This window comes from Delftia sp. PE138, assembly GCF_018320755.1.
GTDB lineage: Bacteria > Pseudomonadota > Gammaproteobacteria > Burkholderiales > Burkholderiaceae_C > Comamonas > Comamonas tsuruhatensis.
On sequence record NZ_JABEPN010000001.1, the window covers coordinates 783,842 to 838,823 of the forward strand.

The window sequence follows — 54,982 nt, forward strand, 5'->3', positions numbered from 1 at the left end:
TGGCGTGGGAAACGTTGTTTCCCACCATGGGCTTCTTGCCCGTTACTTCACATACGCGTGCCATGAGGACACTCCGATAGTTGTACAGCCGCCGACGCTGATGCCCTGCATTTGCTGCAGGGCCTGCCGGCAACCTCACCTCGCCATAAAGGGTGGCGGTAACCCCATCGCTGAAAGTGTCCTGGCCATGCAAGCAAGGCGCGCTTCAAATTCAGCAAAGCCACGGATTATAGCGTCTTCATGAGAAAAGCCCCTGGGCCAGCCAATCACGGCGGCAGCCAGGGGCTTTTGCCGCCCTGCACGAGGGCAGGGCGGGCGGGATGGCATCCCGCTTATTCCTGCTCGAGGAAGCGCTGGGCGTCCAGCGCGGCCATGCAGCCCGTGCCGGCGCTGGTGATGGCCTGGCGGTAGACATGGTCCTGCACGTCGCCGGCCGCGAACACGCCGGGCACGCTGGTCTGGGTGGCGAAGCCCTTGAGGCCGCCCTGGGTGATGATGTAGCCGGTCTCGTCCATCTCCAGGTGGCCCTTGAAGATCTCGGTGTTGGGCGCGTGGCCGATGGCGATGAAGCAGCCCTGCAGCTGGATGTCCTCGGCATGGCCATCCTGGGTGCTCTTGATGCGGATGCCGGTCACGCCGGACTGGTCGCCCAGCACCTCGTCGAGCACGAAGTGGGTCTTGAGTTCGATCTTGCCGGCACGGACCTTGTCCATGAGCTTGTCCACGAGGATGGGCTCGGCCTTGAACTTGTCGCGGCGGTGCACCAGGGTGACCTTGCTGGCGATGTTGGACAGGTACAGGGCTTCCTCGACGGCGGTGTTGCCGCCGCCGACCACGCACACGGGCTGCTCGCGGTAGAAGAAACCGTCGCAGGTGGCGCAGCCCGAGACGCCGCGGCCCATGAAGGCCTCTTCGGAGGGCAGGCCCAGGTACTTGGCCGAGGCGCCCGTGGCGATGATCAGGCTGTCGCAGGTATAGGTGCCGGAGTCGCCGGTCAGCGTGAAGGGGCGCTTGGAGAAATCGACGCTGTGGATGTGGTCGAACACCACCTGGGTCTTGAAGCGCTCTGCGTGCTCCAGGAAGCGCTGCATCAGTTCGGGGCCCTGTACGCCGTTCACGTCCGCAGGCCAGTTGTCCACTTCCGTCGTCGTCATCAGCTGGCCACCCTGGGCCATGCCGGTCACCAGCAGCGGGTTGAGGTTGGCGCGCGCGGCGTAGATGGCGGCCGTGTAGCCGGCAGGGCCGGAGCCGAGGATCAGGACTTTGGCGTGTTGCGTAGAAGACATGGATGCAGTTCTTGAAAAAGGCGCACGCCGGCAGTCGGCGTGCAGAAAAAAGATACATCGGGCACAGCCATGGAGTATCGCTCCGCAGCCGGGTTCCCGTTGCCATGCGGATCAATGGCCCGGATTGTCAAAAATGATCGACATGGCGCCGTCATGCAGAGGCGTCATGTTCTGTTGCAAGTGCTTGCATTACGCTAGCAGGCCGTCCTGGCTGTTTTTGCGGCCAGCCCGAGGGGGCTGGGGTAAGCTCCCGCCTGCGTATGACCTACTCATTGAACGCTCTGAACGCTTCCACATCCGCCAAGGGCAAATCCAAGTCTGCGGCGCGCCCCGGCATGGTGGCGCGCTTCGGCCATGAAATGCTGCTGTTGGCGGGGCTGCTGGCCCTGGTGTTCTGGCTTGCCTCCATGCTCAGCTACTCGCCCCAGGATCCAGCGTGGTCCACCTCCGGGGCGGGACACGCGCGCCTGGTCGCCAACTGGATGGGCCGCGTCGGAGCCTGGCTGGCCGACGCCTGCTATTTCGGCTTCGGCATGTCGGTCTGGTGGCTGGTGCTGGCCTCGGTGCAGACCTGGATGTCTTCCTTCGCCCGCTGGCTGCGGGGCGGCGTGCCCCGCGATGGCGTGCAACTGCCGCCGCTGTGGCGCCGGCGCCTGCGTTTCTGGGGTGGCCTGCTGCTGCTGCTGGGCGCAAGCTGCGCGCTGGAATGGACGCGGCTGTACCGCTTCGAGAGCGTGCTGCCAGGCCCTGCCGGCGGCGTCTTTGGCTACATGCTGGGCTACCACAGCCTGCAATGGCTGGGCTTCATGGGTTCGGGCCTGATCGGCATCTGCGTGGCCGTGATCGGCTTGGCCATGGTGTTCCGCTTTTCCTGGGGGCATCTGGCCGAATCCATGGGCGCACGCCTGGATGGATGGGTGCATTTCCTCTTCGCGCGCCGCGAGAAGGCCCGGGACGAGGCCGCAGGCCGCCGTGCCGCGCGCGAGCGCGAAGAGGTGTTGCAGGAAGAGCGCACGGAAAGCGCCGTGCAGCACCCGCAGCCCGTGCAGATCATCGAGCCTGTGTTGCAGGAGGCGGCGGCCCCCAGCGTGCGCGTGGTCAAGGAGCGCCAGAAGCCGCTGTTCTCCGAATTGCCCGACAGCAAGCTGCCCCAGGTGGACCTGCTCGATGCGGCGCAGCAGCGCCAGGAAAGCGTCTCGCCCGAGACGCTGGAGATGACCAGCCGGCTGATCGAAAAGCGCCTCAAGGACTTTGGCGTGGAAGTGCATGTGGTGGCCGCCATGCCCGGCCCCGTGATCACGCGCTACGAGATCGAACCGGCCACGGGTGTCAAGGGCTCGCAGATCGTGAACCTGGCCAAGGATCTGGCGCGCTCGCTGTCCCTGGTGTCCATCCGCGTGATCGAGACGATCCCCGGCAAGAACTTCATGGCGCTGGAGCTGCCCAATGCCAAGCGCCAGTCCATCCGCCTGTCCGAGGTGCTGGGCTCGCAGGTCTACCACGATGCCAAGAGCATGCTGACCATGGGCCTGGGCAAGGACATCGTGGGCAACCCGGTGGTGGCCGATCTGGCCAAGATGCCGCACGTGCTGGTCGCCGGCACCACGGGTTCGGGCAAGTCGGTGGGGATCAACGCCATGATCCTGTCGCTGCTGTACAAGGCCGAGGCCCGCGATGTGCGCCTGCTGATGATCGACCCCAAGATGCTGGAAATGTCGGTCTACGAAGGCATTCCTCACCTGCTGTGCCCCGTGGTCACCGACATGAAGCAGGCCGCCAATGGCCTGAACTGGTGCGTGGCCGAGATGGAGCGCCGCTACAAGCTCATGAGCAAGCTGGGCGTGCGCAATCTGGCGGGCTACAACACCAAGATCGACGAGGCCAAGGCGCGTGAGGAATCGATTCCCAACCCCTTCAGCCTCACGCCCGAGGAGCCCGAGCCGCTGCAGCGCCTGCCGCACATCGTCATCGTCATCGACGAGCTGGCCGACCTGATGATGGTGGTCGGCAAGAAGATCGAGGAGCTGATCGCGCGCCTGGCCCAGAAGGCCCGCGCGGCCGGCATCCACCTGATCCTGGCCACCCAGCGCCCCAGCGTGGACGTGATCACCGGCCTGATCAAGGCCAACATTCCCACGCGCATCGCCTTCCAGGTCAGCAGCAAGATCGACAGCCGCACCGTGCTCGACCAGATGGGTGCCGAGTCCCTGCTGGGCATGGGCGACATGCTCTACATGGCCAGCGGCACGGGCCTGCCCGTGCGCGTGCACGGCGCCTTTGTGTCCGACGAGGAAGTGCACCGCGTCGTGGGCTACCTCAAGGAGCAGGGCGAGGCCGACTATATCGAGGGTGTGCTCGAAGGCGGCACGGCCGAGGGCGACAGCGAGTTCGGCGCGGAGTCCGGCGACGGCGGCAACGGCGAGAAGGACCCCATGTACGACCAGGCCGTGGAAGTGGTGCTCAAGGACCGCAAGGCCAGCATCTCGTATGTGCAGCGCAAGCTCAGGATTGGTTACAACCGCTCGGCCCGCCTGCTGGAAGATATGGAAAAGGCGGGCCTGGTCAGCGGTCTCACGGCCAGCGGGCAGCGCGAAGTGCTGGTGCCGGCGCGCGCCGGGGAATGAGCCCGCATTTCGCAATCATGGAGAAAGAATGAAACGTCTGTTGACTGCAGTTGTGATCGCGGCAAGCGCGACGGCCTCGTGGGCCGATGGCCTCAAGAGCCTGGAAGCCTTCATGAAGAATTCCCAGGCCGGCCGCGCCGAATTCACCCAGGCCGTCACGGCCCCGTCCAAGGATGGCCAGCCGCCGCGCACCAAGAACTCCAGCGGCCAATTCGAATTCCAGCGTCCCGGCAAGTTCAGGTTCGTCTACACCAAGCCGTTCGAGCAGACCATCGTGGCCGACGGCAAGACGCTGTGGCTCTATGACGCCGACCTCAACCAGGTCACGCAGCGCGCGCAGGCCCAGGCCCTGGGCAGCACGCCTGCCGCCATCCTGGCGTCGGCCAGCGATCTCAAGGCGTTGAGCGCCGACTTCGATCTGCAGTCCGCGCCCGAGCAGGATGGCCTGCAATGGGTCCAGGCCAGCCCCAAGGACAGGAACGGCCAGCTCAAGAGCGTGCGCGTGGGCTTTGCAGCCGATGGGCAGCTTTCGGCGCTGGACATCCTCGACAGCTTTGGCCAGCGTTCGCTGATCCGCTTCAGCAAGCTGCAGACCCAGGCATCCCTGCCGGCCTCGACCTTCGAGTTCAAGGTGCCTGCGGGCGCCGACGTGCTCAAGCAGTAAGCCACCGCTGCACAGGGCGGCCCTTCAAGAACCTCACACGCTGCGGTGCGCAGTTTGTGAGGTTTTGTAATGGTTTTGCCTAATATCGCCGGGACAATAGCGGCCTGCGGCCAGCGACTGTTTCGACGTCCCTTCGAGGACATGCTGGCCGGCTCTCGCATGTCTTTATGAACCTCAGTCGCAAGTTGCCGCTCGCCATTGCCATGGCGCTGCTATTCACCCTGGCCGCCGGATTCTTCGGCCTCTGGTCGGCCCATCAATCCCTTGGCGTCTTTCACGGCGACGTACAGCGCCACATGGCCGCAGAGCGCCTTGCCGCAGAAGTGGAAGGCCACTTCAAGACCCAGGTCCAGGAATGGAAGAACGTGCTGCTGCGCGGCTCGGACAACGCGCTGCGCGAGCGGCACTGGAAGGGCTTTCTGTCCGATGAGCGCGCCGTGCAGGACAAGACCACCGCCTTGCTGGCCCTGGTGGAAGACGCCGCCCTGCGCGAGATGGCCCAGCGCTTTGTGGCACAGCACCGCAAGATGGCCGAGGGCTATCGCGTGGGCCTGGACAAGTTCGAGGCCACGGGCTTCGACCCCTCCGTGGGCGACATGGCCGTGCGCGGCGTGGACCGCGAGCCGGCCGAGCTGCTGTCCCAACTCAAGGCAGGCATCGCTGCCCAGAGCAAGTCCGTGGCCGACGATGCGTACAGCAGCGGCAGGCGCGCCACGGAATTGAGCCTGGCGCTGATGCTGGTGGCGGCCGTGGCCGGCGTGGCCATTGGCTGGCTCATCACCCGCGCCGTGGTGGCACCGCTGCGCAGCGCGGTCCGGCTGGCCGAGAACGTGGCCCGTGGCCATCTGACCAATGCCATAGCGAGCGGCGGCCGCGACGAGCTGGGCCAGCTGCTGCGGGCGCTGGGCGCCATGCAGGAACAGCTGCGCAGCATCGTCGTGGAAGTGCGCGGCAATGCGGAGCAGGTGGCATCCGCCAGCTCGCAGATCGCAGCGGGCAACAGCGACCTGGCCCAGCGCACCGAGCAGCAGGCGTCGGCCCTGCAGATGACGGCATCCTCCATGGACCAGCTCGACTCCACCGTGCGTGGCAATGCCGATCACGCAGAGAAGGCCAACCTGCTGGCTTCCTCCGCCAGCGACATTGCCACGCGCGGCGGCGATGCCATCTCGGCCGTCGTGGGCACCATGCGCAGCATCCAGGATGCGTCCGAACGCGTGGTCAGCATCATCGAGGTGATCGACGGCATTGCCTTCCAGACCAACATTCTTGCGCTCAACGCGGCCGTGGAGGCCGCACGGGCCGGCGAGCAGGGCCGGGGCTTTGCGGTGGTGGCCGCCGAGGTGCGCACGCTGGCCCAGCGCAGCTCGGGTGCGGCGCGGGAGATCCGCGACCTGATCCAGGCCAACGCCCAGCGCGTGGCCCTGGGCGCCCAGGAGGTGGACAGTGCGGGCGCGACCATGGCCTCGGTGCAGGAGGCGATTGCCAAGGTCTCGCGCATGATCGGCGCCATCAGCCATTCCAGCGGCGAACAGAGCGCGGGCGTGAGCCATGTCAACAGCGCCATCGTCCGCATCGAGGAAGGCACCCAGCAGAACGCCGCGCTGGTGGAGCAGACCAGTTCGGCCGCCGAGAGCCTGCGCAAGCAGGCCCATCAGCTGGTCGAACTCATGTCAAGGTTCAGGACGGCTTGAACGCGGCGGCGGGCGCAGGGCGCAGCCGGTCGTGGAGGGCGGCCAGCACCAGGGTCGCGGCCACGGGCAGGGCCCAGCCCATGCCGTTGCCCGGCAGGCTGTTCAGGAACGCGGGCAGCCAGTCCTGCCAGCCGGCAGCCCTGGCTGCATCGATGAGACCAAACAACAGGGCCACGGCCAGCACCGGTGCGAACACCCGCTGCGCATTGCGCCACAGGCCAGACAGCAGGCTCAGCACCACCAGGGCGATGGCCAGCGGGTAGATGCCCACGAGCACGGGTCCGGATACGGCGATCAATTGGGCCAGGCCCTGGTTGGACACCAGAATGCAGGCCAGGCCGATGGCCACCACCACTGCACGGTAGGGCAGGCGCAGCATTTGGCTGAAGTAGGCGCCGCAGGCACTGACCAGGCCCACGGCCGTGGTCAGGCAGGCCAGGGAGATCACCACGGCCAGCAGCAGGCTGCCGATGGGGCCGAAGGTGTGATCCACATAGCGCGTGAGGATGAGCACGCCGGTCTGTGCCTGCGGGGCGATGGACTGGCTGGTGGCGCCCAGATGGATCAGCGACAGATACACCATGCCCAGTCCGACGGCGGCGATCACGCCCGCGACGATGGCGTAGCGCGTCTGCAGGCCGGTATCGGAGATGCCGCGGTCACGGATGGCGTTGACGATGACGATGCCGAAGGCCAGCGCCCCCAGCGCGTCCATGGTCTGGTAGCCCTCCAGGAAACCTTCAGTCAGCGGCGACACCAGGTAGTCGCCACTGGCCCTGGTGGCCTCCCCGGCCGGCAGCAGCACGGCGGCGGCGCCCAGCACCACCAGCGCCAGGATCAACACGGGCGTGATCAGCTTGCCGATGTTGTCGATCAGCTTGCCCGGGAACAGGGACAGGCCCATGACCAGGGCGAAGTACACGGCAGAGTAGATGAACAGGGCTGTGCTGCTGTGGCCCATGAAGGGCGCAAAGCCCATCTCGAACGACACCGTCGCCGTGCGCGGCGTGGCGAACAGCGGCCCCAGGATGAGATAGATCAGCAGGCCCAGCACCATTCCGGCCTTGCGGCCCACGGGCGAGGTCAGTGCGTCCATGCCGCCGCCCACGCGCGCCAGTGCGACCACCGTGAGCAGGGGCAGGCCCACGCCCGTCAGCAGGAAGCCCGTGGCCGCAGCGGCCGCGTGCTCGCCGGCGCCCTGGCCGACCATGGGCGGAAAGATGATGTTGCCCGCGCCGAGGAACAGCGCAAAGGTCATGAAGCCTAGGGCGATCAGGTCCCTGGTCTTGAGTGTTTGCATGGATGCAGAAATGAAAAGGCACCGCATTGCCGCATGGCAGGCGGTTCCGTAAACGGAGGGAGGCGCGGGTTGGAAGGCTGCGATGACGCAGGCCCGAAGGTCGCGCGTGGATCGCGCGGCCGGCTCCGCAAAGGGCAGCATTTTAGGGCTGCGGCCCGAAGCAGGTGTGAAATGTCAGTGATTGCTCTTGATGGGGTGCATGCAAACAATCCATGTCGTTTCAGTGACATGCCTGGAGGCGATGGCCATATTCCCGTCTGAAGATCAGGAGTTTCAGTCCACGGCCGACATCAGGCATCAAGGCCTGGCGCACCTGCGCCAGCCATGGCGTGGACAATGGCGCCATGGTTCTGCAACTGCATCTGTTCCCCTTGGCGAAGAATCCGCAACACGGGCTACCGCACCTCGCGTGCGGGGAGCGGCCTTCGAGAGAGCTGCCCCATGGCTGATCTGTTCACCCAGGAGCCCTCCGCACCACTGGCCGAAGCCCTGCGGCCCAAGACCCTGGACGAGGTCGTGGGCCAGTCCCACCTGCTGGGCGAAGGCAAGCCGCTGCGCCTGGCCTTCCAGTCGGGCAAGCCGCATTCCATGATCTTCTGGGGGCCACCCGGCGTGGGCAAGACCACGCTGGCCCGGCTCACGGCCACTGCCTTCAAGTGCGAGTTCATTGCGCTGTCGGCGGTGTTCTCCGGGGTCAAGGACATCCGCGCGGCCATGGAGCAGGCCCAGCAGAACCTGGCCATGGGCAGGCACACCATCCTCTTCGTGGACGAGATCCACCGCTTCAACAAATCCCAGCAGGATGCGCTGCTGCCCTATGCGGAAAGCGGCCTGGTGACCTTCATCGGCGCCACCACGGAAAACCCGTCCTTCGAGGTGAACTCGGCCCTGCTGTCGCGCGCACAGGTCTATGTGCTGCAGTCCCTGACCGACGAAGAGCTCAGGCAGCTGCTGCAGCGCGCGCAGGAAAAGGCCCTTGGTGGCCTGCAGTTCGACGACTTGGCGCGGGACACCATCATCGGCTATGCCGATGGCGACGCCCGGCGGTTCCTGAACCTGCTGGAGCAATGCCAGACGGCGGCGGGCGCTGCAGGCGTCACCCGGATCGATGCCGAATTCGTGCAGAACGCGCTGACCTTGAACGCCAGGCGTTTCGACAAGGGGGGCGACAACTTCTACGACCAGATCTCGGCCCTGCACAAGTCCGTGCGCGGCTCCCATCCCGATGCGGCGCTCTACTGGCTCACCCGCATGCTCGACGGCGGCGCCGATGCGCGCTACCTGTCGCGGCGCATCGTGCGCATGGCCTGGGAAGACATAGGCCTGGCCGATCCGCGCGCCATGCAGATCGCCAACGATGCGGCCCTGACCTACGAGCGCCTGGGCAGCCCCGAAGGCGAGCTGGCCCTGGGCCAGGCCGTCATCTACCTGGCCATGGCCCCCAAGAGCAACGCCGGCTACAACGCCTACAACAAGGCCCGGGCCTTCGTGAAGCAGGACAGGAGCCGCGAGGTGCCCGTGCACCTGCGCAACGCGCCCACCAAGCTCATGAAGGAGCTGGGCTACGGCCATGAATACCGCTACGCGCACGACGAGCCCAACGCCTACGCGGCCGGCGAGACCTATCTGCCCGAGGGCATTGCGGAGCCGGGCTGGTACCAGCCCGTGCCACGGGGCCTGGAGATCAAGATCGGCGAGAAGCTGGCCGTGCTGCGCAAGTGGGATGAAGAGGCTGGCGGCGGCGCATAGCCGAATCCCGTGAGAGCAGGCCGGGGCTGGAGCCAGGGCTAGGCGCCCGGGCCGGGCTCCACCGTCACATCCCGCGCGTGCAAGGGAGCGTGGCAGTGCGAGCAGACGATCAGGGGATCGAACGTGTGGCCGCACACCGAATGCCGGTGCAGCAGGGGCCGGCCTTCCTCGCCGGACATGTGCACATCGCCCCAGTGCACGATGGCCATGACCACGGGATGCAGGTCCAGTCCCTTGGACGTGAGGCGGTACTCGTGCCGCACCGGCGCCTCCTGGTAGGCCACCTTCTTGAGCACGCCGGCCTCGACCAGCCTGGCCAGCCTGTCCGACAGCATAGGGCGTGAAATGCCCAGGCGCCCCAGGAATTCATCGAAGCGGCGCACTCCCAGAAAGCAGTCGCGCAGCACCAGCAGCGTCCAGCGGTCACCGATGACCGAGACCGTGCGTGCGATGGAGCAGCGCTCCTCTTCCAATTCGTTCCATTTCATTGGGCAGTTCCCCGCTTGACGGGTTCAGATTTTAAACCTACTGTGCATAAAGTTCAAAAAATGAACTGACTTCTTCATCCACGGAGATTCCATGACCGACAAGAAAGCCATCCTCGTCATCGGTGCCGGTGACGCCACGGGCGGGGCGATTGCCCGGCGCTTTGCGCGCGAAGGCTATACCGCCTGCGTCACCCGCCGCGATGCCGACAAACTCCAGCCGCTGGTCGAGCAGATCCGCGCCGCAGGGGGTGAAGCCCATGGCTTTGGCAGCGACGCGCGCAAGGAAGAGGAAATGGTGGCCCTGGTGCAGAAGATCGAGGCCGAGATCGCACCCATCGAGGTCGCCGTCTTCAACATCGGCGCCAATGTGCGCTTCGGCATCACCGAAACCACGGCGCGCGTCTACTTCAAGGTCTGGGAGATGGCCTGCTTCGCCGGCTTTCTGATGGGGCGGGAGGCGGCCAGGGTGATGCTGCCGCGCGGCCGGGGCACCATCATCTTCACGGGTGCCACGGCCAGCTTGCGCGGGCGCGAGGGCTTTGCCGCGTTTGCCGGTGCCAAGCACGGCCTGCGCGCCCTGGCGCAGAGCATGGCGCGCGAACTCTGGCCCAAGGGCATCCATGTGGCCCATCCCGTGATCGACGGCGCCATAGACACCGAATTCATCCGCAGCAATTTCCCCGAGCGCTATGCCCTCAAGGAGCAGGGCGGCATCCTCAATCCCGAGCACATTGCCGACCTCTACTGGCAACTGCACCAGCAGCCGCGCGACGCCTGGACGCACGAGACCGAGATCCGTCCCTGGATGGAGCCGTGGTGAGCCGCCTTGCCTTATCGCATCGTCACTTCCTCCCACTCCCGCAGGCCACGCCATGAACACCAAGGTGCAATTTCTCTTCGACTTCGGCAGCCCCAACGCCTATCTCTGCCACCAGGTCATTCCCCGGATCGAGGCGCGCAGCGGCATCCGCTTCGAATATGTGCCTGTCCTGCTGGGAGGCCTGTTCAAGCTGGCCAACAACCGCTCCCCGGCCGAGGCCAATGCCGACATTCCCAACAAGCGCGCCTATGAGGCGCTGGAGCTGCAGCGCTTCGTGCACAGGCACAGCCTCACGCGCTTCCGGATGAATCCGCACTTTCCCGTGAACACCCTGCAGATCATGCGTGGGGCCGTGGCCGCCCAGGACATGGGCTGCTTCGAGCGCTATGTCGATGCGGTGTTCTCCAGCATGTGGGAGAAGGGCTGCAAGATGGACGATGCGCAGGTCATCGGTGTCGAGCTTTCCGATGCAGGCCTGGATGCCCAGGCCTTGGTCGCCGCGAGCCAGACGCCCGAAGTCAAGGCCAGGCTCATGGCCAATACGCAGCAGGCCTTCGAGCGCGGCGCCTTCGGCTCGCCGACCTTCTTTGTCGGCACCGAGATGTATTTCGGCAAGGACCGCCTGCGCGATGTGGAGGAGGAGGCGCTGCGGGCCTGAAGCCAGCCTCAGGCCGACCGTCCGTCGTAGCGCGTGATGCGCAAGGCTTCGGCATCCACGCCTTCCAGGCAGCGCACGTTGACGGCCGCCATGTGCCGGCCCTTGGGATCGGTGGCTTCGCCGAAAGGGTGGATGCCGCAGGTCGGGCAGAAGCGGTGCTGGATCAGATGCCGGTGGAAGGTGTAGGAGCGCATCTGCTCCTCGGGCGTGCTCAGCTGCAGCTGTTCGCGGGGCACGAACCACATGAGGGCGCCCTTGCGCGCGCAGATGGAGCAGTTGCAGGCCATGACCTGGGTGAGTTCGCCTTCCACATCGAAAGCGATGCCGCCGCAGTGGCAGCTGCCGTGGTATTTCATCGGGGTTCTCCGTGGCCCCCGCTTGCTGGCGGCACTGCCGTTGATGGTAGGAGTTCATGCTGGCTGCGGCAAATTGCTGCAGTGCTACATAAGAGCGCGTGGCTTGTAAAGCCTCGGGAAACCCCGCTGCAACAAGGCGTTGCAGGCCACCGGGGGGTGCCTAGAATCGCCCATCCCCTGCGGCTTCCTGATCACAAGCCGGGATGCGGCAGGAGAGCTTCCACCACCATGGCATTGCTGGCTCCGTTCGTTTGGATGCGAGGCACGCTGAATGTCTCCATCCTGAGCAAAAGGGGAGAGCGCATATGGACATACTGCTTCAGCAGGTCATCAACGGATTGGTCCTGGGCAGCATGTATGCCCTGATCGCCCTGGGCTACACCATGGTGTACGGCATCATCCAGCTCATCAACTTCGCGCATGGCGAGGTGCTCATGGTCGGGGCGCTGACCAGCTGGAGCTGCATAGGCCTGATGCAGGAGGCCATGCCGGGCGCACCGGGCTGGCTGATCCTGCTGCTGGCGACGGTGATCGCCTGCGTGGTGGCCGCCGCACTGAATTTCGTGATCGAGAAAGTGGCCTACCGGCGCCTGCGCAGCAGCCCGCGCCTGGCGCCCCTGATCACGGCCATCGGCGTCTCGCTGCTGCTGCAGACGCTGGCCATGATCATCTGGAAGCCCAACTACAAGGCCTATCCCACGCTGCTGCCGAGCACGCCCTTCGAGATCGGCACGGCGGTGATCACGCCCACCCAGATCCTGGTGCTGGTGGTCACGGCGATTGCGCTGGCTGCGCTGACCTACCTGGTCAACTACACCAAGCTCGGGCGCGCCATGCGGGCCACGGCCGAGAATCCGCGCGTGGCGGCCTTGATGGGTGTCAAGCCTGACATGGTGATCTCTGCCACCTTCATCATCGGCGCCGTGCTGGCGGCCATCGCGGGCATCATGTACGCATCCAACTACGGCACGGCCCACCACACCATGGGCTTTCTGCCGGGGCTCAAGGCCTTCACGGCGGCCGTGTTCGGCGGCATCGGCAACCTGGCGGGCGCCGTGGTCGGCGCCATGCTGCTGGGGCTGATCGAGTCCATTGGCTCGGGCTACATCGGTGATCTCACGGGCGGCGTGCTGGGCAGCCACTACACCGACATCTTCGCCTTCATCGTGCTCATCATCATCCTGACGCTGCGCCCCTCGGGCCTGCTGGGTGAGCGAGTGGCCGACCGCGCCTGAGGAGAGACGCATGAACAGCAAGAAGACCGTGCAATGGATTCTGGGCGGACTGGCGCTGCTGGTGCTGCCGCTGGTGCTGCAGTATTTCGGCAATGCCTGGGTGCGCATCGCCGACCTGGCGCTGCTCTATGTGCTGCTGGCATTGGGCCTGAACGTGGTGGTGGGCTACGCGGGCCTGCTGGACCTGGGCTATGTGGCGTTCTACGCCGTGGGCGCCTACATGTTCGCGCTGATGGCCTCGCCGCATCTGGCGGAGACCTTCGAGGGCTTTGCCGCCATGTTCCCGGACGGGCTGCATACCTCCATCTGGCTGGTGATACCGCTGGCGGCGCTGCTGGCGGCCATCACGGGGATTTTGCTGGGCATTCCGGTGCTCAAGCTGCGCGGGGACTACTTGGCCATCGTCACGCTGGGCTTCGGCGAGATCATCCGCATCTTCATGAACAACCTGGACCAGCCGGTCAACATCACCAATGGCCCCAAAGGCATAGGCCAGATCGACTCGGTCAAGATCCTGGGACTGGACCTGGCCAAGCGCCAGGAGATCTTCGGCTACGACATCAGCTCGGTCACGCTGTACTACTACCTGTTCCTCTTCCTGGTGCTGGTCAGCATCGTGATCTGCTGGCGCCTGCAGGACTCGCGCATAGGCCGCGCCTGGATGGCCATCCGCGAGGATGAGATCGCCGCCAAGGCCATGGGCATCAACACGCGCAACATGAAGCTGCTGGCTTTCGGCATGGGCGCCTCTTTTGGCGGTGTCTCGGGCGCCATGTTCGCGGCCTTCCAGGGCTTCGTCTCGCCCGAGTCGTTCAGCCTCATGGAGTCCATCATGATCGTGGCCATGGTGGTGCTCGGCGGCCTGGGCCATCTGCCCGGCGTGATCCTGGGCGCGGTGCTGCTGTCGGCGTTGCCCGAGGTGCTGCGCTATGTGGCCGGTCCCCTGCAGCAGATGACCGATGGGCGGCTCGATGCCTCCATCCTGCGCCAGCTGCTGATCGCGCTGGCCATGATCGTCATCATGCTGATGCGTCCGCGCGGCCTGTGGCCGTCGCCCGAGCATGGCAAGAACCTGCCGCACCAGTCCTGAGCATGGAGAAACCGCAGATGGCGAATACGGCAGACAACAGCTCCAGCGCTCCGGTGCTCAGGGTTTCGGGCATTTCCAAACGCTTCGGCGGGCTGCAGGCGCTGTCCGATGTGGGTATGACCATTGGCCGGGGCCAGGTCTACGGACTGATCGGACCCAATGGCGCGGGCAAGACCACCTTCTTCAACGTGATCACGGGCCTGTACACGCCCGACAGCGGCAGTTTCGAGCTGGCCGGCAAGGCCTACGAGCCCACGGCCGTGCACAAGGTGGCCAAGGCCGGCATTGCGCGCACCTTCCAGAACATCCGGCTGTTTGCCGAGATGACGGCGCTGGAGAACGTGATGGTCGGGCGCCATGTGCGCACGCACTCGGGCCTGATCGGCGCGGTGCTGCGCACGCGCGGCTTCAAGGCCGAGGAGGCCGCCATCCGCGCGCGCGCCCGTGAATTGCTGGACTACGTGGGCATCTCCAAGTACGCGGACTTCAAGGCCCGCACGCTGAGCTACGGCGACCAGCGGCGCCTGGAGATCGCGCGGGCCCTGGCCACCGACCCGCAGCTGATCGCGCTGGACGAGCCTGCCGCCGGCATGAATGCCACCGAGAAAGTGCAGCTGCGCGAGCTGATCGACCGCATCCGCCGCGACCAGCGCACCATCTTGCTGATCGAGCACGACGTGAAGCTGGTCATGGGCCTGTGCGACCGCGTCACCGTGCTCGACTATGGCAAGCCCATTGCCGAAGGCACGCCGGCCGAGGTGCAGAAGAACGACAAGGTGATCGAAGCCTATCTGGGCACGGGAGGACACTGAACCATGGGCGAGCAAGAGCAAGACAAGGGCGCGTCCCCTCCGGTGCTGCTGAAGGTCGAGGGCCTGAAGGTGGCCTATGGCGGCATTCAGGCCGTCAAGGGCGTGGACTTCGAGGTGCGCCAGGGCGAGCTGGTCTCGCTGATCGGCTCCAACGGTGCCGGCAAGACCACCACCATGAAGGCCGTCACGCGCAGCCTGCAGATGGCGGACGGCGATGTGCACTACCTGGGCCGCAGCATCCGGGGCGTGGGCGCCTGGGATCTGGTGGCCCAGGGCCTGGTCATGGTGCCCGAAGGGCGCGGCGTGTTCGCGCGCATGACCATCACCGAGAACCTGCTCATGGGCGCCTACACGCGCAACGACAAGGCCGGCATTGCCGCCGACATCGAGCGCATGTTCGGCATCTTCCCGCGGCTGAAGGAGCGCCGCGACCAGCTGGCCGGCACCATGTCGGGTGGCGAGCAGCAGATGCTAGCCATGGCGCGCGCGCTGATGAGCCAGCCCAAGGTGCTGCTGCTGGACGAGCCCTCCATGGGCCTGTCGCCCATCATGGTGGACAAGATCTTCGAGGTGGTGAGCGACGTGCACGGCCTGGGCGTGACCCTTGTGCTGGTCGAGCAAAATGCCAGCCGTGCGCTGGCGCTGGCCGATCGCGGCTATGTGATGGAGTCCGGCCTGATCACCATGACGGGGCCCGGCCAGACCCTGCTCAGCGACCCGCGCGTGCGGGCTGCCTATCTGGGCGAGTGAGCGCCACGGCTGCCGTGAGCGCGGGGATGGATGGAATGCCCCGTGCCACTGACGGGATATGGCAAAAATATGACGATTTGATGAAGATTCATCAAGCGTCGATCGATGCGAGACTTTGCGTATTTGTGCGATGGAATGGGTTATTCGAGGAAATTCGCGCAAAAAGGCAATTTTTGGAAAGAAATCGAAAATCCGCCCTGCCCAGTGCCGGACGCGATAATTTGGGTTTCCCCGCGTCGGGCTGCACATCACATGAACTGGCTCCAACACATCCCCGTCGGGCTGCAGACCGTGGTCCTGCTGGCCATGAGCAATGTCTTCATGACCTTCGCCTGGTATGGCCACCTGAAGAACCACGCCTCGTCGCCCTGGTACGTGGCAGCCCTTGTCAGCTGGGGCATCGCGCTGTTCGAGTACCTGCTGCAGGTGCCCGCCAACCGCATAGGCCACACGCAGTTCAGCGTGGCGCAGCTCAAGATCATCCAGGAGGTGATCACGCTGGCGGTGTTCGCGCCCTTTGCCGTGCTTTACCTGAACCAGCCGCTCAAATGGGACTTCCTCTGGGCCGGGCTGTGCATGGTGGGCGCGGTGTACTTTATTTTTCGCAGCGGCTGACAGGGCGGCGCGCCGGCGCGCAAAAACGCGCCTGGGACTCAAGAGTACACTTCGCCCCGTTCAAGCCGGGAAGCCATGCCAAGCATCCGCAATGTGACGCAGTGAGTCGCCTGGTTCCCCCTGTTTCCCGGTAAGGAGCATTCATGCTTTTTGGCAAGTTATTGCCGCGCGAAGGCAATTTTTTCGAGATGTTCAACCAGCATGCCGATCGCATCGTCGAAGCCGCGCATGCCTTCTCGCAGCTTGTCGCCAACTACAACGATCCTCATCTTCGCGAGAAGTACAACGAGGACGTGAACAACGCCGAGCGTGCCGCAGACCGCGTGACGCACGACGTCACCAAGGCGCTGCACAAGACCTTCATCACGCCGCTGGACCGCGAGCACATCCACTCGCTGATCAACACCATGGACGACGTGGCCGACCTGATCCAGGACTCGGCCGAGACCATGGCGCTGTACGACGTGCGCCACATGACGGAAGAGATCACGCGCCTGACGGACCTGTGCGTGCGCTGCTGCGAGCGGCTGCGCGATGCGGTCAAGCTGCTGTCGCGCATCTCCGATCCCTCGGTGGTGGACGCGGCGATGAAGACCTGCGAGGAAATCGACCGTCTCGAATCGGACGCCGACCGCGTGATGCGCTCGGCCATGAGCAAGCTGTTCCGCGAAGAGCCCGATGTGCGCGAAGTCATCAAGCTCAAGGCCATCTACGAGCTGCTGGAGACGGTGACCGACCGCTGCGAGGACGTGGCCAACCTGATCGAGGGCATCGTCCTCGAAAATTCCTGAGCCCTCGCGGAGTCGTTTCTCTATGGAATCCGTACAAGCGGCCCTGTGGGTCGTGATCCTGCTGGTGGTGCTGGCCCTGCTGTTCGACTTCATGAACGGCTTCCACGATGCTGCCAACTCGATCGCCACCGTGGTCTCCACGGGCGTGCTCAAGCCCACGCAGGCCGTGGCCTTCGCGGCCTTCTTCAACGTGGTGGCGGTCTTTGTCTTTCACCTGAGCGTGGCAGCCACCGTGGGCAAGGGGATCGTGCAGCCCGGCATCGTCGACACGCATGTGGTCTTCGGTGCCCTGGTCGGTGCCATTGCCTGGAACGTGATCACCTGGCACTACGGCATCCCCAGCAGTTCCTCGCATGCGCTGATCGGCGGCATCGTGGGCGCGGTGATGGCCAAGGCCGGCGCAAGCGCGCTGATTGCCAGCGGCATCGGGAAGACCGTGGCCTTCATCTTCGTCTCGCCGCTGCTGGGCTACCTGCTGGGCTCGCTGATGATGGTGCTGGTGGCCTGGGTCTGCCGGCGCGCCGCGCCCAACAGGGTGGACCGCTGGTTCCGCAGGCTGCAGTTGGTCTCCGCCGGTGCCTATAGCCTGGGCCACGGCGGCAATGACGCGCAAAAGACCATCGGCATCATCTGGCTGCTGCTGATCGCCACCGGCTATGCCAATGCCGGCGACGCCGAGCCGCCGCTGTGGACCATCGTCAGCTGCTACCTGGCCATCGGCCTGGGAACCATGTTCGGCGGCTGGCGCATCGTCAAGACCATGGGCCAGAAGATCACCAAGCTCAAGCCCGTGGGCGGCTTCTGCGCCGAAAGCGGTGGTGCACTGACGCTGTTCTTTGCAACCTTCCTGGGCGTGCCGGTCTCGACCACGCACACCATCACCGGCGCCATCGTCGGCGTGGGCTCCACCCAGCGCGCCAGCGCCGTGCGCTGGGGCGTGGCAGGCAACATCGTCTGGGCCTGGGTGCTGACGATCCCTGCCAGCGCCTTCGTGGCATCGATTGCCTACTGGATCAGCCTGCAGCTGTATTGAGCCGGGGCTGCTGCCGCCAAAAAGAAAGACCGCCCAGGGCGGTCTTTCTTTTTTCGGGGGAGGCGTTGGCTGCGCCTCACTGCGAAATCTTGCGCGCCTCCTCCACCTGGTGCTCGAAGTAGTGCTGGAAGCTGTAGGCAATGCTGGCCATGAGCACGGCGGCACCCAGCATCAGCGACAGCGCAATGGCAAAGATGGTTGACCAGCCCGTGCGTCCGGCCTGCGCCTGCACGTCAATGCCGGGGTTGTGGCGCCGGTTCCAGGCTTCGGTGTCGGTCAGCCCGTAGAGGATGGCGCGCAGCGCACAGCCGGCGATGGTGAAGCCCAGCAGCGGAATCAGCAGCCAGCTGAGCTGGTCGTCCTGTCCCAGTTGCTGCACGCGTTCGATGCCGTACACGCCCAGCGCCGTGGGCACGGGCAGCAGCCAGCCCAGCCAGTCGCCGAAGCCATGCAGATAGAAGCGGTGCAGCCCCAGCGGCCCGCCGACGAAGGCCAGCCAGGTCGTCAGGGTCTTGCTTTTGGGGCGCGGAGCCCCCTGCTGTGCTTGAGCGGGCTGAGGCAAAGGCGTGCTGGGTCGGTTCATGCACCCATTATTCGGGCGAACTGCGGTTGCCGTCTCCCAGGGTCTTCTCCATGAGAACGATGTCCAGCCAGCGGCCGAACTTCCATCCCATGGAGCTCAGCGTGCCCGCCGGAGTGAAGCCCGCGGCGCGGTGCACGCCGATGGAGCCGGCATTGGCCGAGTCACCGATCACCGCCAGCAGCTTGCGCACGCCGGCCGCCTCGCATTCGCGCGACAGCGCATCGAGCAGCAGTCGGCCCACGCCCTGGCCGCGCGCCGCGTCATGCACGTAGATGGAATCCTCGGCGGAGAAGCGATAGGCCGGGCGCGGCTTGAACCAGTTGGCATAGGCGAAGCCCAGCACCTGGCCCTGTTCGTCCACGGCGACCAGATAGGGCAGGCCCTTGGCCAGCACGTCCGCGCGGCGCGTTGCCATGTCCGATTCGGCAGGGGGATCGGTCTCGAACGTGCCCGTGCCGTGCAGCACGTGGTGGCGGTAAATGGCGGTGATGGCGGCGAGATCGCCGTCCAGGCTTGAGCGAATGGTAGGCATGGAAAGAGAAGTTGGATATAATCGCTGGTTTTACGGCGTGTCGCTGGCCGGGTGGCCATGTCGCGTGTCTCAAACGCCGCAAAACATGTGCAGCCATTCATTGTCTAGTTAATTGTGTGGTGGCTGCGCCCACCCGAAGGAAAATCATGGTCGTCATTCGACTCTCTCGCGGCGGTTCCAAGGCCCGTCCTTTCTACAACATCGTTGCCGCCGACAAGCGCGTGCGCCGCGATGGTTCGTTCATCGAACGCCTGGGCTTCTACAACCCCAACGCCCGTGGCGGCGAAGAGGGTCTGCGCGTTGCTCTGGACCGCGTGAACTACTGGAAGGGCGTTGGCGCGCAGGCTTCCGAGACCGCAGAGCGCCTGATCAAGCAGGCCACCCAGAAGACTGCTGCCTAATTCAGCATCCCTTCTGAAATCGGGTTCCGTTGGCTTGTCTGACGGAGCCCGTTTTTGTTTTCCCCTCCGGATCGCCTTGCACGGATCTGCAACGATCTGCATTGACTGTCCATCTACTGCCTACCGACTGCCATGAGCCACATGCCTGAACTCGAAGCCAGCGTCCTGCCCGCCGATGCCGTGGAGGTCGGGCGTATCGCCGATGCCTGGGGCATCAAGGGCTGGTTCAAGGTGGCCGCCTTCAGTGCCGACCCCGAGGCCCTGTTCACCGCAAAGCAGTGGTATCTGCAGCCCCCCGAGAAGGGTGCGCGGCAGTTCACCGGTACGGTGCTGCTGCCGGTCAAGCAGGCGCGCGTCCACTCCGATTCCGTCGTCGCCACCTCGCCTGTCGTGAACGACCGCAATACCGCCGAGGCCCTGCGTGGCGCGCGCATCTTCGTGGCGCGCAGCGATTTCCCGCAGCCCGAGGATGGCGAGTATTACTGGGTCGATCTGCTGGGCCTGTCCGTGGTCAACCGCGAGGGCGTGGCCCTGGGCGTCGTCCGCGACCTGCTGTCCACCGGTCCGCAGACCGTGCTGGTGCTGGCCTATGAAGAGGATGGCAAGGAGCGCGAGCGCATGATTCCCTTTGTCGATGCCTATGTGGACAAGGTGGATCTGCCGGGCAAGACCATCGTTGCCGACTGGCAGCCCGACTATTGATCGCCGACCTCCATGCGCTTCGACATCATCACGCTGTTCCCCGAGCTGTTCACGCCGTTTCTTGAAAGCGGCGTCACGCGCCGTGCCTATGCCTCGGGCCAGGTTGGCGTGCACCTGTGGAATCCGCGCGACCATGCCCAGGGCAACTACCGGCGCGTGGACGATCGCCCCTTTGGCGGCGGTCCGGGCATGGTGATGATGGCCGAGCCGCTGCAGCGCTGCCTGGAGGCGGCCCGGCAGGCGCGCCGCGAGGCCGGCGAGCCCGAGCCGGCTCCCGTGGTGCTGTTCTCGCCGATCGGCACCACGCTGCGCCATGCCGTGGTGGCCGACTGGGCGCAGGGGCAGGGCGCAATCTTGCTGTGCGGCCGCTACGAGGGCCTGGACCAGCGCTTCATCGATACCCATGTCACCCACCAGTTGAGCCTGGGCGACTTCGTGCTTTCTGGCGGCGAGATCGCTGCCATGGCCCTGCTGGATGCCGTCGCGCGGCTGCAGCCCGGCGTGCTCAATGACGAAGGCAGTTTCCAGCAGGACAGCTTCAATCCGGCGCTAGACGGCCTGCTCGATTGCCCGCACTACACCCGCCCCGAAGTCTGGGAAGGGCGGGAAGTGCCGGCGCCACTGTTGTCCGGCCACCACGCGCAGATCGAGCGCTGGCGCCGCGACCAGCGCCTGTCCATCACGGCCAGGCACCGGCCCGAGCTGATAGAGCAGGCGCGCGCCCAGGGCCTGCTCAACGCCAAGGACGAGGGGTTTTTGGCAAAAAACGTCTCCGGGCTATAATCCGCGATTCTTCGATCCTCTATCCGGCCGCTGCTACGAACAAAGCAGCCATGGCGCCAATCCCGGCGCTTGCCAATCCTGGCGCGGACAAGATCGATTGGATGTTGACCATGAATCTGATCCAGATCCTCGAGCAAGAGGAAATCGCCCGTCTGAACAAGACCATCCCCCAGTTCGCCCCCGGTGACACCGTCATCGTGAGCGTGAATGTGGTCGAAGGCAGCCGCAAGCGCGTGCAGGCTTACGAAGGCGTGGTGATCGCCAAGCGCAACCGTGGCCTGAACAGCGGCTTCACCGTGCGCAAGATCTCCAGCGGTGAAGGCGTGGAGCGTACGTTCCAGACCTACTCGCCCCTGATCGCCGGCATCGAAGTCAAGCGTCGCGGTGATGTGCGTCGTGCCAAGCTGTACTACCTGCGCGAGCGCAGCGGCAAGTCGGCCCGCATCAAGGAAAAGCTGCCGTCGCGTGTCAAGGTTTCTGCCGAAGCCTAAGCACCTGCGTCACAGCTGGAAAGCCGCTACAGTCGCCTGTAGCGGCTTTTTTGTTGTCCGGCCGTTGCCCATCACAAGCCTTCATTCGTGTCCTCTCTGCCCGATACCGCCATTCCCGTGCCGACCGGCGGGCCAGTGCCCGCAGCCGTGCCGTCGATCGCCGACCCGCGCATGGCGCAACTGATTGGCAAGGACAGCCACCTGCCTGCCGTGCCCCCCGAAGCCCGCACGCCCGAGGCCCTGCGCCAGCGCTTTGCGCTGCCGCCCCAGTGGGCTCCCGAGGTGGTGCGCGAGAAGCGCTTCAGCGATCGCCAGCCCACCGATGCCGCCGTGCTCGTGCCCATCGTGATGCGCCCCGAACCCACGGTGCTGCTGACCGAACGCACGGCCCATCTGTCCACCCATTCGGGCCAGGTGGCCTTTCCGGGTGGCAAGCGCGATCCTGAGGATGTGTCTGCCCAGGCCACGGCCCTGCGCGAGGCGCAGGAGGAAGTCGGGCTTGCTGCCGGCGATGTGGAAGTGTTGGGCACCCTGCCCATCTACACCACGGGCACGGCCTTTCTGATCACGCCGGTGGTGGCCCTGGTCGATCCCCGGGCGCGCCTGCATCCCAATCCCTACGAGGTGGCGGACGTGTTCGAGGTGCCGCTGTCCTTTTTGCTCGATCCTGCCAACCATGAGCGCCACGCCATGGTCTGGAACGGCGTGCCGCGCGAATGGTTTGCCATGCCCTACCAGGATGGAGACCGCCAGCGCTACATCTGGGGCGCCACGGCCGGCATGCTGCGCAATCTTTACCGATTCCTGTCGGCCTGATGCCCGGATGGGGTGCCGTGCCACCCCGGGGTCACGGGCCTGCCCGCATGCGCCAGTATGATGGCCGGATGAGTTTCTTTGCCATTCTGATCGCCTTGCTGATCGAGCAGGCGCGCCCCCTGACGCCGGCCAACCTGGTGCACACAGGCTACAGGGCCTGGACGGTTTCGGTGCGCCGCAACTTCGATGCCGGCCAGGCGCACCACGGCTGGCTGGCCTGGACCGTGGCGGTGGCGCTGCCCTGCGTGCTGGTGACAGGCATCTATCTGCTGCTGCTGTGGGGCGTGGGCTGGCCGCTGGCCATGGTCTGGAATGTGGCCGTGCTCTACGTCACGCTGGGCTTTCGCCAGTTCAGCCACCACTTCACGCGCATCCGCGATGCGCTGGATGCAGGTGACGAGTACGCGGCGCGCGAAGCCCTCGCCCACTGGCAGCAGGTGGACGCCAGCGAAGTGCCCCGCAGCGAGGTGGTGCGCCATGTGATCGAGTACTCGGTGCTGGCGGCGCATCGCCATGTGTTTGGCGTGCTGTTCTGGTTCTCTGCACTGGCGGCGCTGGGCCTGGGTCCGCTGGGTGCCGTGTTCTACCGCATGACCGAGCACCTGTCGCGCTCCTGGTCGCGCAAGGGCCTGCTGGGTGGCAGCCAGGTCAGTGTCCAGTTGCAGCACGCCTCACGGTTGGCCTGGACCGTGATCGACTGGCTGCCCGCACGGCTGACGGCTCTTTCCTTTGCCGTGGTCGGCAGTTTCGAGGAGGCCATCGAGGGCTGGCGCTTCCATGCCCAGCGCTTTCCCAACGACAACGACGGCGTGATCCTGGCCGCCACCTCGGGCGCCATCAACGTGCGCCTGGGCGGCGAGGCACTCAAGCGCCGCGAGGGCATCTCGGTGACCCGGGACGACGGCGAGGAGATCGATCTCGACGTGGACAGCGAAGCCACGCCGGGCCGTGAGCCCGAGATCGGCCACCTGCGCAGCGTGGTCGGCCTGGTCTGGCGCTCGGTCGTGGTCTGGCTGCTGCTGCTGGCGCTGCTGTCGCTGGCGCGCCTGTTGGGCTGAGTGCGGAGCCTGCGGGCGAGTCCTGGATGACGCCCCTTTGGAGGCGTCGTTTCCTCCCTCCCGGAGCGGCCCCGTGGCGTTTGGGGGAGGCTCAATACTTCGTGGCCTGACTCAACTCATCAAACAGCTCGGCATAGATGCAGTACCGGTTGGCACTGATGTCATGGTCGGCGTCCATGCCGTGTTCCTCATCCTCCACGCGCGGCATGACCGCGCATCCGGGCTCGTGCAGGTGGGTGCAGTTGTAGAACTTGCATTCCTGCGCATGGGCGCCGATGTCGGGCATGCAGCGGGGCAGGTCGGTGGGTTCGATGTGGCGCAGTCCGAACTCCTGGAAGCCCGGCGAGTCGATCAGGGCTGTCGTGCGCTCCTCGTCCATCCAGTACCAGCTGGTCGTGGTGGTCGTGTGCTTGCCGGAGTTCAGTGCCTGCGAGATCTCGTTGGTGGCCGCGCGTGCGCCGGGCACCAGCAGGTTGATCAGGGTGCTCTTTCCCGAGCCGGAAGGGCCCAGCACCAGCGTGGCCTTGCCCTTGAGGTGCTTCATCAGCAGCTGCCGATCGGCCTCGCCCTCATTGGCCAGCGACAGCGACAGTACCTCGTAGTGCGGCTTTTCCTGGCCCAGGTACATCTCGCGATAAGGCTCCAGGCGCTCCCAGGCGTCGGCAAAGGGCTCGGCCAGGTCACGCTTGTTGAGGGCAATCAGGGGCTTGATGTGGGTGGCTTCGGCAGTGATCAGGGCGCGGGCCAGCTGGCTTTCGGAGAAGACCGGCTCGGCGGCGATCAGGATCAGCACCTGGTCGATGTTGGCTGCAAAGGACTTGGTGCGTATCTCGTCCTGCCGGTAGAACAGGTTGCGCCGCTCCAGCACCTTTTCTATGGTGCCTTCCTCCCCCTGGCCTGGGGGCGGGAGTTGCCAGCGCACGCGGTCGCCCACCACGGTCTGGCTCTTCTTGCCGCGCGGGTGGCAGATGTGGCGCGAGCCGTCTTCGGTCTCGACCACGCAATGGCGGCCATGGCTGGAGACGACCAGGCCTTCGTGCAGTGCGGAGCGCTCAGCCATGGGTCAGCGGGGTGCGATTCATGGGCGCGCCAGCAACGCATCGATGCGGCGTGCGCACTCGATGTCGGTGGACGAGATGCCGTTCACGTCATGCGTGTTCAGGCGTACACCGCAGCGGCCGTAGCTCACGGTCAGGTCGGGATGGTGGTCCTGCTGGTGGGCGATCAGGGCCAGCGCATTCACGAAGGCCATGGTCTCGTAGTAGTTGGCGAAGGCGTAGCTCTTGGCGATGGCATCGCCATCGAGCTGCCAGCCCGGCAGGGCGGCCAGTGCGGTGTGCAGTTCGTCGGAAGTCAGCGCGCGGCGCTGCTGGTTGGACCAGTCCTGTTGTTGCAAGCGTTGTGTGCTCATGGTGAGTGCGTATGGTTCAGGTCGGAGAGGGCATGCGCGCCAGCCGGGCGAGGGCGGGCGGATGCGAGTAGTAGAAGCTCACGTACCAGGGATCGGGCGTGAGCGTTGAAGCATTGTCCTCGTACAGCTTGAGCAGTGCCGAGGCCAGGTGGGCTCCGCTGGCCTGTTGCATGGCGTAGGTATCGGCTTCGAACTCGTCGCGGCGCGACAGGGCCGAGAACAGCGGGGTGACAAAGAAGCTGAACACTGGCACGGCCAGCAGGAACAGCAGCAGCGCCACGGCCTCGTTGCCGGCGCCGATGCCGCTGTGTCCCAGCGCAAGGTCGAGACCCGGACGCACGCCCAGGCCCAGGTAGAACCACAGCTGCTGCGACAGCCAGCCCAGCAGCGCAAAGCCCGCCAGGCTGGCGGCAAACATCAGCAGCATGCGCTTGAGGATGTGGCGGTGCTTGAAATGGCCCAGCTCATGCGCGAGCACGGCCTCCACCTCGTCGGCGTCCAGCTGCTTGAGCAAGGTGTCGAAGAACACCACGCGCTTGGAGTGGCCGAAGCCCGTGAAATAGGCATTGGCATGTGCCGAGCGGCGGCTGCCGTCCATCACGAACAGGCCCTTGGCCGTGAAGCCGCAGCGCTGCATCAGTGCGCTCACGCGCTCCTTGAGCGGGCCGTCCTCCAGTGGATCGAACTTGTTGAACAGCGGTGCGATGAAGGTCGGGAAGATCCACATCAGCAGCAGGTTGAAGCCCGTCCAGACGGCCCATGCCCAGAGCCACCACAGGTCGCCGGCCGAACCCATGAGCCACAGGATCAGTGCCGCAATCGGAAGGCCGATGGCTGCGCCCATGGCCGTGGACTTGGCGGCATCGGCCAGCCACAGCCGCAGCGTCATCTGGTTGAAGCCGAAGCGCTGCTCCAGCACAAAGGTCTGGTAGAGCGACAGCGGCAGCTCCACCAGGCCGGAGATCAGAGCAAAGCTGGCCAGCAGCGCCAATTGCTGCCACAGGCCGGCGCCCATCCATTCCAGCAACTGCTGGTTGAGTGCATCCAGCCCGCCCAGCAGCGTCCATGCGAGCAGCACCACGGCGCCCAGCGTCATGTCGATCAGGGCAGCGCGTGCCTTCGCCAGTGTGTAGTCGGCGGCCTTCTGGTGGGCGGCCAGGCTGATGCGCTGCGCAAAGGCCTCGGGCACCTGCGCTCTGTGGCCTGCCACATGGCGAACCTGGCGCGAGGCCAGCCAGGCGCGCAGCAGCCACTGGGCCAGCACGGCTGCGGCAAACAGCAGGGAAAGCGTCGAGGAAAAATCGGGGTTGAAGACCATGTGGCCGCAGTGTAGGCGACAATTTGGGCCATGTCCGAAGCCTCCAGCGCCTGCATTCCCGTCCCCGCCGAATCCGGCACGCCCGTCACCCTGAGCAAATCCGACCTCAATCTCGTCTGGCTCGACTGCGAGATGACCGGGCTGCAGCCCGACACCGATCGCATCATCGAGATCGCCGTGGTCGTCACCAGCCCGGACCTTGCCACGCGCATCGAGGGTCCTGTGTTCGCCATCCATCAAAGCGATGCCCTGCTCGACGGCATGGACGCCTGGAACAAGGGCACGCACGGCAGGAGTGGCCTGATCGAGCGCGTCAAGGCATCGACCACCACCGAGGCCGATGCGGAAGCCGCGCTGATCAAGTTCCTGGCGCAGTACGTTCCCAAGGGCAAGGCGCCGCTGTGCGGCAACAGCATTGGCCAGGACCGGCGCTTCATGGAGCGCTACATGCCCAAGCTCAACGACTTCTTTCACTACCGCAACGTTGATGTCAGCACCCTCAAGGAACTGGCCAGGCGCTGGAAGCCCGATGCTTACGCATCCTTCAAGAAGGCCCAGCGCCACACGGCGCTGGCCGATGTGCATGAGTCCATCGATGAGCTGGCGCACTATCGCGCACGCCTGCTGAGCGTCTAGCGCCCGGAGCCGGGCCCTCCGGCCATTTTTGTGCAGGGGGCTTGCGGGAAAACCCCAGGAGTGCGACAATCTACAGCTTGCCTCCATCAACAAGGGGCAATTTGCACATCTCCATCACACAAGGGCTCCTGCGCTGTGTGTCTGAGGTCGATGTCCACAGACCTCCATGAAGGCTTTCATGGATGGCGGGACCATCGGTTTCGGACCAGCCGAAAACGCCCATCCGCCCTTTTGCGAAGGGCCGGTCAAGTCTGACGGTGGATGTTGACCCAACCGTCGAGAAAAGCGTGGCAGATCGCTGACTGCGCGTGCTTTTCGTTAGAGCCATTCATGAACGACATCTCTCAAGAGCAGGGCATCATTGCCGCTGCCGATTCCTCTTTTGCTTGCGCTGCCCAAGCCTCTTCCGTGCTGGACGCCGCCGTTGCCGGTGCCGAGCAGGCCGCCGAGTCGCAGGCCGCTGCTGAAACCGTCGAGGGCGCCGAAGCCGCTCAGGCAGCTCCCGAACTCCCCAACGCCTTCGTCGAGCTGGGCCTGGCTGAAGAGCTGGTCCGCGCCGTTGCCGATCTGGGCTACACCCAGCCCACGGCCGTGCAGGCGCAAGCCATTCCCCTGGCCATGGGCAGTGGTGATCAGGCCTTCATCGACCTGATGGTTTCCAGCCAGACCGGCTCGGGCAAGACCGCCGCCTTCCTGCTGCCCGTGCTGCACACGCTGATCCAGCAAAAGGCTGACGAGGAAGCCGCCATCCGCGCCGAATATGACCGCCAGTGCGCCGAGGCCACTGCCAGCGGCCAGCCCACGCCCAAGCGCAACAAGCGCAAGGACCCCACCAATCCCCGCAACTTCAAGGCGGCCGTTCCCGGCGCCCTGATCCTGTGCCCCACGCGCGAGCTGGCTCAGCAGGTGGCGCATGACGCCATCGAACTGGTCAAGCACTGCCGTGGCATCCGCATTGCCAACGTGGTGGGCGGCATGCCCTACCAGCTGCAGATTGCCAAGCTGCAGAACGCCAACCTCGTGGTGGCCACGCCTGGCCGTCTGCTGGACCTGCAGCGCTCGATGCAGATCAAGCTCGACCAGGTGCAGTTCCTGGTGGTCGACGAGGCCGACCGCATGCTGGACCTGGGCTTCTCGGACGATCTGGCCGAAGTCAACGACCTGACGGCCCAGCGCAAGCAGACCATGATGTTCAGCGCCACCTTCGCGCCCCGCATCCAGCAACTGGCCATGCGCGTGATGCATGACGGCGGATCGGGTGTGAAGAAGGTCACCATCGACACGCCCCAGGAAAAGCACGCCAACATCAAGCAAGTGCTGTTCTGGGCCGACAACTCCCAGCACAAGCGCAAGCTGCTGGACCACTGGCTGCGCGACACCACCATCAACCAGGCCATCGTCTTCGCATCGACCCAGGTCGAGTGCGACGGCCTGGCCAACGACCTGCAGCAGGACGGCTTCTCGGCCGTGGCGCTGCACGGCGCCCTGAGCCAGGGCCTGCGCAACCGCCGCCTGATGGCGCTGCGCAGCGGCCAGGTGCAGGTGCTGGTGGCGACCGATGTGGCGGCACGCGGCATTGACGTGCCCTCCATCACCCACGTCTTCAACTACGGCCTGCCCATGAAGGCCGAGGACTACACCCACCGCATCGGCCGCACGGGTCGTGCCGGTCGCGAAGGCGTGGCCGTGACGTTCGCGGAATTCCGTGACCGCCGCCGCATTTTCGATATCGAAGGCTACAGCCGTCAGCAATTCAAGGCCGAGGTGATTCCTGGTCTCGAGCCTGCACAGCGCGCACCCAGCAGCAACGAAGGCCGTGGCGGCCGTCGTGGCGGCGGCTTTGAAGGCCGTGGTGGTGATCGCCGAGGCTCCGCCGGCGGTGGTCGTGGTGGTTTCGGTGGCGACCGCGGCTTCGGCGGTGGTGACCGCGAGCGCAGCTTTGGTGATCGCGGTGGCGACCGTGGCTTCGGCCCCCGCCGTGATTCGGAAGGCTATGGCCGCAAGGCCGGCTTCGGCAGCTTCGGTGGCGGCCAGCGTGAAGGCGGCTTCGGCCAGGGTCAGCGCGAAGGCGGCTTTGGCCAGGGCCAGCGCGAAGGCGGCTACAGCCAGGCTCCGCGTGAAGGCGGCTTTGGCCGTGGCGGCGAAGGCCGTGGCTTCGGCGGCGACCGTGGCGCTGCGCGCGGCGGCGACCGTCGTGAGGTTGCTCCCCGCGATGGCGGCCACCGCGATGGCGGCTTCCGTGGTGCATCCGGTGAGTCGCGTGGCTTCGGCGGTGAATCCCGCGGCGGCTTCGGCGGTGGTGAGCGCCGTCCGGCCTTTGGCAAGAGCGCTCCCAAGCCTTACTCGCCCCAGGGCGGCGATCGCAAGCGCGCCGTGCGCTGATCGATTCCGGCTTTGCATGCAGACCGGCCCTTTGGGGCCGGTTTTTTTTGGGCAATCCGCCTGCCTGCCTGGCGCTGCCTGTGTTCGTGGCGCAGAACCTGCTGTCTGGCGGGCTCTGCGACTGCCATAATCGCGGCGCGGAGGTGCCCTGTGGAGTCTTTGATCGCGTCCAGTGTGGATTTTGAGCACATGTTCGAACTGGCCCCCGTCTCGCTATGGCTGGAGGACTACAGCGCGCTCAAGCGCCTGCTCGACCAGTGGCGAGCACAGGGCGTGACCGATCTGCAGGCGCATTTTTCTGCCCATCCGCAGGCACTGCAGCAGTGCAGTGCCGCGCTCAGGGTGGTTCGCGTCAACCAGCGCACGCTGGACCTGTTCGGCGCCGCGGACCAGCAGACCTTTCTCGACAGCCTGGGCCAGGTGTTCCGTGACGACATGCATGCCGGCCTGGCCTGCGAGCTGCAGGAGCTTTGGAAGGGCTCGCCGACTTTTGCCAACCGCACCGCCAACTACACGCTGGACGGGCGCCGGCTGGACGTGCAGATCCGTGGCCGCATCCTGCCCGGCCATGAGGAGCTTTGGGATTGCGTGCTGGTGTCGCTGGAAGACGTGACGGCCGAGATGCGCAGCACGCGGCAGCTGCACCGCAGCGAGCAGTACTCGCGCGACCTGTTCGAGTACTCGCCCGTGTCGCTGTGGGTCGAGGACTTCAGCTCCATCAAGCGCCTGCTCGACGATGTGCGCGCCCAGGGCATCAGCGATTTCGCCACCTTCCTCAAGGTGCATCCGGAATTCATCTCGCGCTGCATGCAGGAGATTCGCGTCATCGACGTGAACCGCCAGACGCTGCGCATGTTCGGTGCCACCGACAAGCTGCAGCTGCTGAGCCGGCTGGGCCGCATCTTCCGCGATGAAATGATCGACTCCTTTGCCGATCAACTCCAGGACCTGTGGAACGGCAAGCTCGTGCAGCACCGCGAAGTGGTGAACTACGCGCTGTCGGGCGACACGCTGCACATCCACATGCAGCTGGCCGTGCTGGACGGCCATGCGGACGACTGGGGGCTGGTGCTGCTGTCCCTGGTGGATATCACGGCACGCAAGAAGGCCGAGGCCTATCTGGAATACCTGGGCAAGCACGACGTGCTCACCCAACTGCGCAACCGCGCCTTCTATATCGAGGAATTGAACCGCCTGGCGCGCAAGGGGCCGTGGCCGCTGGCCGTGATCGCCATCGACATGAATGGTCTCAAGGAGGCCAATGACGAGCATGGCCATGCCGCAGGCGACGACATGCTTCGCCGCGTGGGCGAAGTGCTGACCAAGGCCGTGGATGCGCCCGCTTGTGCGGCACGCGTGGGCGGCGACGAATTCATGGTGCTGCTGCCAGCCTCGGACGAGCGCGGCGCCGAAGCCGTCAAGGAGCGCATCCTGTCCCTGCTGGAGCTCAACAACCAGTTCTATCCGGGTCAGCTGGTCAGCCTGTCCATGGGCGTGGCCTGTTGCAACGAGGGCAGCCAACTGGAGGCCACCGTGTCACGCGCGGACCAGGCCATGTATGCCGAAAAGGCGCGCTACTACAAGGAAAAAATGCTGGACCGCCGCGCGGGCCGGGCATAGACGCCCGGGATCCCGGGAGCAGTGGCCTTCAGGCCTCCGAGGCATGCCGCCCGATTTCGGGCCAGCGGTGATGCAGGTAGATCCACGACGCCAGCCCGATCAGCATCATGCTGATCGAGCCCAGGGCCAGCAGCACCGTCGAATGCATCACCAGCGGCGCCAGCACGCCGGCCACGATGCCATTGGCCGTGGAGCCCACCACGGCCTGCAGCGATGAGGCCAGGCCGCGCCGCTCGGGATGGATGTCCAGTACCAGCAAGGTCACGACGGGCACCATCATGGCCCAGCCGAAGGCGAACACACCCACGGGAATCAACGCCCAGCTCACATGGGCAGGCCAGATCAGGTTGGCAACCAGGTTGACGATGGACACCACGAACATGATCAGAAAGCCGTGGCGGATCTGGTGCTTGGGTGGAATGCGCCCGGCCAGCCGGCCGCTCACCCAGGCGCCGCCCATGATGCCCGAGATCGAAATCACGAAGAACCAGAAGAACTGCTGCGGCTGCAGGTGCAGCAGGTCGCCCAGGAAGGCGGGGGCCGACAGCACGTACAAAAACATGCCGTTGAACGGCACGCCGCTGGCAAAGGCCAGCAGCACAAAGCGCGGATCGCTGCACAGCGCCTTGTAGCCCTGCATCAGTGGCTTGAACCGGAAGGGCTGGCGCTGCGCCTGCGGCAGAGACTCGGGCAGAAAGCGCCAGTTGATGCTCCACAGCAGCACGCCCACCAGCGTCAGGAACCAGAATACGGCCGCCCAGCCCAGGTGCACGAACAGCCAGCCGCCCAGCACCGGCGCCAGCGCCGGGGCAATGCCGAAGAAGATGGTGATCTGGGCCATCACGCGCTGGGCCTGGGCAGGCGGAAACAGGTCGCGCACCACGGCGCGCGACACCACGATGCCGGCGCCCGTGGACAGTCCCTGCAGCGCCCGGAACAGCACCAGCTGCGTGATGTTCTGCGACAGCGCGCAGCCTGCCGAGGCCAGCGTGAACACGGCCAGTCCCCATAGCACCACGGGGCGGCGGCCAAAGCTGTCGGCCATGGCGCCATGGAAAAGGTTCATGAAGGCAAAGCCGAACAGATAGGCCGACAGCGTCTGCTGCATCTGCAGCGGCGTGGCGTTCAAGGCCTGGGCGATGCCCGAGAAGGCCGGGATGTAGGTATCGATCGAGAACGGCCCCAGCATGCCCAGGATGGCAAGCAGGACGGCCAGGGCCCAGCGCGGGCCCTGCCAGAGCGGGGAAACATTTTGTGGCATGCAGGCGAGGCGGTTGTGCGCTGCAGGCGGGCCACAGGCGCAGAAGAGGGCCGCACACTCATGCGTCTGCGGCAGGGTGACACTGTAGCGGCTTGGCTGGAATCCGGTGTGACGGATGGCTTGGCGAATGACCTGGGCGATGGAATGAGTCGATAGTTTGTATCTAAATGATATAAATATCGATAGAATTTATATTTTCCGCCCGCATGCACAGGTCCGCCGTGGGGTGGATGGCATGGTTCTGGGCGCTTTCGCCAAGGATCTTTCATGACTGTTTCTCGCCGCACGTTGATATCAGGCCTGGCTCCGGCCGCGTTGCAACTGACCGCCGGCGCTGCCTGGTCCAAGGGCCACCGGCTGCAGCTGTCGGCGGCCTATGGCGATGGCATCTTCCACACGCAGAACCTGCGCAATTTCGCGGCACGCGTGGGTGCCGACACCCGGCAGTCGCTGGAGATCGAGGTGGTGTCCGGCTCGGCGCTCAAGCCCATGGCGCAGGTGCTGCCTGCGCTCAAGCGCAATGACCTCCAGTTCGGCGAAGTGCTCATGTCGTCCTGTGCGGATATCCACCCGCTGCTGGCCATGGACTCGCTGCCTTTCATGGTGCGTGGCTTTGACGAGGCCGCGCGCCTGTGGCAGTTGACCCGCCCCGTGCTGCAGGAGTTCTTGCTGGTCCAGCAGGGCGCGCGCCTGCTGTTTGCCGTGCCCTGGCCGGCGCAGGGTCTCCTGAGCCGGCGCCCGGTCCACAGCATCGCGGATCTCAAGGGCCTCAGGCTGCGTGTGCAAAGCGATGCGACCAAGCGGTTGGCCGAGCTCTGGGGGGCGCAGCCGGTGGTGATTGCCGCAGGCGATCTGGGTGCCGTCGTGGAGCAAGGTGGCATCGATGCCATGATTACCTCCAGCGCCACGGGCGCCGACATCCAGGCCTGGAAGGCCATGAAGGTGTTTCTGGATATCAAGGCCTGGATTCCCAAGAACATGCTTTGCGTCAGCGAACTTGCTTGGAGGGGCTTCACCGAGCCCGAGCGCCAGGCCATCGGCCGCGCTGCCGAGTCGGCTGAAAAAGAGGGCTGGGCGCTGGCCCAGCAGGCCGATGAGCTGGGCAAGAAGATCCTTGCCGACAACAAGGTGTCCGTGGCCGCGCCGTCGGCGGATCTGCGCCACATGCTGGATTTGGTGGGCGAGCGCTTTGGTCGCGAGTGGGTGGCCAAGGCCGGCAGCAGCAATATGTCGGTGCTGATGGAGTACAACAAGAAAAGGCACTGAGCGCCGGTGCGCTGAGTGCCTTTTTCGGGGTGTTGGTGGTGGGCCCTGAGTGATTCGAACACTCGACCAACGGATTAAGAGTCCGCTGCTCTACCAGCTGAGCTAAGAGCCCCACGTATTTCTGCGTGGCTGCCTGAAGAGATCAGGCAAAGGAATTCTTGGTGGGCCCTGAGTGATTCGAACACTCGACCAACGGATTAAGAGTCCGCTGCTCTACCAGCTGAGCTAAGAGCCCCCTCGGGTATTCCGAAGGAATCAGCCTGGATGAATCCAGGCTGAAAAGGAATTTTTGGTGGGCCCTGAGTGATTCGAACACTCGACCAACGGATTAAGAGTCCGCTGCTCTACCAGCTGAGCTAAGAGCCCCAAAAACAAGTCTGCGCTGCAAACGAGACCACAATTATGCGGCATTTTTGGCGTGCTTGCAGGAAGACACGCCAATTTTTTGGTTCATGGCGCGATCTCGGCATGCGCGGCCTGCGTGACGTCGGGAACGCAGGCACAAAAAAAGGCGGCCGAAGCCGCCTTGCCTTGGTGTCTGCGCTTACATCAGCAGATGTTCGCCTGCGTTGTCACCGCCCAGGATCACGTAGTTGACCTTGCGGATGTCCATCAGCTTCTTGCCGCCCGAGTAGCTGATGGAGCTTTGCACATCCTGCTCCATCTCGATCAGGGTGTCGGCCAGAAGTCCCTTGACGGGCTCGAGGATGCGCTTGCCTTCGACGTGCTTGTACTCGCCCTTGTTGAAGTCCGAGGCCGAGCCGTAGTACTCCTTGAAGCGCTGGCCGTTTTCCTCGACCGTCTGGCCCGGCGATTCCTCATGGCCCGCGAACAGCGAGCCGATCATCACCATGGTGGCGCCAAAGCGCACGCTCTTGGCGATGTCGCCGTGGCTGCGGATGCCGCCGTCGGCAATGATGGGCTTGGTGGCCACGCGCGCGCACCACTTGAGCGCCGACAGCTGCCAGCCGCCCGTGCCGAAGCCCGTCTTGAGCTTGGTGATGCAGACCTTGCCGGGGCCGATGCCGACCTTGGTCGCGTCGGCGCCCCAGTTCTCCAGGTCGATCACGGCTTCGGGCGTGCCCACGTTGCCGGCGATCACGAAGGACTTGGGCAGCTTTTCCTTGAGGTAGCCGATCATGTTCTTCACGCTGTCGGCATGGCCGTGGGCGATGTCGATGGTGATGTATTCGGGGCACAGGCCTTCGGCGACGAAGCGGTCCACGGTGTCGTAGTCGGGCTTCTTGACGCCCAGCGAGATGGAGGCGAAGCAGCCCTTGCCCTGCATCTCGCGCACGAACTGCACGTTGTCCAGGTCAAAGCGGTGCATCACGTAGAAGTAGCCGTTGCGGGCCAGCCAGGTGCAGATGCTCTCATCCACCACCGTCTTCATGTTGGCCGGCACGGCCGGGATGCGGAAGGACCGACCGCCCAGCTCCACGCTGGCATCACACTCCGAGCGGCTTTCCACGCGGCACTTGCGCGGCAGCAGCAGGATGTTGTCGTAGTCGAAGATTTCCATTTGATTCCAAGCTCCATGAAAGGTCGCGGCAGGAACATCCCTCCGCGATGGGGCGCTTGGCTTGGAGGCCGGTCTTGCGGGCGGCGCGGGCGGGCCGCGTCGCCAGGGCGGCTGTGGCCCGGGCACAAAAAACCGGACCGCAAGAAACTTGGGCCCGGTGATTGATTCTATACGTTGCCGGCGGCGGGCCTGGGCGCCCTGTCGATATAGCGGTTATAGCAATGGCGTTATGGACCGGGAAGATGCGCTGCATGTGTCGAATGCGGGAAATGCAGCATGGCTTTCCCCGCAGGCCAGGGCGCTTCCTACAATGCCGGGATGTTCCCGATCGATCTGCTCGACGGCGCCTCCGGTGCCGCACCCGCCTCCAACTCCCCTTTGCTGGCCAACCTCAACGAGGAGCAGCTCGCTGCCGTCACGCTGCCGGCCGGCCATGCGCTGATCCTGGCCGGCGCCGGCTCGGGCAAGACGCGGGTGCTGACCACGCGCATCGCCTGGCTGCTGCAGACGGGCCAGGCCACGCCGGGCTCCATCCTGGCCGTGACCTTCACCAACAAGGCGGCCAAGGAAATGCTGGCGCGCCTGTCGACCATGCTGCCCTACAACGTGCGCGGCATGTGGATAGGCACCTTCCACGGCCTGTGCAACCGGCTGCTGCGTGCCCACCACCAGGCGGCAGGGCTGTCGTCCACCTTCCAGATCCTGGACACGCAGGACCAGCTGTCGGCCGTCAAGCGCCTGTGCAAGCAGTTCAACGTGGACGACGAGCGCTTCCCGCCCAAGCAGCTGCAGTACTTCATTGCCGGCTGCAAGGAAGAGGGCATGCGCCCCGGCGACGTGGTGGCCAATGACCCGGACACGCGCAAGAAGGTCGAGATCTACCAGCTCTACGAGGAGCAGTGCCAGCGCGAAGGCGTGGTCGATTTCGGCGAGCTGATGCTGCGCTCCTTCGAGCTGCTGCGCGACGACGCCGCGCTGCGCGCCCACTACCAGCGGCGCTTTCGCCACATCATGGTCGACGAGTTCCAGGACACGAACAAGCTGCAGTACCAGTGGCTCAAGCAATTGGCAGGCGACGTGGTGGATGGCCGCCTGCAGGCCCTGGGCAGCGTGATCGCCGTGGGCGACGACGACCAGAGCATCTACGCCTTTCGCGGTGCGCGCGTGGGCAACATGCAGGACTTCGTGCGCGAGTTCGACGTGCGCCAGCAGATCAAGCTGGAGCAGAACTACCGCTCCTACAGCAACATCCTGGACTGCGCCAACGCTCTCATCAGCCACAACAGCCAGCGCCTGGGCAAGAACCTGCGCACCACCCAGGGCCCGGGCGAGCCCGTGCGCATCTACGAGGCGCCCACCGACATGGCCGAGGCGCAGTGGATGGTCGAGGAAATCCAGCAGCTCGTGAAAAAGGACGGCTGGCAGCGCCAGGAAATCGCCGTGCTCTACCGCAGCAATGCGCAAAGCCGGGTGATCGAATCGCAGCTGTTCAATGCCGCCATTCCCTACCGCGTGTACGGCGGGCTGCGCTTTTTCGAGCGCGCCGAAATCAAGCATGCGCTGGCCTACCTGCGCCTGCTTGAGAACCCGCACGACGACACCAGCTTTTTGCGCGTGGTGAACTTCCCACCGCGCGGCATCGGCGCGCGCAGTGTGGAGACGCTGCAGGACGCGGCGCGCAGCGCGGGCTGCTCGCTGCACGATGCCGTCTCGGCGGTGCCGGGCGCGCCGGGCGCCAAGCTCGCAGGCTTTGTCGCCAAGATCGACGTGCTGCGCGAGCAGACCCAGGGCCGCACGCTGCGCGAGATCATCGAGGCCATCGAGGAAGAAAGCGGCCTGCTCGAGCACTACCGCAACGAAAAGGAAGGCGCCGACCGCATCGAGAACCTGCAGGAACTCGTGAACGCGGCCGAGAGCTTTGTCACCCAGGAAGGCTTCGGCCGCGATGCCGTGGCCCTGCCGCTGGACGAGCACGACGGCGCCAGGGCGCTGACGCAAAGCCCCGCCAGCCAGGGCCTGGACCCTGCGCTGCCGCTGCTGGACACGCCGCTCACGCCGCCGGCCGGCACCGTGGCCGGCATGGTCGATGCCGATACCGGCGAGACCCTGTCGCCGCTGGCCGCCTTCCTGACGCACGCGGCGCTGGAGGCTGGCGACAACCAGGCCCAGGCAGGCCAGGACGCCGTGCAGCTGATGACCGTGCATGCCTCCAAGGGCCTGGAGTTCGACGCCGTCTTCATCGGCGGCGTGGAGGAGGGCCTGTTCCCGCACGAGAACGCCATGATGGACCGGGGCGGCCTGGAGGAAGAACGCCGCCTGGCCTATGTGGCCATCACCCGCGCGCGCAAGCGCCTGTACCTGAGCCATTCGCAGACGCGCATGCTGCACGGGCAGACGCGCTACAACGTCAAGAGCCGCTTCTTCGACGAGCTGCCTGAAGAGGCGCTCAAGTGGATCACGCCGAAGCAGGGCGGCTTTGGCAGCTACGCGCCCCGCCCCGGTGGCGGCGGTGGTGGCGGCTATGGCTCACGCGATCGCGGCGGCTTCGGCAGCAAGGCCGAAGGCTGGCGCAGCGAGGTCTTCGCCAGCCCGCCCGTGCCCCCGCAAAAGGCCGACCCGGGCCACGGCCTGCGCGTGGGCCTGAACGTGTTCCACAACAAGTTCGGCGAAGGCAAGGTGCTGGCACTGGAAGGCACGGGCGACGACGCGCGTGCCCAGGTCAGCTTTGGGCGCCACGGCACGAAGTGGCTGGCGCTGTCCATTGCTAAGCTCACGGTCGTGGAATGAGGGCCGGGCTGCCGCGCCCGGCGCTCAGGGCTTGACTTCGAAGCTCAGCGTGGTGGTGTGGCGCACGTCGGTGTATTTCTTGCCGTCCAGCGTGACCGAGCCGTTGTCCACGCGCGCCGTCACCTCCAGCACGTACAGGCCCGGGAAGTAGGGCTTGAAGCTCACCGTGCCGTCCTGCGATGGCGTGAGCGTGCGGTACCAGCCCTCGCTGGTCTGCACATTGACCTGGCTGGCCGCGACCTTGCGGCCCTTGAACACCAGCTGGAACGTATCGCCGCCCGCCGTGGTGGGCACCAGCTCCAGGTCGTTCACGGCCTTGGTGTCGTTGCGGCCGAAACGGGCCTGGTAGTAGGTCAGCACGCCATTGGCGCCGGGGCGCGTGGCGGCGATGCGCACATCGCCCTGGCCTGCGTCCGCGGTGAAATGATTGGCCTCGGCCTTCAGGGGAAGGCTCTTGCCGTCGGGCAGGACCTGCTTGGCGTCCTCCAGGGCCGGCAGCTGTTGCAGCGGCTTGCGCAGTTCTCCGGCATAGGCCCGGGCCTGTCCTGCGTCCTGCTGCAGCCAGAGATAGTCGGCATGTGCAGCCGGCGCCGCCAGGGTGGCAGCGGCCGCCAGCCATGCGGAGGCCGTGCTGCGAAGGATGCGGGAAGCTGGGGTCATGGAGTCTCTCCTGTGGTGTGGCTCTGCGTGCGCCTGCCGGGCCTTGAGGGGCGTGATCCGGCGGGGCTGAAGATGGTGCGATGGCGGGCTAGCGACGCCGCAATGCATCAGAAATTATAGCGAGCAGGTGAGAATGACTCTTGTTTTGCACGCTAAGAGTCGGGTTCATGACATCCATGCAGTTGCGGCGCAGGCATGCAAAAAGGCCATGGAAATCCATGGCCTTCTTGTTGTGGCGCCACGCGCCGCAGGGCGGCGGGGCGTTGTGGCGGCGGTCAGGCCGACAGCTTGGGCTGGGAAGCGGTGCCGGTCAGGTAGCCGACGGCGGCGCCGAACTTGCCGCGATAGTTGGTGCTGATCAGCGGGTCCAGCGTGGACTTGACCACGTTGTGGATGCTGCCCCAGTCACCGGCGTGCTGGAAGTTGCTCATGATGTAGGTCCAGCCGTTGATCTCGTCCACGGCGTGCAGGCCCGTGGATTCGCCGCCTGCGGGAATCGACATCAGGCGCGACAGCTGCTTGGTGTCGATGTTGTAGGCCCACAGGAAGTTGTTCACGTGCTGGCCGCTGTCCTCGCCGATGAACAGGGTGCGCATCTTCTCCGAGAACTTGAGGTTGTCGGGGTTGCAGATCTTGTTCGGGTTGCCGGTGTTGCCCAGCGCGTCGGCGCTGATGTCCTCGCCGGCCAGCAGGGCCTTGGTGTCCACGGGCATCCACTCGCTGTTGATGGCGGCGCCGGCCGTGTCCTTCTGGCCACCGCGCAGGTTCAGTGCCATCACGGCGCCGGCCTTGAGCTGCTTGGGGATGGACACGCCATTGCCTGCCACGTTCAGCGCATCACCGGCCACCATGGACTTCTCGCAGTTCTGCAGGGCCGAGTAGGCCACCTTGTCCTTGGCGTTGACGGTCGTGCCTTCCATCTTGGTGAAGCCCATGCTCGCGCCCTTGAAGGCGGCGTAGCGGTGGGTTTCCAGGAAGGCGGCGGCCTTTTCCATGCCGGGGTTGATCTTGATCCACTCCACCTTGCCGTTGGCGGTGATCTTGGTGTAGCTGGCGTCGCCCGGATCGGTCTTGGCCACGGTCATGATGTCCGTGGGCTTGAGCGTGTTGGCCAGCTGCTCGATCTCGGCGCTAGTGGCCGAGCCCAGCTTGATCCAGGTCAGCGCGGCGGCGCTGCCCGATGCGGGGTCGATGGAAAAGCCCGCACCCACCTTGGCCACGTACAGCGAACCCGAGGACAGGTCCTTTTCCTTGTCGGCCACGAAGACGAAGTAGCCGCTGTTGGTGGCGTCGTCGCCCATCAGCGCCGTGCGCTGGTCGGGCATGACCTGGACCAGCTCGTGCGAGATGCGGCCCATGCAGAAATGCTTCTTGATGCTGGCCGTGCCGTCCACGTTGACCGTCACTTCGGGCATGTGGCCGTAGTGGTAGGGGTTGGCCTTGGTCTGGTCGCCATACAGGTTCTGGCTGAAGGCCTGCAACTGCGCATTGCCGGTGGCGAAGGCGTCGGGCTCGTACTCTTCGCTGGACAGATGGGTGCCCCAGGGCGACAGGCTGGCGCCGCAGGTGATCCACAGGCCGTGCACCTTGGAGGTGTCCACGTTGTGGTACTTGACCAGGCTGAGCTTGCCCGTGGTCTGGTCCTGGTCCAGCGTCAGCACGGCGATGGGCGAGGGCAGCTTGCCGTACATGTCGGTCTTGCCATCCTGCGCCCAGGTCGTGTATTCGAACTGCACCACGGCGAACACGGGCTTGCCCTTGACGCCATCCACCTTGGCATTGGGCACGGTCAGCAGCGAGGTGCCGTCGGGCGCATCGGAGAAGAAGTGGCGCTCGCTGCCGGCCACGGTGCGGTCGATGATCTTGTTGTTGTTGATGTCGTAGTAGCCGCCGGCCAGGATCTTGCCGCCCTTGCCGTCCGGCACTTCGTCGCCGGTCACGAAGAAGGGCTGGTAGCCCAGGTCGAAGCTCTGCTCGCTGTTGTCGCTGTACTGCACCTTGAGCTGCGAGGCCACGGTCATCCGGGCCATGGCCTGGGGGTTGGCCAGCGTGGGCGCGGCCATGGAGGTGAAGCTGGCCGCCACATAGTTCTTCGCGGGACCGTCATCGCCACCGCCGCAGGCGGTCAGCAGGCCGGCGGCGGACACGGCGGAGCCGAGCGGCAGCAGGGGGGCGCCGGTCAGGAATTGCAGCGCCTTGCGGCGGGAGAGCATCGTGGATTGGGACATGGGGCTTCCGTTGTGGGGTTGTCTGCATCAGCCCATCGGGGGCGGGATGGGCCGGGATGCCGCTGCGCACTCGCTGGCTATGCATCCGCACGGCATGCTAGGCAGGCACTGTGACAAAGCGATGGCATCCGTATGACACAACAGTGACTGCGTCATGTGGACGCCCGGGTGGCCGCTGGCACGACAGAGAAACGGCAAAGAAAAAGCCCCTCGAAAGGGGCCTGGTGATCTGGTGCCGTGCAGGCGTCAGCCGGACAGTCCGGGCGGCTGCGGCGGTTCGGTGCCGATGGCGTCGCTGCCATCGCTTTCATCGGGCGCCGCAAAGCAGTCACGGAAGGTGAAGACGATGGAGGTGAAGAACATGGCGGCCAGCAGCATGGCCGTGGCAATCATCAGGCCGTTGGCAATGCCGCCCAGCACCTGGGCCAGCACGGCCGAGATCAGTGCCATCACGATGCCGGCCACGATGAACACGCCCATCCAGCTCAGGCCGAAGACCACCAGTGCGCCGATGTTGCGCACGCACGCCACCAGGCTGAAGAACACGGCCTTGACCGGCGGCACGTTGTGCCAGTGCACCAGGCCCGGCGCATGCCAGAACAGCAGCGAAAGCGGCAGGTACAGGCCCATGCTCAGCCACATGGCGGCCTGGAAGTCGGGCGATTCGGCGATCTCGCGCGTCAGCGGCTCGCCGCCCAGGTAGACGTTGGCGAACTGGCCATCGTCCACCAGCATGGACAGGCCCATGATCAGCAAGAAGCCTGCCGCATACATGGCGCCCAGCGTGAGCATGGAATTCAGGCGCTGGCGCCCGGTGCGAAAGGCCACCAGCAGCAGGGCCGGCGTGGGCGCGCGCCCGTGCGAGGCTTCGGCCGCCGCCACCATCATGGCCAGCGATGTGGCCGGCAGCAGGCCCAGCGCGATCACGGGGCCTATCAGCGGCAGCACCGTGACCAGCGACATGGCCGCCATCGACAGAAAGAACAGTGCCGCCAGCGCCAGCGGCTGCTGGCGGAAGGTGCGGATGCCCTGCTGCACCCATTGCAGGCCGGTACGGGCGGGAACGATGAGAAGTTTCATGGGGTGAGGAAGTCGGGGCGCCTGGATGGGGCATGGCCTCTGGCATGGGCCGCGCCGCTGGCGCCCGAACGGGGACTGTACCCGAGGAAGCGCGGCCCGTGGACCGCAAAGCCCTCCGGCAGCCGCGTCGTGGCCGGCCTGGGACGTCAGTCCAGCGCCACGGGGCGGGCCAGGCGCTGGCGCAGCACGCGCTCGAAATGCGTGGGATCGTGGGGAACGAGCATGGAGGCCTCGCGCGGCAGGTGGAAATCCCACAGGCGGGAGATCCAAAAGCGCAGCGCGCCCGCGCGCAGCATGGGGTTGAACAGTTCTCGCTCGGCGGCGGTCAGGGGGCGCACGGACTGGTAGGCATCGATCATGGCCTTGGCCTTGGCCGCGTCATGGGCGCCTGTGGCGTGTTCGATGCACCAGTCGTTGAGGCACACCGCCAGGTCGAACAGCCAGCTGTCCACGCCTGCGAAGTAGAAATCGAAGAAGCCTGTCAGGCGCTCGCCATCGAACATCACGTTGTCGCGGAACAGGTCGGCGTGCACGGGGCCGCGCGGCAGCGCCGCATAGGCGGGCGAGGCGGCCACATGGTTCTGGAAGGCCAGTTCGGAGCGCAGCAGGTCGGCGGTGGGTGCGTCGATGTGCGGGATCACCGTGGGCACGGTCTCGTTCCACCAGGGCAGGCCGCGCAGATTGGGCTGCTGGCGATCGTAGTCTCGGCCGGCCAGGTGCATGCGCGCCAGCATCTCGCCCACGGCGGCGCAGTGTGCGGGCTGGGGGGTCAGCTCGCTCCTGCCGGGAAGGCGGTTGACGATGGAGGCGGGCTTGCCGCACACGCGCAGCAGGATGTCGCCGCTGCGCGTCTCGGCCTGCGGGTCGGGCACGGGAATGCCGGCCTGCGCCAGATGCTTCATCAGGTACAGGTAGAAGGGCAGTTGCTCGGCCGTCAGGCGCTCGAACAGCGTCAGCACCCACTCGCCCTGCTCGGTGGTGAGAAAGTAGTTGGTGTTCTCTATGCCGCCCTGGATGCCGCGCAGCTCCTTGAAGGAACCCAGGGACATGCGGCGCAGCAGCTCGCGCGCATCTTTGTCGGAGACTTCGGTGAAAACGGCCATGTTTGCATTGCCGGCCAGCGCGGCTCGGCGGAAATCGTTGTCGTCAGATATGGAAAGAGGGCAGCGCCGTCAGGTGCTGCCCCCTGGGATGCCGCCGGGCCCCGGGGCCCGGACAGTCCGGTGAGGATCAGAACTTCTTGAGGTTCCAGACGCGCGTGCCGTTGGTGCCGTCGCCATCGCCGCGGTTGCGGGAGGAGCGGGCGCCGTCGTTGGACTGCACCTCATAGGAGGGCATGTCGCCGACCTTGGGCTGCACGGTGATGCTTCGGGTCTGGCCGCCCACGCGCAGTTCGTCAACGCGGCTGCCTTCGTCTTCCACATGGATGCGTTCCACGCGCTGGTTGCTTCGGTCGCGGGCCTCGGGCCTGGCCGTGTCCGGCGCGGTCTGCCCGGCGGTCGCCGCCGCGGGGGCGGTGGAGGCAGCCGGGGCAGGCGTGGGGTTCTGGGCCAGCACGGGGCTGGCGGCCAGGCTCAGGAGGATGAGAAGTGGAGCGGCGCGCATGGGCTCCATTGTAGGTCTTGCGGCGGGCCCTGTCCCGCCCTGTCCCCCTGCCGGCGCGTGCACAATCGGCGCATGAGCAATTCCAAGACCCTGGTGCTGATCGACGGCTCCAGCTACCTCTACCGCGCCTACCACGCCATGCCGGATCTGCGCGCCGAGCCCGGCAACCCGGAAAGCCCCGCCACGGGCGCCATCCGCGGCATGATCAACATGCTCCAGGCGATCCGCAAGGAAGTGGCGGCCGACTACGCGGTCTGCGTGTTCGACGCCAGCGGCCCCACCTTCCGCGATGCGCTCTATCCCGAATACAAGGCGCACCGCTCGCCCATGCCCGACGATCTGCGCTCGCAGATCGAGCCCATCCACGAAGTGGTCCGCCTGATGGGCTGGCCCGTGCTGGCCATCCAGGGCGTGGAGGCCGACGACGTGATCGGCACCCTGGCCAAGACGGCCGCCGCCCAGGGCGTGAACGTGGTCATCTCCAGTGGAGACAAGGACCTGTCCCAGCTGGTGGATCCCCACATCATGGTGATGGACACCATGAGCGGCAAGCGCCGCGACGTGGCCGGCGTGACGGCCGAGTTCGGCGTGCCGCCTGCGCAGATGATCGACTACCAGGCGCTGGTCGGCGATGCCGTGGACAACGTGCCCGGCGTTGCCAAGGTCGGCCCCAAGACGGCCGTCAAGTGGCTGGCCGAGCACGGCTCGCTCGACGGCCTGATCGCTGCGGCCGACGGCATCAAGGGCGTGGCTGGCCAGAACCTGCGCGATGCCATCGCCTCGGGCCAGCTGGCGCTGAGCCGCCAGCTGGTCACCATGAAGACCGACTGCGACCTGAGCGCCGAAGTGCCAACCCTGCCCGTGCTCGACGCGCTGGCGCCGCGCGAGCCCGATACCGCGCCGCTGCGCGAGTTCTATGAGCGCTACGGCTTCAAGGGGCTGGCACGCATGCTCGGCGGTGCCGCGCCCGAGCCCGATGCGCTGCAAGCCGTCAAGGCCGGCCGCAAGCCAGCGGCCAAGCCGCGTGCCGACCAGTCCACGGGCGACATGTTTGCCCAGGAGCAGGCCGAATCCGACGACGCCACCGCCGAGGCCGAGACCGCCCAGCAGCGTGCGCTGGACTACGACGTGGTGCTGACCTGGGAAGCGTTCGACCAGTGGCTGGCCAAGATCAACGCCGCCGAACTCACGGCCCTGGATACCGAAACCACCTCGCTGGACGAGATGCGTGCCGAGATCGTCGGCATCTCGCTGAGCGTGGAGCCCGGCGCCGCCGCCTACATCCCCCTGCGCCATGCCGGCCCCGACGCGCCCGAGCAACTGCCGGCCGACGAAGTGCTGCAGCGCCTCAAGCCCTGGCTGGAGGATGCGGCCCGGCCCAAGCTGGGCCAGCACGTCAAGTACGACCGCCATGTCTTCGCCAATGCCGGCATCGAGGTGCACGGTTATGTGCACGACACCATGCTGCAAAGCTATGTGCTGGAAGTGCACCGCCCGCACGGCCTGGCCAGCCTGGCGCTGCGCCACACCAACCGCACGGGCATCAGCTATGAAGACCTGTGCGGCAAGGGCGCCCACCAGATCCCGTTCGCCCAGGTGCCCGTGGACAAGGCTGCCGCCTACGCCTGCGAGGATGCGGACCAGACCCTGGACGTGCACCGCGTGCTGTGGCCGCAGCTGCAGGCGCACGACGGCCTGCGCGGCATCTACGAGCTGGAGATCGCCACCAGCGAGGCCCTGTTCCGCATAGAGCGCAACGGCGTGCTCATCGATGCCGCCACGCTGGCCAGGCAGAGCAACGATCTGGGCCAGCGCATCGTGCAGCTGGAGCAGGAGGCCTACGACATCGCGGGCCAGCCCTTCAACCTGGCCAGCCCCAAGCAGCTGGGCGAGATCTTCTTCGACAAGCTGGGCATGCCCGTGGTCAAGAAGACGGCCACCGGCGCACGCAGCACCGATGAAGAGGTGCTGGAGAAGCTGGCCGAGGACTATCCGCTGCCCGCCAAGCTGCTGGAGCACCGCAGCCTGTCCAAGCTCAAGGGCACCTATACCGACAAGCTGGCCCAGCTGGCGCTGCCGCGCACGGGCCGGGTGCACACGCACTACGCCCAGGCCGTGGCCGTGACGGGGCGCCTGTCCAGCAACGACCCCAACCTGCAGAACATCCCCATCCGCACGCCCGAAGGCCGGCGCGTGCGCGAGGCCTTCATTGCCGCGCCCGGCCATGTGATCGCCAGCGCCGACTACTCGCAGATCGAGCTGCGCATCATGGCCCACCTGTCGGGCGACGAGTCGCTGCTGCGCGCCTTCCACGAAGGCCGCGACGTGCACCGGGCCACGGCATCGGAAGTCTTCAACGTGGAGCTGGAGCAGGTCAGCAGCGAGCAGCGCCGCTATGCCAAGGTCATCAACTTCGGGCTGATCTACGGCATGAGCAGCTTTGGCCTGGCCAAGAACCTGGGCATAGAGACCAAGGCTGCCGCCGCCTACATCGACCGCTATTTCCAGCGCTATCCAGGCGTCAAGCGCTACATGGACGAGACGGTGGAATTCGCGCGCGACCACGGCTACGTGGAAACCGTCTTCGGCCGCCGCCTGTACCTGGTGGACATCAACGGCGGCAGCGGCCCGCGCAAGAAGGCGGCCGAGCGCCAGGCCATCAACGCGCCCATGCAGGGCACGGCGGCCGACCTGATCAAGAAGGCCATGGTGGCGGTGCAGGCCGAGCTCGATGCCAGGCAGTCCGAGGTCCGCGTCATCATGCAGGTGCACGACGAACTGGTGTTCGAGCTGCCCGAAGGCGAGTCGGACTGGGTGCGCACCGAGATCCCGCGCCTGATGGCCGGCGTGGCGGAGCTGAAGGTTCCCTTGCTCGCCGAAGTGGGCGTCGGCCCCAACTGGGACAAGGCACATTGAGCTTCACGCGCGCATCGTAGACTTGGCCGGTTCTCAACCACCACCAAGGAGAGATGCATGCGTGACGATCAGCAGCAAGACCTGAAGGCCCTGGTTCCGGGGCGCAGCAGCGAAGAGGGGCCCACGCGGCGCCTGGCATTGCAGACGGCCCTGGGCCTGGGCTATGCCGCAGCGGCCACGCCGCTGATGGCGCAGACCGCCATCTCCACGCCGGCCGACGGCCTGACGGCCGGCGAGGTGCATTTCACCGTGAACGGCTTCAAGGTGCCGGCCTACCGCGCCGCGCCCGCCGGCAAGAAGAATGTGCCCGTGGTGCTGGTGATCTCCGAGATCTTCGGCGTGCACGAATACATTGCCGACACCTGCCGCCGCCTGGCGCGTGCCGGCTACCTGGCCATCGCCCCCGATCTGTATGCGCGCCAGGGCGATCCCAAGACCTATACCGAGATCGCCAAGCTCATGAGCGAGCTGGTCTCCAAGGTGCCCGACGAACAGGTCATGGCCGACCTGGACGGCGCCGTGCAATGGGCGGGCACGCAGGGCGGCGATACGGCGCGCGTGGCCATCACGGGCTTTTGCTGGGGCGGGCGCATCACCTGGCTGTATGCGGCCCATGGCCCGGTCAAGGCCGGCGTGGCCTGGTACGGCCGGCTGGAAGGCGCCAAGACCGCGCTGCAGCCACGCCATCCTCTGGAGCTGGTCTCCAGCCTCAAGGCGCCGGTGCTGGGCCTGTATGGCGGGCAGGACACGGGCATTCCGCTGGAATCCGTGGAGCGCATGCGCGAGGCGCTCAAGCAGGGCTCGGCAGCGGCCAAGGCCTCGGAGTTCGTGATCTACCCGGAGGCGCCCCACGCCTTCCATGCCGACTACCGGCCCAGCTACCGCGAGCAGGCTGCGCGCGACGGTTGGCAAAAAATGCTGGCCTGGTTCAATAAGCATGGGGTGACCCCCTGAGCGGCTGCGCCGCTTCCCCCTCTCTCGCTTCGCGGGAGGGGGACGACACCCTCGGTGCGGGGCGGCCCTTCCTCGGTGTCCCTGGTGTGAGGACGCGCCAGTTTTTAAGGTATTGCTGACTAGCTTTCAACTTTATTCGCGCAGGGGGGCTTGACAGCTTCTGTAGGCTGAAACCGAGGGCACCCGACACCGTGGCCTGCTTCCTTCATGGGATCGCAGGCCACGGCTGCGATGGGGCCGGTCTTTCTGCGAGAATTCGCGGGTTTCGCCTGCAAGGGCATACGGTTGAAGCACAAATCGCTATGACATTGGTAGCAATCATTCTGGCCACCCTGGCCGCCGGTATTGGCAGCGTCTGGGTGGCCGCGTTGTTGATGGGGCTGGGAGGCAACCGCTCGCCGGGCATGATGCCGCAGCGGCTGTTGAGCCTGGCGGCGGGCGCGCTGCTGGCCACGGCCTTCATGCACCTCTTGCCCGAAGCCTTCGAGAGCGAGGCCGGCGCGCACGACCTGTTCGTCACGCTGCTGGTGGGCCTGGTGTTCTTTTTCCTGCTGTCCAAGGCCGAGCTGTGGCACCACGGGCATGAGCACGGCGCGCCGCCGGCCCATGAGCACGATCACCACGAGCATCACGATCACCAGGGCCACGCCCATGACCATTCCCATGGCCACCATCATGGCCACCGCCACGGCGGCTGGGCGGTGCTGACCGGCGACAGCGTGCACTGCTTCGGCGATGGCGTGCTGATCGCCTCCGCCTTCATGGCCGACATGCGCCTGGGGCTGATCGCGGCGGTGTCGGTGCTGGCCCATGAGGTGCCACACCACATGGGTGACATCGTGGTGCTGCGCCAGTCCAGCTCCAACCGGCGCGTGGCCCTGATCAAGGTGTCCATGGCCGGGGCCGTGACCACGCTGGGCGGCATTGGCGGCTATTTCCTGGTCGGCCAGCTGCAGGAGCTGCTGCCGTACTTCCTGGCCGTGGCCTCCAGCAGCTTCATCTACGTGGCGCTGGCCGACCTGATTCCCCAGCTGCAAAAGCGCCTGAGCGCGCGCGAGACCGTGGCCCAGGTGGGCTGGCTGATGCTGGGCATCGTGCTGGTCACCGTGGTCAGCCGCGCGGCGCACGCGCACTGAGCGGGCGGCGTTTCAGGCTATCCCGCACCGGCCTGCACGGGCGTGCTGCCCAGCAGGTCGGCATAGTCCACGGCGTACTTGATGAAGGCCGCATGGCCGTCGATGCGCAGCTTGCGGCGCAGGTGCAGCCGGTGGGTTTCCACGGTGCGCACCGAGGTGCCCATCAGTGCCGCAATCTCCTTGTTGGAGCGGCCCTCCGAGATCCACTGCAGCACGCTGGCCTCGCGCGGCGTGAGGGCGCGCCGGGGGCCGGCACCGGCGCCGTCGTCCTCGACCACGGGCTGCAGGCCGGGGCTGAAATACAGGCCGCCCGCGTAGACCCGGTCTATGGCCTCGATGAGCTGCTGCGCCGGTGCATCCTTGAGCACATAGCCGCGTGCGCCCAGTGCCACGGCGCGCCGCACGTATTCGGGGTCCTCGTGCATGGACAGCACCAGCACGCGCACCAGGGGGAACTGATCGCGGAACAGCGCGGCCAGGTCGATGCCACTGGCGCCCGGCATGCGGATGTCGGTCACCACCAGGTCGGGCGACAGCTCGCGCGCCAGCGGCACGGCCTGGTCCATGCTGGCGGCCTCGCCCACGACACGGATATGGTCGGTGGCCTGCAGGCGCATGGACACGCCGTCGCGCACAAGAGGGTGGTCGTCCACCAGGAGGATGCGGATCATGGGGTTCATGCAGCGGCCTGTGGGAGTTCGAATTCCGGTGAGGGAGACAGCGGCATGCCGCCGCTGCGGTAGAGCACGGCGACCAGCCGGGTGCCCCGGGCGCCCGAGCTGATGCTCAGATGGCCGCCCAGGCCCTCGATGCGCTCGCGCATGTTGCGCAGGCCGATGCCGCCCTGGCGGTCGCGCTGCACGCGGCGCATGTCGAAGCCCTGGCCGTCGTCGCTGACCTGCAGCACCACGCGGCGGCGCTGAAAGTGCAGGCTGACGTCGATGCGCGTGGCCTGCGCATGGTTTTGCGCATTCGTCACGGCCTCCTGGGCCACGCGGAACAGGGCCGTGGCGTGGCTGGGCGGCAGAAAGCGGGTCTCGCCCCGGCAGCCGAACTGCATGCGCAGGCCGTCCTCGGCCTGCATCTGCTGGCTCATCAGTGCCAGGGCCGGGGCCAGGCCCAGGTCGTCCAGCAGGGCGGGGCGCAGGCCGTGGGAGACGCGCCGTATCTCCACCAGCGCGTGGTTGAGCTGCTCCAGTCCCTGGTCCACCATGCGCTGGGCCGTGGCCGGGTCCTGTGCGGCCAGGCGCCTGAGCTGGGCCTGGGCCGTCTCCAGCAGGAACTTGGACGAGACCAGCACCTGGACCACGCCGTCATGCAGGTCGCGCGCCACGCGCGTGCGTTCTTCCTCCTGCGAATGCACCACGCGCTGGGCCAGGCGCTGCAGCTTGGTGCTGGACACGCGGTGGTCGCTGAGATTGAACGCCAGCCCCGCCACGCCGATGAGCACGATGCACAGCGCCGCAATGCCGAAGATGCGCCAGCGCGTGGCCGCGATATTGGCCTGGGCGCTTTCGTCGATCTGGCGCAGCGCCTGCTCCACATCGTCCAGGTACAGGCCCGTGCCCAGCGACCAGCCCCATTCGGGGACCGTGGCCACGTAGGCGAGCTTGGCCTCGGTACGCAGCGAGGACGGCTTTTGCCACTGGTAGCGCACCAGGCCGCCGCCGCTGCGCGCGGCATCCAGGATGATCCTGGCGGGCCCTGCGCCGCCCGGGCTGTTGGGATCGCACAGGTCCACGCCCGACAGGCCCATCTGCCGCGCATCCAGCAGCACGTTGCCGTGTTCGTCGTAGACAAAGAAGTAGCCGTCCTCGCCGAACTGCATGCGCGCCAGCGTATCCAGCGCCTGGCGCCGCTGCACGGATGGCTCCTCGCCGCTGGACTGGATGCGCGCCAGCGCCGTGGTCGCCAGCTGCACGTAGTGCCGCAGCTCGGTCTCCTTGCTGTGCAGGTAGGCGGTCTCGACCAGCTCTCGTTCCTGGCGGGCCAGCTCCAGTGTCTGGTGTTGCACGGTCACCGCGACCAGGCCCAGGGCCAACGCGATGGCGGCAATCGACAGAAGCGCAAGTTTCAGCGGAAGTTGCATGGGAGCCTGTGTGGAGTGCACCGACGATCTTTTCCGCCCAGTGCACGGACCTTGTCAACAGGGCTTGCGCGCATGGCGCCGGGGCCCGGCAGCGGACCTTGAATGGCGGGCGTCGTATCTGCCAATAGCCTGTGCGCGCTGCATATCCACGCGCGCAGGAAAAGGAATTTGAATATCCCAAGGAAAATGCCATGGATAATATATTTCGCGCACGAAAGAATATCCCATTGACATAGGGAATCCGATATGCATTTTCTTGGTGCGTTGTCCCCTTTTTGGGGTCTTGAATAATGGTTTTGCCGTATTGTGGTGCGCCGTCCCTCATCTGTCTGACATGCCTGGCTACGGTTGAGCAGGTTCCGTGCCAAGCCGTTGTTTCAGAAGAGAGTTATCCTGCTGCGTAGCACTGCGCAAGCGGTCCTGCGTAGTGGTGCGTAGGGGAAAATTCATTATCGAATGCTCCAGATCCCTGCCTAGAATTTCTCCGTGAAATCACTGATTCGAATCATTTTGTGTCAATGATTCATGTCGCCTTCGATGACCCAATTAAATGGTGACGAAGTGTTTCCGGGGCGCCGTTGCAGTAATGCGCGGCACGGCAGTGGCAGTTTGTATTCTTGTTTCAGAAAGGCAATACCATGGATATTCGATCGAACCTGCGGCGCGTGGCGCTGGCATGCGGTGTGGCGGCGGCGGTAGCGACGCTGGCGGGCTGCGCCGCGCCCCACAAGCGCGAGGTGCTGTCCACCACGCAGATCTATCCGGCCATCGGCCCGTATTCGCAGATGGTGGCGCATGGCAACACGATCTACTTCTCGGGCGTGCTGCCGCTGAACGCGCAGGGCACGGCCATCCAGGGCACGACCATCGAGGAGCAGACGCGCGCCGTGCTGGACCACATCGGCGCCAAGCTCAAGTCCCAGGGACTGGGCTATGAGGATGTGCTGTCCACCTCGGTCTTCATGAAGGACCTCAACGAGTTCGCCGCCATGAACAAGGTCTATGGCGAGTACTTCAAGACCGGCGCCCCCGCTCGGGCCACGGTGGAGGTGGCGCGCCTGCCGCGCGATGTGAAGATCGAAATCTCGGCCATCGTCGGCCGCCGCTGACCGCTTGCGCAACGACAGGAGGACCGCATGAACGCACGACACCCCCAGATCGCGGCCGAGCAGGCCACATCCCTGACCGCCACTGCGGCCGCCGGCGAATCCGGCTATCCCGCGCGCTGGACTTCCAAGCGCCGCGACTTCCTGCGCATGCTGGGCTACGGCACCGGCGCAGCCACGCTGGGCCCGCTGCTGGCTGCCTGCGGCAGCGGCAATGCCCAGACCTCGGCCGCTGCGCTGCGCGAGCAGCTCATGCGTGACGAGGCCTTCTGGACCGACGTGCAGAGCATGTTCATCCTCAAGCCCGAGAAGACCTATATGAACATCGGCACGGCGGGCTCCATGCCCAAGCTGGTGCTCGATGTGTTCGATACCGAAAACCGCAAGAAGGCCGCCGACTCGGGCAACGGCTACAGCAACCTGCTGGACCTGCGCAAGCAGGTGGCGCCGGGCTTTGGCGTGGATGCCGACGAGCTGGCCTTCTCGGCCAACACCTCCTCGGGCATGTGCCACGCCATCCTGGGCATCGACTGGCAGCGTGGCGACGTGGTGGTGACCACCAACCACGAGCACGGCGGCGGCGACACGCCGCTGAAGATCGCCCAGGACCGCTACGGCATCGAGGTCTCGCGCATTGCGCTGCCCGTGGGCAACAACCAGACGGCCGCCACCTACGTGAACCTGTTCGACGAGCGCATCCGCGCGCTCAAGGCCCAGGGCAAGCGCGTGCGCGCCATGATGTGGTCCTCTCCCACCTACAAAACCGGCACCATGCTGCCCATTGCTGACCTGATGGGCGTGGTCAAGGCGCACGGCCTGATCAGCATCGTGGACGGCGCCCACCTGCCGGGCATGATGGCCTACAACTATGCGGAGCTGGGCATGGACTTCATGTCGGGCGCGGGCCACAAGTGGCAGTGCGGCCCGGGCTCCACGGGCATCCTCATCATCCGCAACAAGATCCGCGCCTCCAACCCGCTGCCCCTGCCCAAGTGGTACCCGGTGCACACCAGCGCCTATCCGGCGCTGGAGCGCACGACCACGGCCAAGGAGACCTACGACATCGCCGCCTCGGTCACTTCCTGCGGCAGCGTGCACACGCCCATGTTCATGGCGCTGGCCCAGGCCTGCGCGCAGTGGGACAGCATCGGCCGCAAGAAGATCGAGACCTATGACCTGACGCTGTCGTCCTACCTCAAGGAAAAGATCGTCGAGCGCTGGGGCGTGGACTCGCTGTACTCGCCCAAGGACGATCCCAAGCTGCTGTCGGCGCTGACCTGCTTCAACCCGTTCCAGAACAAGGACGACGTGATGAACGGGACCAAGTCCTCGACCTTCGTGGCGCGCATGCTCAGCGACTATCCGCAGGGCTTCGTGATCCGCAACTCCAACTTCCCCGTGATCGGCGCGGCGGCAGACCACTACGGCGTGCGCGTGTCCACGCACCTGTGGCATGACGCGCGGGACATCGATCTGCTGGTGGATGCGATGTGGGATCTGTCTAGAAAGATGGCTTGACCCCCTGAGCCGCTTCGCGGCTTCCCCCTTCTCGCTTCGCGGAGGGGGACGACACCCTCGCTGCGGGGCGGCCCTTGCTCGGTGTCCCTCGCGTTGGGCCATGCTTGTGTTGGGGGCGCGCTTTTAGGCGCGGAGCGCTGTCCTCCGCCTTTCATCGTCAGCCGGGCTGTCCTTCGTCGCGGATGGCGGCGCGGACCTGGGGGAGCTGGCGGCGTGAGACCATGAGCAGTTCGGGGATGCCGTGCAGGCGCAGGGCCCAGCCTTCGCCTTCGGTGGGGTCGTCGTGGCGTTCCAGGGCGCGCAGGGCGCTGCGTGCCACGAGGGCGTTGCGGTGCACGCGCAGCAGGTGGTCGGCGTGGCGGGCCTCCAGGTCGGCCAGGGCGCCGTCGAGGATGTAGCTGCGGCCCACGGTGCGCACGGTCACGTATTTCTGTTCGGCCTTGAGGTAGAGCACCTCCGACAGGGGCAGGCGCACGGTGGCGCCCCGGTCCTGTATCAGCAGCACGGGGCCGCTGTCGCGTTCGGCCGTCTGGTGCGCGGCCGTGCGCGCGGCCTTGGCCAGGGCCTGCTGCAGGCGTTCGCGGCGCACGGGCTTGGTCAGGTAGTCGGCAGCATCCAGGTCGAAGGCCTCGACCGCGTGGCCGGCATGGGCGGTGACGAAGACCACGGCAGGCGGCAGCGGCAGGCGGCGCAGCATATGGGCCAGGGCCAGGCCGTCCTGGCCGGGCATGTGGATGTCCAGCAGTGCCAGCTCCACGGGGCGCGGGCCCGGCGCCTGCAGCACGGCCATGGCCTGGCGGGCGTCCGCCGCCTCGCTGACCTGGTGCGGGCCGCTGCCCGTGCATGCCTGCACGTCGGCCAGCAGGGTGCGCAGCCGCGCGCGGGCCAGGGCTTCGTCGTCAACGATCAGGATGTGCATGGTGCTTCTTCTTCGATAAAGCCTTCGTGGGTTGGCTGGCAGGCGGTGCCAGCGGCAGGCTGATGCGCACCACGAAATGCCCGTTGAGCGTGCGCGCCGTGAGGTGGGCCTGCAGGTCGTGCAGCAGCGACAGCCGGGCGCGCACATTGGCCAGCGCAATGCCGTTGCCGCGCGTGCCGGCTGCGCTGGCGGAATCGATCTCGGAGGGCAGGGTGTTGGTGATGCGCACCTCCACCAGATCGCCACGGCGCTCGGTGCGCACCTGCAGCTTGCCGCCGCGTGCGCTGGGCTCCACGCCATGGCGTATGGCGTTTTCCACCAGCGGCTGCAGCAGCAGCGGCGGCAGCAGGGCGCCGTGGGCGGCAGGGTCCAGTTGCCAGCGCACCTGCAGCCGTTCGCCAAAGCGCACCTGCTCGATGGCCAGGTAGCGCTGGGCCAGCTCGATCTCCTCGGCCAGCGTGGTCGTGCTGTGCGGCTCGGCCAGCGCATAGCGGAACAGGTCGCTGAGGTCCTCCAGCAGGGCCTCGGCCTTGGCGGGCTCGGCGCGCACCAGGGCGATGGCGCTGTTGAGCGTGTTGAACAGGAAATGCGGGCGTATGCGCGACTGCAGCTCGGCCAGCCGCGCCTGCGTGTCGGCGGGTGCGTGGCCGCGTGCGCGCAGCACCAGGGCTGCGACCAGCAGGGCTGCCAGCAGTCCGCCGGACACGGCGCTGGCCAGCCAGGGGGCGCTGGTGCCGCCAGCCAGGTGCAGCATGGCGCAGGCATACAGCCCGGCCGCCATGCCCAGCAGCACGCCGGCCGCGTACTGGCCGGAGGCGGGCAGCCGCTGCAGCGGGTGCTTGAGCAGGCAGGCGGCCACCAGCCAGACCAGCGTGCCGGGCAGGCAGGCGCCGGTCAGCAGGGCCATGCCCTGCAGCCACTGCAGGGGCGAGTCGGCACCGAACATCGAGGCCGTTGCCACCACGGCCTGCACAAACAGCACGGCGCGCAGCACCACGCCTACGTTGCAGGCGTCAAAGACCAGCGCCGCAGGCAGGGGCGGGGGGGCAGTGGTGGGGGTCGGCTGGGTCGGCAAGGGGCGGCAGGTAGTGTTTCGGCGGGTGGGGTTCGCGCCGCATGCCCGGATTATGGTCATGCCGGGCGGGCCTGCACAGCGGTCACACCGCCCATGCACACCCATGCACGCCCATGCAGGCCCGTGTAGGCCCCTGCACGGGCGTGGCGCCGCCCAGGTCGA

At 66.1% G+C, this 54,982-nt stretch carries 50 protein-coding genes and 3 tRNA genes (1 of these 53 only partly in view); 29 read left to right on the top strand and 24 right to left on the bottom strand.

Annotated features, from left to right (window positions below; translation table 11 throughout):
• Both rpmB and trxB read right to left on the bottom strand, forming a co-directional pair.
• A protein-coding gene (gene rpmB, locus HFGMBDPB_RS03565; protein ID WP_012207163.1) for a 50S ribosomal protein L28 crosses the window boundary here: on the bottom strand, nt 1–64 show its beginning. 170 nt of this gene lie to the left of the window's left edge; only the first 64 of its 234 coding nucleotides appear in the window; its start codon is at nt 62–64; its stop codon lies off the left edge, out of view.
• A gap of 268 nt (nt 65–332) precedes the next feature.
• A complete protein-coding gene (gene trxB / locus HFGMBDPB_RS03570) occupies nt 333–1,286 on the bottom strand; it encodes a thioredoxin-disulfide reductase (RefSeq protein WP_016445763.1) in 954 nt (317 codons plus the stop codon).
• Nucleotides 1,287–1,546: 260 nt separating this feature from the next.
• Between trxB and HFGMBDPB_RS03575 the strand changes: the two genes are divergently transcribed.
• From HFGMBDPB_RS03575 to HFGMBDPB_RS03585, 3 genes are all read left to right on the top strand, one after another.
• Nucleotides 1,547–3,910 carry a DNA translocase FtsK gene (locus HFGMBDPB_RS03575; RefSeq protein WP_016445764.1) on the top strand — a complete coding sequence of 788 codons (2,364 nt, stop codon included), beginning with the start codon at nt 1,547–1,549 and terminating at the stop codon, nt 3,908–3,910.
• Between the two features lie 28 nt (nt 3,911–3,938).
• Nucleotides 3,939–4,574 carry an outer membrane lipoprotein periplasmic chaperone LolA gene (gene lolA, locus HFGMBDPB_RS03580; RefSeq protein WP_047217411.1) on the top strand — a complete coding sequence of 212 codons (636 nt, stop codon included), beginning with the start codon at nt 3,939–3,941 and terminating at the stop codon, nt 4,572–4,574.
• Nucleotides 4,575–4,741: 167 nt separating this feature from the next.
• Complete coding sequence (locus HFGMBDPB_RS03585) at nt 4,742–6,268, top strand: methyl-accepting chemotaxis protein (protein WP_016445766.1); 1,527 nt, start codon at nt 4,742–4,744, stop codon at nt 6,266–6,268.
• Here HFGMBDPB_RS03585 and brnQ read toward each other — a convergent pair.
• Nucleotides 6,255–7,568 (bottom strand): branched-chain amino acid transport system II carrier protein, encoded by a 1,314-nt coding sequence (gene brnQ / locus HFGMBDPB_RS03590; protein WP_016451105.1) that lies wholly within the window; start codon nt 7,566–7,568, stop codon nt 6,255–6,257. The two genes, HFGMBDPB_RS03585 and brnQ, sit on opposite strands and share 14 nt — an antisense overlap.
• A gap of 441 nt (nt 7,569–8,009) precedes the next feature.
• Here brnQ and HFGMBDPB_RS03595 point away from each other — a divergent pair, with 441 nt between their 5' ends.
• Nucleotides 8,010–9,317 (top strand): replication-associated recombination protein A, encoded by a 1,308-nt coding sequence (locus HFGMBDPB_RS03595; protein ID WP_017405196.1) that lies wholly within the window; start codon nt 8,010–8,012, stop codon nt 9,315–9,317.
• Between the two features lie 38 nt (nt 9,318–9,355).
• Here the strand turns inward: HFGMBDPB_RS03595 and HFGMBDPB_RS03600 are convergent, their stop codons facing one another.
• On the bottom strand, nt 9,356–9,805 hold the full coding sequence (locus HFGMBDPB_RS03600) for a winged helix-turn-helix transcriptional regulator (RefSeq protein ID WP_016445769.1): 450 nt from the start codon (nt 9,803–9,805) through the stop codon (nt 9,356–9,358).
• Nucleotides 9,806–9,896: 91 nt separating this feature from the next.
• On the opposite strand from HFGMBDPB_RS03600, the gene HFGMBDPB_RS03605 reads away from it, so the two are divergent.
• Together HFGMBDPB_RS03605 and HFGMBDPB_RS03610 are read left to right on the top strand one after the other, a co-directional pair.
• The gene (locus tag HFGMBDPB_RS03605) at nt 9,897–10,625 is read left to right on the top strand and encodes an SDR family oxidoreductase (protein ID WP_016451107.1); all 729 of its coding nucleotides are present in this window, start codon (nt 9,897–9,899) and stop codon (nt 10,623–10,625) included.
• 52 nt (nt 10,626–10,677) lie between these two features.
• Nucleotides 10,678–11,283, top strand: coding sequence for a 2-hydroxychromene-2-carboxylate isomerase (locus tag HFGMBDPB_RS03610; protein ID WP_016451108.1), 606 nt, complete (start codon nt 10,678–10,680; stop codon nt 11,281–11,283).
• Between the two features lie 8 nt (nt 11,284–11,291).
• Here HFGMBDPB_RS03610 and HFGMBDPB_RS03615 read toward each other — a convergent pair whose 3' ends face one another.
• A complete protein-coding gene (locus HFGMBDPB_RS03615) occupies nt 11,292–11,639 on the bottom strand; it encodes a GFA family protein (RefSeq protein ID WP_016445772.1) in 348 nt (115 codons plus the stop codon).
• Nucleotides 11,640–11,944: 305 nt separating this feature from the next.
• Here HFGMBDPB_RS03615 and HFGMBDPB_RS03620 point away from each other — a divergent pair, with 305 nt between their 5' ends.
• The 7 genes from HFGMBDPB_RS03620 (at nt 11,945) to HFGMBDPB_RS03650 (ending at nt 17,965) form a co-directional block, all read left to right on the top strand.
• On the top strand, nt 11,945–12,874 hold the full coding sequence (locus tag HFGMBDPB_RS03620) for a branched-chain amino acid ABC transporter permease (protein WP_016445773.1): 930 nt from the start codon (nt 11,945–11,947) through the stop codon (nt 12,872–12,874).
• A 10-nt stretch (nt 12,875–12,884) separates the two neighbouring features.
• A complete protein-coding gene (locus HFGMBDPB_RS03625; RefSeq protein ID WP_016445774.1) occupies nt 12,885–13,964 on the top strand; it encodes an ABC transporter permease subunit in 1,080 nt (359 codons plus the stop codon).
• Between the two features lie 17 nt (nt 13,965–13,981).
• The gene (locus tag HFGMBDPB_RS03630; protein WP_016445775.1) at nt 13,982–14,776 is read left to right on the top strand and encodes an ABC transporter ATP-binding protein; all 795 of its coding nucleotides are present in this window, start codon (nt 13,982–13,984) and stop codon (nt 14,774–14,776) included.
• A 3-nt stretch (nt 14,777–14,779) separates the two neighbouring features.
• Nucleotides 14,780–15,526: an ABC transporter ATP-binding protein gene (locus tag HFGMBDPB_RS03635; RefSeq protein WP_047326590.1), complete on the top strand. Its 747-nt coding sequence runs from the start codon at nt 14,780–14,782 to the stop codon at nt 15,524–15,526.
• A 252-nt stretch (nt 15,527–15,778) separates the two neighbouring features.
• Nucleotides 15,779–16,141: a DMT family protein gene (locus HFGMBDPB_RS03640; RefSeq protein ID WP_016445777.1), complete on the top strand. Its 363-nt coding sequence runs from the start codon at nt 15,779–15,781 to the stop codon at nt 16,139–16,141.
• Between the two features lie 143 nt (nt 16,142–16,284).
• Entirely contained in the window at nt 16,285–16,932 is a 648-nt protein-coding gene (locus HFGMBDPB_RS03645) for a DUF47 domain-containing protein (protein WP_016445778.1), read from the top strand.
• A gap of 22 nt (nt 16,933–16,954) precedes the next feature.
• Nucleotides 16,955–17,965 (top strand): inorganic phosphate transporter, encoded by a 1,011-nt coding sequence (locus tag HFGMBDPB_RS03650; protein WP_212644950.1) that lies wholly within the window; start codon nt 16,955–16,957, stop codon nt 17,963–17,965.
• 76 nt (nt 17,966–18,041) lie between these two features.
• On the opposite strand, the gene HFGMBDPB_RS03655 is transcribed toward HFGMBDPB_RS03650, so the two are convergent.
• Nucleotides 18,042–18,548, bottom strand: coding sequence for an NINE protein (locus HFGMBDPB_RS03655; RefSeq protein WP_212644951.1), 507 nt, complete (start codon nt 18,546–18,548; stop codon nt 18,042–18,044).
• 7 nt (nt 18,549–18,555) lie between these two features.
• A complete protein-coding gene (locus HFGMBDPB_RS03660) occupies nt 18,556–19,080 on the bottom strand; it encodes a GNAT family N-acetyltransferase (RefSeq protein ID WP_034364110.1) in 525 nt (174 codons plus the stop codon).
• A gap of 146 nt (nt 19,081–19,226) precedes the next feature.
• Here HFGMBDPB_RS03660 and rpsP point away from each other — a divergent pair, with 146 nt between their 5' ends.
• The 6 genes from rpsP (at nt 19,227) to HFGMBDPB_RS03690 (ending at nt 23,331) form a co-directional block, all read left to right on the top strand.
• On the top strand, nt 19,227–19,481 hold the full coding sequence (gene rpsP / locus HFGMBDPB_RS03665; RefSeq protein ID WP_012207143.1) for a 30S ribosomal protein S16: 255 nt from the start codon (nt 19,227–19,229) through the stop codon (nt 19,479–19,481).
• Nucleotides 19,482–19,613: 132 nt separating this feature from the next.
• The gene (gene rimM / locus HFGMBDPB_RS03670; RefSeq protein WP_013800928.1) at nt 19,614–20,183 is read left to right on the top strand and encodes a ribosome maturation factor RimM; all 570 of its coding nucleotides are present in this window, start codon (nt 19,614–19,616) and stop codon (nt 20,181–20,183) included.
• Nucleotides 20,184–20,195: 12 nt separating this feature from the next.
• Nucleotides 20,196–20,966 carry a tRNA (guanosine(37)-N1)-methyltransferase TrmD gene (gene trmD / locus HFGMBDPB_RS03675; RefSeq protein WP_034364112.1) on the top strand — a complete coding sequence of 257 codons (771 nt, stop codon included), beginning with the start codon at nt 20,196–20,198 and terminating at the stop codon, nt 20,964–20,966.
• 110 nt (nt 20,967–21,076) lie between these two features.
• Complete coding sequence (rplS, locus tag HFGMBDPB_RS03680) at nt 21,077–21,457, top strand: 50S ribosomal protein L19 (RefSeq protein WP_013800930.1); 381 nt, start codon at nt 21,077–21,079, stop codon at nt 21,455–21,457.
• 87 nt (nt 21,458–21,544) lie between these two features.
• Nucleotides 21,545–22,273, top strand: coding sequence for a CoA pyrophosphatase (locus HFGMBDPB_RS03685; protein WP_034364114.1), 729 nt, complete (start codon nt 21,545–21,547; stop codon nt 22,271–22,273).
• A 68-nt stretch (nt 22,274–22,341) separates the two neighbouring features.
• Entirely contained in the window at nt 22,342–23,331 is a 990-nt protein-coding gene (locus tag HFGMBDPB_RS03690) for a CobD/CbiB family protein (protein ID WP_026062341.1), read from the top strand.
• Nucleotides 23,332–23,422: 91 nt separating this feature from the next.
• On the opposite strand, the gene rsgA is transcribed toward HFGMBDPB_RS03690, so the two are convergent.
• From rsgA to HFGMBDPB_RS03705, 3 genes are read right to left on the bottom strand one after another with little or no spacing between them, the layout of a single operon-like run.
• Nucleotides 23,423–24,391 (bottom strand): ribosome small subunit-dependent GTPase A, encoded by a 969-nt coding sequence (rsgA, locus tag HFGMBDPB_RS03695; protein ID WP_016445787.1) that lies wholly within the window; start codon nt 24,389–24,391, stop codon nt 23,423–23,425.
• An 18-nt stretch (nt 24,392–24,409) separates the two neighbouring features.
• The gene (locus tag HFGMBDPB_RS03700; RefSeq protein WP_016445788.1) at nt 24,410–24,742 is read right to left on the bottom strand and encodes a 4a-hydroxytetrahydrobiopterin dehydratase; all 333 of its coding nucleotides are present in this window, start codon (nt 24,740–24,742) and stop codon (nt 24,410–24,412) included.
• 16 nt (nt 24,743–24,758) lie between these two features.
• Nucleotides 24,759–26,060 (bottom strand): M48 family metallopeptidase, encoded by a 1,302-nt coding sequence (locus HFGMBDPB_RS03705; RefSeq protein ID WP_046240658.1) that lies wholly within the window; start codon nt 26,058–26,060, stop codon nt 24,759–24,761.
• Nucleotides 26,061–26,090: 30 nt separating this feature from the next.
• On the opposite strand from HFGMBDPB_RS03705, the gene orn reads away from it, so the two are divergent.
• From orn to HFGMBDPB_RS03720, 3 genes are all read left to right on the top strand, one after another.
• Nucleotides 26,091–26,696 carry an oligoribonuclease gene (gene orn / locus HFGMBDPB_RS03710; RefSeq protein ID WP_016445790.1) on the top strand — a complete coding sequence of 202 codons (606 nt, stop codon included), beginning with the start codon at nt 26,091–26,093 and terminating at the stop codon, nt 26,694–26,696.
• A 330-nt stretch (nt 26,697–27,026) separates the two neighbouring features.
• Nucleotides 27,027–29,078, top strand: coding sequence for a DEAD/DEAH box helicase (locus HFGMBDPB_RS03715; protein WP_212644952.1), 2,052 nt, complete (start codon nt 27,027–27,029; stop codon nt 29,076–29,078).
• 150 nt (nt 29,079–29,228) lie between these two features.
• Nucleotides 29,229–30,698, top strand: a complete 1,470-nt coding sequence (locus tag HFGMBDPB_RS03720) for a sensor domain-containing diguanylate cyclase (protein ID WP_016451114.1) — start codon at nt 29,229–29,231, stop codon at nt 30,696–30,698.
• 28 nt (nt 30,699–30,726) lie between these two features.
• Here HFGMBDPB_RS03720 and HFGMBDPB_RS03725 read toward each other — a convergent pair whose 3' ends face one another.
• Nucleotides 30,727–31,959, bottom strand: a complete 1,233-nt coding sequence (locus tag HFGMBDPB_RS03725) for a multidrug effflux MFS transporter (RefSeq protein ID WP_047217405.1) — start codon at nt 31,957–31,959, stop codon at nt 30,727–30,729.
• A gap of 267 nt (nt 31,960–32,226) precedes the next feature.
• On the opposite strand from HFGMBDPB_RS03725, the gene HFGMBDPB_RS03730 reads away from it, so the two are divergent.
• Complete coding sequence (locus HFGMBDPB_RS03730) at nt 32,227–33,225, top strand: TRAP transporter substrate-binding protein (RefSeq protein ID WP_212644953.1); 999 nt, start codon at nt 32,227–32,229, stop codon at nt 33,223–33,225.
• A 36-nt stretch (nt 33,226–33,261) separates the two neighbouring features.
• On the opposite strand, the gene HFGMBDPB_RS03735 is transcribed toward HFGMBDPB_RS03730, so the two are convergent.
• From HFGMBDPB_RS03735 to HFGMBDPB_RS03750, 4 genes are all read right to left on the bottom strand, one after another.
• Nucleotides 33,262–33,337 (bottom strand) — tRNA-Lys (locus tag HFGMBDPB_RS03735).
• 47 nt (nt 33,338–33,384) lie between these two features.
• A tRNA-Lys gene (locus HFGMBDPB_RS03740) sits at nt 33,385–33,460 on the bottom strand.
• A gap of 55 nt (nt 33,461–33,515) precedes the next feature.
• Nucleotides 33,516–33,591, bottom strand: a tRNA-Lys gene (locus HFGMBDPB_RS03745).
• Between the two features lie 178 nt (nt 33,592–33,769).
• Nucleotides 33,770–34,747, bottom strand: coding sequence for a GMP reductase (locus tag HFGMBDPB_RS03750; protein WP_016445795.1), 978 nt, complete (start codon nt 34,745–34,747; stop codon nt 33,770–33,772).
• Between the two features lie 318 nt (nt 34,748–35,065).
• On the opposite strand from HFGMBDPB_RS03750, the gene HFGMBDPB_RS03755 reads away from it, so the two are divergent.
• Nucleotides 35,066–37,534, top strand: coding sequence for a UvrD-helicase domain-containing protein (locus tag HFGMBDPB_RS03755; RefSeq protein ID WP_017407381.1), 2,469 nt, complete (start codon nt 35,066–35,068; stop codon nt 37,532–37,534).
• A gap of 24 nt (nt 37,535–37,558) precedes the next feature.
• On the opposite strand, the gene HFGMBDPB_RS03760 is transcribed toward HFGMBDPB_RS03755, so the two are convergent.
• From HFGMBDPB_RS03760 to HFGMBDPB_RS03780, 5 genes are all read right to left on the bottom strand, one after another.
• The gene (locus HFGMBDPB_RS03760) at nt 37,559–38,194 is read right to left on the bottom strand and encodes a hypothetical protein (RefSeq protein ID WP_047326593.1); all 636 of its coding nucleotides are present in this window, start codon (nt 38,192–38,194) and stop codon (nt 37,559–37,561) included.
• Between the two features lie 275 nt (nt 38,195–38,469).
• A complete protein-coding gene (locus HFGMBDPB_RS03765) occupies nt 38,470–40,422 on the bottom strand; it encodes a PhoX family protein (protein ID WP_047326594.1) in 1,953 nt (650 codons plus the stop codon).
• Between the two features lie 246 nt (nt 40,423–40,668).
• A complete protein-coding gene (locus HFGMBDPB_RS03770) occupies nt 40,669–41,502 on the bottom strand; it encodes a BPSS1780 family membrane protein (protein ID WP_016445799.1) in 834 nt (277 codons plus the stop codon).
• Nucleotides 41,503–41,648: 146 nt separating this feature from the next.
• Nucleotides 41,649–42,605 (bottom strand): homoserine kinase, encoded by a 957-nt coding sequence (locus tag HFGMBDPB_RS03775; protein ID WP_016445800.1) that lies wholly within the window; start codon nt 42,603–42,605, stop codon nt 41,649–41,651.
• A gap of 127 nt (nt 42,606–42,732) precedes the next feature.
• Nucleotides 42,733–43,107: a hypothetical protein gene (locus tag HFGMBDPB_RS03780; RefSeq protein WP_016451118.1), complete on the bottom strand. Its 375-nt coding sequence runs from the start codon at nt 43,105–43,107 to the stop codon at nt 42,733–42,735.
• A 72-nt stretch (nt 43,108–43,179) separates the two neighbouring features.
• On the opposite strand from HFGMBDPB_RS03780, the gene polA reads away from it, so the two are divergent.
• From polA to HFGMBDPB_RS03795, 3 genes are all read left to right on the top strand, one after another.
• The gene (gene polA / locus HFGMBDPB_RS03785; protein WP_016451119.1) at nt 43,180–46,023 is read left to right on the top strand and encodes a DNA polymerase I; all 2,844 of its coding nucleotides are present in this window, start codon (nt 43,180–43,182) and stop codon (nt 46,021–46,023) included.
• A 57-nt stretch (nt 46,024–46,080) separates the two neighbouring features.
• Nucleotides 46,081–46,977, top strand: a complete 897-nt coding sequence (locus HFGMBDPB_RS03790) for a dienelactone hydrolase family protein (protein WP_016451120.1) — start codon at nt 46,081–46,083, stop codon at nt 46,975–46,977.
• A 302-nt stretch (nt 46,978–47,279) separates the two neighbouring features.
• Entirely contained in the window at nt 47,280–48,113 is an 834-nt protein-coding gene (locus HFGMBDPB_RS03795; protein ID WP_016445804.1) for a ZIP family metal transporter, read from the top strand.
• A 17-nt stretch (nt 48,114–48,130) separates the two neighbouring features.
• Here HFGMBDPB_RS03795 and HFGMBDPB_RS03800 read toward each other — a convergent pair whose 3' ends face one another.
• Both HFGMBDPB_RS03800 and HFGMBDPB_RS03805 read right to left on the bottom strand, forming a co-directional pair.
• Complete coding sequence (locus HFGMBDPB_RS03800) at nt 48,131–48,793, bottom strand: response regulator (protein WP_016451121.1); 663 nt, start codon at nt 48,791–48,793, stop codon at nt 48,131–48,133.
• Nucleotides 48,790–50,202, bottom strand: coding sequence for a cache domain-containing protein (locus HFGMBDPB_RS03805; RefSeq protein WP_016445806.1), 1,413 nt, complete (start codon nt 50,200–50,202; stop codon nt 48,790–48,792). Before HFGMBDPB_RS03805 ends, HFGMBDPB_RS03800 begins: the two co-directional genes overlap by 4 nt.
• Nucleotides 50,203–50,840: 638 nt before the next feature.
• Between HFGMBDPB_RS03805 and HFGMBDPB_RS03810 the strand changes: the two genes are divergently transcribed.
• Both HFGMBDPB_RS03810 and HFGMBDPB_RS03815 read left to right on the top strand, forming a co-directional pair.
• Complete coding sequence (locus tag HFGMBDPB_RS03810; RefSeq protein ID WP_016445807.1) at nt 50,841–51,311, top strand: Rid family detoxifying hydrolase; 471 nt, start codon at nt 50,841–50,843, stop codon at nt 51,309–51,311.
• A gap of 27 nt (nt 51,312–51,338) precedes the next feature.
• Nucleotides 51,339–52,826 (top strand): aminotransferase class V-fold PLP-dependent enzyme, encoded by a 1,488-nt coding sequence (locus HFGMBDPB_RS03815; protein ID WP_016451122.1) that lies wholly within the window; start codon nt 51,339–51,341, stop codon nt 52,824–52,826.
• A gap of 157 nt (nt 52,827–52,983) precedes the next feature.
• On the opposite strand, the gene HFGMBDPB_RS03820 is transcribed toward HFGMBDPB_RS03815, so the two are convergent.
• Both HFGMBDPB_RS03820 and HFGMBDPB_RS03825 read right to left on the bottom strand, forming a co-directional pair.
• Complete coding sequence (locus tag HFGMBDPB_RS03820) at nt 52,984–53,745, bottom strand: LytR/AlgR family response regulator transcription factor (protein WP_016445809.1); 762 nt, start codon at nt 53,743–53,745, stop codon at nt 52,984–52,986.
• Entirely contained in the window at nt 53,726–54,880 is a 1,155-nt protein-coding gene (locus HFGMBDPB_RS03825) for a sensor histidine kinase (protein WP_026062438.1), read from the bottom strand. Before HFGMBDPB_RS03825 ends, HFGMBDPB_RS03820 begins: the two co-directional genes overlap by 20 nt.
• Between the last annotated feature and the right edge of the window lie 102 nt (nt 54,881–54,982).

What these genes read in the sequence shown, in the direction of transcription:
- HFGMBDPB_RS03770 (WP_016445799.1), bottom strand. Translation starts at nt 41,502, where the DNA reads ATGAAACTTCTCATCGTTCCCGCCCGTACCGGCCTGCAATGGGTGCAG.
- HFGMBDPB_RS03620 (WP_016445773.1), top strand. Translation starts at nt 11,945, where the DNA reads ATGGACATACTGCTTCAGCAGGTCATCAACGGATTGGTCCTGGGCAGC.
- HFGMBDPB_RS03725 (WP_047217405.1), bottom strand. Translation starts at nt 31,959, where the DNA reads ATGCCACAAAATGTTTCCCCGCTCTGGCAGGGCCCGCGCTGGGCCCTG.
- HFGMBDPB_RS03765 (WP_047326594.1), bottom strand. Translation starts at nt 40,422, where the DNA reads ATGTCCCAATCCACGATGCTCTCCCGCCGCAAGGCGCTGCAATTCCTG.
- HFGMBDPB_RS03825 (WP_026062438.1), bottom strand. Translation starts at nt 54,880, where the DNA reads ATGACCATAATCCGGGCATGCGGCGCGAACCCCACCCGCCGAAACACT.
- HFGMBDPB_RS03615 (WP_016445772.1), bottom strand. Translation starts at nt 11,639, where the DNA reads ATGAAATACCACGGCAGCTGCCACTGCGGCGGCATCGCTTTCGATGTG.
- HFGMBDPB_RS03810 (WP_016445807.1), top strand. Translation starts at nt 50,841, where the DNA reads ATGGATATTCGATCGAACCTGCGGCGCGTGGCGCTGGCATGCGGTGTG.
- rplS (WP_013800930.1), top strand. Translation starts at nt 21,077, where the DNA reads ATGAATCTGATCCAGATCCTCGAGCAAGAGGAAATCGCCCGTCTGAAC.
- HFGMBDPB_RS03575 (WP_016445764.1), top strand. Translation starts at nt 1,547, where the DNA reads ATGACCTACTCATTGAACGCTCTGAACGCTTCCACATCCGCCAAGGGC.
- HFGMBDPB_RS03660 (WP_034364110.1), bottom strand. Translation starts at nt 19,080, where the DNA reads ATGCCTACCATTCGCTCAAGCCTGGACGGCGATCTCGCCGCCATCACC.
- HFGMBDPB_RS03625 (WP_016445774.1), top strand. Translation starts at nt 12,885, where the DNA reads ATGAACAGCAAGAAGACCGTGCAATGGATTCTGGGCGGACTGGCGCTG.
- trmD (WP_034364112.1), top strand. Translation starts at nt 20,196, where the DNA reads ATGCGCTTCGACATCATCACGCTGTTCCCCGAGCTGTTCACGCCGTTT.
- HFGMBDPB_RS03815 (WP_016451122.1), top strand. Translation starts at nt 51,339, where the DNA reads ATGAACGCACGACACCCCCAGATCGCGGCCGAGCAGGCCACATCCCTG.
- HFGMBDPB_RS03730 (WP_212644953.1), top strand. Translation starts at nt 32,227, where the DNA reads ATGACTGTTTCTCGCCGCACGTTGATATCAGGCCTGGCTCCGGCCGCG.
- rsgA (WP_016445787.1), bottom strand. Translation starts at nt 24,391, where the DNA reads ATGGCTGAGCGCTCCGCACTGCACGAAGGCCTGGTCGTCTCCAGCCAT.
- HFGMBDPB_RS03700 (WP_016445788.1), bottom strand. Translation starts at nt 24,742, where the DNA reads ATGAGCACACAACGCTTGCAACAACAGGACTGGTCCAACCAGCAGCGC.
- HFGMBDPB_RS03790 (WP_016451120.1), top strand. Translation starts at nt 46,081, where the DNA reads ATGCGTGACGATCAGCAGCAAGACCTGAAGGCCCTGGTTCCGGGGCGC.
- lolA (WP_047217411.1), top strand. Translation starts at nt 3,939, where the DNA reads ATGAAACGTCTGTTGACTGCAGTTGTGATCGCGGCAAGCGCGACGGCC.
- polA (WP_016451119.1), top strand. Translation starts at nt 43,180, where the DNA reads ATGAGCAATTCCAAGACCCTGGTGCTGATCGACGGCTCCAGCTACCTC.
- HFGMBDPB_RS03610 (WP_016451108.1), top strand. Translation starts at nt 10,678, where the DNA reads ATGAACACCAAGGTGCAATTTCTCTTCGACTTCGGCAGCCCCAACGCC.
- HFGMBDPB_RS03715 (WP_212644952.1), top strand. Translation starts at nt 27,027, where the DNA reads ATGAACGACATCTCTCAAGAGCAGGGCATCATTGCCGCTGCCGATTCC.
- HFGMBDPB_RS03600 (WP_016445769.1), bottom strand. Translation starts at nt 9,805, where the DNA reads ATGAAATGGAACGAATTGGAAGAGGAGCGCTGCTCCATCGCACGCACG.
- HFGMBDPB_RS03640 (WP_016445777.1), top strand. Translation starts at nt 15,779, where the DNA reads ATGAACTGGCTCCAACACATCCCCGTCGGGCTGCAGACCGTGGTCCTG.
- HFGMBDPB_RS03820 (WP_016445809.1), bottom strand. Translation starts at nt 53,745, where the DNA reads ATGCACATCCTGATCGTTGACGACGAAGCCCTGGCCCGCGCGCGGCTG.
- HFGMBDPB_RS03635 (WP_047326590.1), top strand. Translation starts at nt 14,780, where the DNA reads ATGGGCGAGCAAGAGCAAGACAAGGGCGCGTCCCCTCCGGTGCTGCTG.
- HFGMBDPB_RS03805 (WP_016445806.1), bottom strand. Translation starts at nt 50,202, where the DNA reads ATGCAACTTCCGCTGAAACTTGCGCTTCTGTCGATTGCCGCCATCGCG.
- HFGMBDPB_RS03605 (WP_016451107.1), top strand. Translation starts at nt 9,897, where the DNA reads ATGACCGACAAGAAAGCCATCCTCGTCATCGGTGCCGGTGACGCCACG.
- HFGMBDPB_RS03650 (WP_212644950.1), top strand. Translation starts at nt 16,955, where the DNA reads ATGGAATCCGTACAAGCGGCCCTGTGGGTCGTGATCCTGCTGGTGGTG.
- HFGMBDPB_RS03750 (WP_016445795.1), bottom strand. Translation starts at nt 34,747, where the DNA reads ATGGAAATCTTCGACTACGACAACATCCTGCTGCTGCCGCGCAAGTGC.
- rpsP (WP_012207143.1), top strand. Translation starts at nt 19,227, where the DNA reads ATGGTCGTCATTCGACTCTCTCGCGGCGGTTCCAAGGCCCGTCCTTTC.
- HFGMBDPB_RS03645 (WP_016445778.1), top strand. Translation starts at nt 16,285, where the DNA reads ATGCTTTTTGGCAAGTTATTGCCGCGCGAAGGCAATTTTTTCGAGATG.
- HFGMBDPB_RS03630 (WP_016445775.1), top strand. Translation starts at nt 13,982, where the DNA reads ATGGCGAATACGGCAGACAACAGCTCCAGCGCTCCGGTGCTCAGGGTT.
- HFGMBDPB_RS03585 (WP_016445766.1), top strand. Translation starts at nt 4,742, where the DNA reads ATGAACCTCAGTCGCAAGTTGCCGCTCGCCATTGCCATGGCGCTGCTA.
- trxB (WP_016445763.1), bottom strand. Translation starts at nt 1,286, where the DNA reads ATGTCTTCTACGCAACACGCCAAAGTCCTGATCCTCGGCTCCGGCCCT.
- HFGMBDPB_RS03775 (WP_016445800.1), bottom strand. Translation starts at nt 42,605, where the DNA reads ATGGCCGTTTTCACCGAAGTCTCCGACAAAGATGCGCGCGAGCTGCTG.
- HFGMBDPB_RS03760 (WP_047326593.1), bottom strand. Translation starts at nt 38,194, where the DNA reads ATGACCCCAGCTTCCCGCATCCTTCGCAGCACGGCCTCCGCATGGCTG.
- orn (WP_016445790.1), top strand. Translation starts at nt 26,091, where the DNA reads ATGTCCGAAGCCTCCAGCGCCTGCATTCCCGTCCCCGCCGAATCCGGC.
- HFGMBDPB_RS03795 (WP_016445804.1), top strand. Translation starts at nt 47,280, where the DNA reads ATGACATTGGTAGCAATCATTCTGGCCACCCTGGCCGCCGGTATTGGC.
- HFGMBDPB_RS03800 (WP_016451121.1), bottom strand. Translation starts at nt 48,793, where the DNA reads ATGAACCCCATGATCCGCATCCTCCTGGTGGACGACCACCCTCTTGTG.
- HFGMBDPB_RS03780 (WP_016451118.1), bottom strand. Translation starts at nt 43,107, where the DNA reads ATGCGCGCCGCTCCACTTCTCATCCTCCTGAGCCTGGCCGCCAGCCCC.
- HFGMBDPB_RS03705 (WP_046240658.1), bottom strand. Translation starts at nt 26,060, where the DNA reads ATGGTCTTCAACCCCGATTTTTCCTCGACGCTTTCCCTGCTGTTTGCC.
- HFGMBDPB_RS03595 (WP_017405196.1), top strand. Translation starts at nt 8,010, where the DNA reads ATGGCTGATCTGTTCACCCAGGAGCCCTCCGCACCACTGGCCGAAGCC.
- HFGMBDPB_RS03690 (WP_026062341.1), top strand. Translation starts at nt 22,342, where the DNA reads ATGAGTTTCTTTGCCATTCTGATCGCCTTGCTGATCGAGCAGGCGCGC.
- rimM (WP_013800928.1), top strand. Translation starts at nt 19,614, where the DNA reads ATGAGCCACATGCCTGAACTCGAAGCCAGCGTCCTGCCCGCCGATGCC.
- HFGMBDPB_RS03655 (WP_212644951.1), bottom strand. Translation starts at nt 18,548, where the DNA reads ATGAACCGACCCAGCACGCCTTTGCCTCAGCCCGCTCAAGCACAGCAG.
- HFGMBDPB_RS03755 (WP_017407381.1), top strand. Translation starts at nt 35,066, where the DNA reads ATGTTCCCGATCGATCTGCTCGACGGCGCCTCCGGTGCCGCACCCGCC.
- brnQ (WP_016451105.1), bottom strand. Translation starts at nt 7,568, where the DNA reads ATGCAAACACTCAAGACCAGGGACCTGATCGCCCTAGGCTTCATGACC.